The following is a 55,664-nucleotide window of genomic DNA, read 5'->3' on the forward strand; positions in this document are numbered from 1 at the left end:
AACAGACTAAAGTCCATAAAAGAAAAATCTCTGAAAAACCTTATAAATTAAGGCTTTCCAGAGATGTATCAACTATTCGAACTCGACAATTACTAATCAATTTTGTTTAGAGATTATTCGCTGTCGTGTTTACATTTCTTTTGATTATTTGATTTATCCATATTATCCTGCCTATACAAGCTAATGTTATCATTTTGTTATCGGCATTGATAACACGCGCTCTGTAACTGTGAATAATAGCAATATGTTCCGACTCAAATTATAAGCGGTTTTGCTTAGAAAATCAATTATTTGTTTCTGTATCTTCAACCTATCTTCAATAAGATTTTTCTTTAGTACCTCAATCGTCTCTCGGTTCTTTTTCAAAAGTTTTAATTGTCTGTACGCTTTTTTCTTAATATTATTAACCTTTTGATTTTCGGCACTTCCTGTCTTATCAAATTTTCTCTTCACTATTCCAATATCTTCAACCTCTTCGCAATTTCCTCCGGATTAGGTAACATTGCTCTCATATCGTCCGGCAACGTACTCCTCAACTGATATGTTGCCACTCCAATAGGCGCACCTGTCTGCTTCAACGCATATTCCACATATGTTTTATCTTTGCTTTTGCAAATAATAATTCCAATAGACGGATTTTCCTCTGGCAGTTTCACCTGTTCGTCTAGTGCTGTTAAATATAATTGCATTTTCCCAGCATACTCTGCCTCGAATTCACCTATTTTTAATTCTATAGCAACTAAACTTCTAAGCCTTCTATGGAATAGCAAAAGATCTATATATAAGTCTCTATTTCCCGCCATCAAATGATACTGATTGCCCACAAAGGTAAAATCACCGCCCATTTCAATCAAAAATGCCCTAATATTATTTACCAATTGAACTTCCAGTTCATGTTCCGAATACTCCGGTGATAGATCTGCAAAATCAAACATGTATTCATCTTTTACAGCCAGCTTTGCCTGTATTCTCCGATCTTCTGGCAACGTTAAATCAAAATTCGTCTGATTCAGCAAATACTTTTCATAGGTTTTCGCTTCGACAAAATTAATTAAAATCCTTTTTGTCCAACCATACCGCTTTGTCATTTGAATATAAAACTCTCTTTGTAAATCATCCTTACACTTTTCCATAATGATGATATTATTGCTCCAACTAATTTCTCGCACCAGTGGTGCGAGTTTTGCAGAATCACGATATGTTAAATAAAAATTACGCATTCTCCAAAGATTTGCTGTAGAATATCCTTTGGCTCCTGGAAATTCTTTTTGTAACTCTTTCGCCAACACTTGAACAATGGATTTTCCCCAGCCATTTTCTTCTTGCTGTCTATAAATTTCCTCGCCAATTTCCCAGTAAAGATTTATCGTTTCAGAATTTATAGTCTTTATAACTTGATACTGTTTTTTATGAATCAATTCTTTTATTTCGTTGATTACTGCCCCATATTCCATTACATCTGTATTTTCCAAAATTATCCTCTCCAACTCTCGCACCAGTGGTGCGAGAAATTTAACCTATCCTTTTTCTACACTTTCTTAGCAATCTTAAGATCAAAAAACCTTTGCTTCGCTTGCTTCAATTCCTGATATCTCCCCAACCATTCTTTTCTAAGTTCTGCTTCTTTAATCACATTCTCCATTGTACAATTCTCAAAATATGGAATATTTTTTTGCGAAAAATATTTTTTACAGTAATAATCATACAATTGTATCACTTGTTCTTGACATCTATCTGTTTCATATTGAAAATCAAATTTGCTTAGAACATGTTGCAGATCATCCCGAAACTCAAAATAGCCCTCCGGTATCTCACAATTCGCTATCTCATTATCAAACATAACGGGGATAAATACATTGTCTATTCCCACCTGTTTTAGGCTTTCTTTAAAATACAAAAATAAAATTTCTGCAGCAACTTGATTTTTACTATTCCTCGCAATATATCCATACGTAGATATCAAATCGGTATATACTCCCTTCTCTTTCTGTGTCATATATTTTTCATTGTCTCTTTTGGAAACTTTCTCCAAACTCAAAAAATTCTCATAAGAAATCTCCTTTTTTAACAATACTAGGGTGGGTTTAATAACTGTTTCTTTTAATTTAACCCGATTATCTCTTCTGCGTTTCATTTTAGAACCCAAGTATGGTATTAACAATGAAAAAAGAACCAGTATTATTTCTAAAGCATTAGAATACAAATTATCCCAAAACCATTTTATAAATTCACTCATTATTTCTACTGATCCACCCCTGGAACTGGTGGCATTACATTTGAAAGTGCTTCTTTTAACTCCTTCACGCTTCCTGCCTTTACCCATTCAGCCATTCCAGCCTTCCATACCAGACTATCTTTTGTAAATTGTCCTGCTCTCTCTTTTTTCTTCTTTTCCTCCTTTTCTCTAGATACCAGACTATCTTTTGTAAATTGTCCTGTCACCACCATTTGTTCTAAAGTGTTTAAATCGAACGGACCTGTAGCTTGTCCATTAACAGCGACATGATAAGCCGTTGTCGGAACTGGTGGCGGTGTCATATTGCCATTCATCGGTTGATTTATTCCACCCATCATATTATTCATTGCCCCAGCAATATTCTGTCCAACTGCACCACCAACTGCCATGCTTGCCATCATAGCAGCCATATCGAATCCATCTCCACTACCATTTCCACCTAGATTTATTTTACCTGCACCATTTACCCCCATCTGTCCGAGCGCTTCTGCACCTGCAATACCAACTTCTGCTTGCTTTTCAACTTGGAAAGCCCCCAAATTTGAAGTCTGCGTTTGCTTATGCTGAGCATACTGCGCTTCTTCACGCTGAATACGTAAACTTTCTCCATAATGCTCAACTTCAATACGCTGCCTATCTGCAATATCTTTAACTTTCGCAGCAGTTTCTGCCTGAACAGTTGCAGAAGTAACATCTTTTGTAATACGCATAAGTTGCCTATATCCATCACTTGATTTATCAAGTTCAATAGCAGCCACATCAACTCCCGAAACATCAACTCCGAAATCTTCCTTTAATCTTTCTCCAATGTATAATTCCACCAAATCATTGATCTGTGCCGTTTTAGTTTCAATCTGTACCAATGGAATATTGTTTGTTGCTGGTGCATTCGCAACGGTATCTTTTACATATCGTATTACAGTATCACGAATCTGTCGCTGAAAATCATCAAGACTAAAGTTATTCAGCCTATGTAACTTAATGAATTCTCGGTAATCATCAATCTTAAAACTAATTGTACCTCGAACTGCTACCGGAACACCAAAGTCATCAAATCTAGGATCATACACATCAAAAAAAGGCACACCAAATCTAACCTGTATAATCTGTGCAAGATTTATAAAATATACTTCAGCTTGAAAAGGAGTTCCTCCATCATAAGCTAATCCTACTATGCTTGCAAGTACGGGAAAGTTTGCTGTTTTTATTGTTTGATCAAATGGACCAACAATAAAATCCTGCATTGCACCATCTTTTTGTTTATATACGAACACAGCAACTTCGCCATCCTTTACACGCAAAGAAGATCCCCAGCGAATTGCGTTTTCTCTTTTATTATCTCCTTGCTGTGATCCTACTGGATGCCACTTCCAAATCAAATACGAAGGTTCATCACAGCGGATTTCATCGATAAAGCCTCCGTGCTTATTTTTCCCAAACAACATTATATTTCTCCTCCTTATTTCTTAAGAGTGGTTGTTACCAAACGTATAATAACAATTATCAAAGTGGCGCCTCCTGTAAGAACCATCATCGAACCATTTTCGAAAAATGTTTCTTGCAAAAGAGTTCCTAATAACAAGGCAAATAATCCGCATACAACACCAATTCCAACTTCAATAAATGCTTTAGATTTTTTTCCTATCATAAAAGCACCGGCAATCATTATTGCGCCACCCCCAAGATGAAAAACTGATGTGTTTGAATATGTAAAAATATCTAAGAAAAATGCTATAATAAAAATAATCAATCCACTCCACAAACCAATTGTATGTAATATAGCATTGGCGAATGCACCCTTCTTTACATTTTGCTTTGACAGCCTAATTTGATTACAAGTTTGTTCATATACACTTTGTATTTTTGAAAAATCTTTATCTCCAGAAAATAATAATTTTGCTTTTTGATAACTTTGTTCTATCTTGGTAAACCATGCATCTGAAACATCTTTTTTTATTCCATTATCAGATAAACTTTGCTCCGCATTAAAATTTGTCGCTGCAAGAATTATAAATTCAAGAACATCCTCTTTTGTATTGGGAATAGGAAAGCTACGTATAACACTAATTTTTTGTGCATCTGTTTCAGCATTTGCAATTCTTAATGCAAATTCGTGTATAGATTGTGAAGATTTTGCCCCTCTAACTTCATATCCACAAGTAGGGCAGGATGAAGCAAAAGATTTTAAAACCTCCCCACAATTAGGACATTTATGCATTTCCCCCTCAAAAAATGTCTTCCTTTGACTACTCATATTATCCGGTATATTATTTGTAGTCATACCACAACTCGAACAAAATTTAGCACCTTCCATAAGTTCTTGTCCACAGTTAGTACAAAATGCCATTTCTCTTTCCTCCATCAAAATATAATATTTACTCTGTCTCTACACGTACTGCGTCACAGATATCCCCAATATTGCAATCGAAATACTCACATATCCGCAAAAGAATAGATAAAGCCACTTCCTCATTTCTCCGCAACTTTGTCATTGTTCCACATGCTATATTCAAATCTTTTCGAAATGTAGCCTGTGAAATATCGTTTTCAACAAGCATTATCCAAAGTTTTTTATAACTTATCCTCATAATATTTTTATCCTTAACTATCTTTCCGGTTGCTTAGTCATTTTCCATGATATACGTTTTCTATCATCATTTCAATATGTTTCATCAATTTTACATTTGTTTTCACCAAGAACTCGATAATCCTTAATAGCCTGGAAAATAAATGGTAATTTTAGAAAAATAGCAGAGAAAATTTACTCTCTCTGCCACCTTTATATTTACACATGAATCAATTCAATATCTACAATCTCCCTCGCACACGCCTGTATATTGTTCATTCTCGCTACCCATTCCATCTGATTTTCTGCTTTTAACTGTTCTGTAATGCCCTGTGTCTGTTTCATCTGCTCTACAATCCTTTCAATACGTTCCTGTGCCTGTTCTTCTATATCTGCAAGATAACTATTCAGCCTGCCACTTGTAAGCAGAGTAATATAAACCGCTCTCTTATGCTCTTTCAAATACCGTAAATGTCTTTGTCCCCATACGCCGATAAATCTTGGCTCTTCCTCCAGCAAGGCAAGACAGGGGATAAGATAATCCCCATGTCTCATATAAGTGCCGCCCATTTCTTCAAAAATTGTTTTCTTCATAATCGTTTCCACCTTTCTTATCGTTCTCTATCCATAGATTTTTTCTTAACTGACCGTTTCGGCTGCTGTCTGCCTTCCTGTTGATAACGGTGCAGCTTTTCCAGCACACTCGCTTTTTTCGGCTTTTCTAATGGATTTTCTTTCTTCTGCTCCGTCTGATTTTTCCATGCTCTCAGCTCTTCATTGTATTCCATGATTAGTGTTTCTGCCTTGTTATAGACCTTCTGAAAGGCTTGCACATTAGGATACCCTTCTCGCTTGACGATTTGCTCCATACTCTTGTGCAGACGCTTTTCCAAATCCTCTAACAATTCAATTTTCCCCTCCAAAGATTTTCGCTCTTTGCCTTTAAATAGTCCTCGTAACTGTGACAGTTGCTTTTTCAAAGAAGAAATATCCTGCTGTGTGCGTTTTATCTCCATGGACTGTCTCTGCAATTCATACATGAGCTTCTGCATATCTTTCCATTCCTGCAAGTCAATCTTTGGTACAGGTTTAGGCGGTAGTTTAAATTTGAAAATTACTTCCTGTAAAAAATCTTTCGCACCTCGGATAATCTGACGGAACATATCCGGCAGCCAACCGTGTGTCCTGATAGATTGCAGCGTTTTGTCTGTGATTTTTTCCTGCTTGATCTTCAAAATATCTTCTTCGGGAACGCCCTCGACTAATGCCACATCAACTGTCCGATTCCATTCCTGCCTTGCCGCATTGTCCTCCTTTATCTCCTCTGCCTTCGGATTGTTCTTTCCGATTTTCTTGGTTGCCAGATATACGCCGCCCTGTTGGAATACGGATAGTTTTTCTGATTCCTCTTTTACATATCGGTTGATCGTATCAGTAAACAGTTCTTTAACTTCTTTGATAAATGCTTTGTTCTTAAACCATTCATCCTTTTTCGTGAAGATATGGCTTTCATAAACTTCCCCTTTGGGGATGATACTGCATCCCGCCCGAAGATTGCCCTGCTCATCCAAAATCTCTTTCTTTGTGCGTCTATGCTTCCCCTGCTCATCATAAAACATATTTCGGGTAGCAATCTTTACTTCGGGCTGTTCCAATATTTTACGTTCGCTGAATACCAGATGAATATGATAATTCGTCTTTGTCTTGTTGTGATGAAGAGCAGCGATGCACTCCATGCCATATCTTTTATGAAAAGTCTCCGCAAAAAGCCTTACCACATCCTCTGCCCTGTACTGAACAAAACTTTCGGGAAGTGCAATGATAAACTCACGCCCCTCAATACATTTCCCTGCTGATCCGCTCGCCTTAAAATCCAACTGATTTTCTCTTGCAAGATTTTTCCAAAACTCCGGTGTTGCTCCTTCTGTCCGATAGGTCGCATAGAGATATTCCTGACGTTTCGGATTGGAGATATAATCAATCCTTCCCGCCACATCGGACAGCTTACTTTGTCTGATAAATGAATGTCTGCCTATAAGCATCCCCCTTTCCTCGGCTCTCGCCGGCTTTACTGTGAGTAGGTGCATAGGCACCTGTTTACGAACTTATCTGCCTATCGGCAGCATAGCTCCCGGCAGGGCGAAATACGCAGAGCATAAACGAAGTTTGTGCGATGGGTGTATTTCGCTCTCAAACGCCGAGGGCTTGTTTTTGTTTAACAAAGTCCGGTTACTTCTCGGACTCATGCTTAGATTTATGGGCGTATCCGCCCTTTTTCTCTGCCCGTATCCGGGCTGCTTTTTCTATGACTGACAGAAGATGATCTACGGTACTTTCTTCCCATCCGGCAAGCCATAGCAAGGTTTTTTCTTCTGCTTTTGTCAGTTCCACTCCTGCCAGTACCTTGTTCATTTTTTGTATCTGTCTGCCCTCCATCTCATAAAAGAAATCATTCACATTTCTGCTTTCTCTTTCCGGCTGCTTTAACATCCGCCTCTCTCCCTTCTGCTATAAATTTGAATTTATATCCACTTCCTGCCTTGTCTGTTATTTACAGGGGTGTGCCACGCCCCTGTCCTTATCATCAAAGAAGAATTACCAACGGAAACTCTCCGGCACTCCTCGCCTATCCAGATATTCTTTTCTTGCCTGTTCCCGTTCTTCCTCTGTGGGTGCAGTTTTTGATTTTCCAAACAGGTCACGCATGACCATTCTGTCCATTTTTTTCTCCAACTCTTTCTGGATTTCTTTCTCGCAACTCTCATCTCCCATCAGGTGAAATCGGAGCAGCTGCATAAATAACTCCTGTGATATTTGCACATTTCTCATCGTATCTCATCCTTTCCGTGACGGTATGTGACAGTTGTGACGGTTATTTCCATACCGCCCCCGCTGTCAAAAATACCGTCACAACCGTCACCAACTGTCACGCTGTTTCTGTATCGTCTTTCCAAAACCGTATTTTTCTTCCATCATGGGTGCGGGTACTCTGATAATAAATGCCATGCTCTTCATACAATCGCCCTGAAAGAATATTCAGTTTTCGTGTGATGACATGGGGCTGAATTTCCACCTTTATCAGCGAAACCAGTTCCGTTGCTGAGCCTTCCCAAAAGGATTTATCCTTCATAACAAGTTCGTCAATCTCATCCAGTAAAGGCTCTGGCGGTTCTTTCCATAATTCAGTTTCTGCCCTTTGCAGCTCCCACAATAACGTTTCTGTATTGCGGATAAGATATAGCTTTTGGTCTTGCTGATCCCTACCCGATACTTCCAAAGTTGCGGCATTGCCTGTCCGTTTCTCTTTTTGAAGGAGAAACGCCCCATCCGCTGCACCAAGCAATCCGCTTGTTCCTGAAATCATATCAAACTTATCATCCGCAGTCTGTTTCCTTGTGTGGTGTACGAGCAGGATACAAAGACTGTGGGCGTCTGCAAAACTTTTCAGTCTTGCCATAATCTGATAATCATTTGCATAGCTGTAATTATCTCCACCAACCTCACGCACCTTTTGAAGCGTGTCAATAATAATCAGTTTCGTGTCCATATGCTCCGCCACAAACCTTGCAAGCTGTTCATCCAATCCTTTTCCTAACTGGCTGGCAGAAACAGAGAAGTACAGGTCTTCTGCACTCTCTGTTCCAAACATTCGGTACAAACGTTCCTGCAAACGGCGGTAATCATCTTCAAGGGCAAGATACAGCACCGTTCCTTTTCGGGTGGTATAATTCCAAAGCGGTCTGCCTGTACTGACGTGATAGGCAAGCTGTGCCATCAGGAAACTCTTTCCCAGTTTGGGAGAACCTGCAAAAATATAGGTGCCGGGATAGAGCAGACCGTCGATCAACGGCGGCTTGCTCTGATATTGGGTGTCAAACAGTTCATTCATGGAAACTGCTTTGAGATAGGAGGGGTCTAAACTCAACTGCATTTCTCTCTGCATTTCCTCAAAACTCTTGATATTTTCCTCGTACTCGGATATACTACTTTTAGTGTTTTTGAAAATTGGCTGCTCCGTATCTGCGCCAACAGATACATTCGGGGCAGTCTTTTCTTTTTTATTCTCCATTTTCATTCTCTCCTTTCAAACCGCCAAGAATAATGGCAATCAGTTCAATGATATTCATCAGTTCCTCATCCACGCTGCTCCCCGCTTCAATCCTCTTTAACTCTGCAAGGACAGCAGCAAGTTCTAGTTTGAGTGCCTTATACACTCTCGGATTGCCCTGTACCACCACATCCTGATTCAGACAGCGGCGGTAACAGTATTCCTGTTTCGGCAGTCCCGATAAGGCAACCGCCTTGTTGATACGTTCATTTTCTTCGGGAGATACCCGAAATCCTACTGTGATATTTCTCCATCGGTTTTTGTTATCCCTGTTCTTAGCTGACATTTGCAATCTCCCCTTTCCCTAAATCATCTAATCTATCTGCCATTTCCGTCTGTTTTGACGGGAATAGATGAGCGTACTGATAAGTGATGTCAATGCTTTCATGCCCCACACGGTCTGCAATCGCCACCGCCGAAAATCCCATATCAATGAGTAAACTGATATGGCTGTGCCTGAGATCATGAATGCGGATACGCTTTACGCCTGCGGCTTCTGCCCCTCTGTCCATCTCGTGATGAAGATAACTTTTTGTGACTGTAAAAATGCGGTCTTTCTTCTTCAATCCGTAGAGCATCCCAAGATATTCCTGCATTTCCTCACAAAGAAACTTCGGCATTTTGATTATGCGGTTGCTTTTCTTTGTTTTCGGTGTGGTAATCACATCTTCTCCGTGTAGCCTCTGATAAGATTTGTTAATTCTGACTGTTTCTTTCTCAAAATCGAAATCCGCTGCGGTTAGTGCAAGCAATTCCCCTTCTCGGATACCGCACCAGTAAAGCATTTCAAAAGCATAAAAGGAAACTGGCTTGTCCATCATCTCAAAAGAGAACTTCTTGTATTCTTCCTTTGTCCAAAACAGCATTTCCTTGTGTTCCTCACTTCCCATATTTCCCACCTTTGCGGCAGGATTGGAACGCAACTCATAATAACGTACCGCATGATTAAATATGGCTGACAGTTGATTATGCAGCGTTTTTAGGTAGGTCTGTGAGTATGGCTTTTTCTTCTCATCCCGATAGGCAAGCAGTTCATTCTGCCATGCGATAATCTCCTTTGTGGAAATCTCGCTGATTTTTAACTTGCCAAAATACGGAAGTATCTTCGTGCGGATGATATGCTCCTTTGTCAACCATGTGTTTTCTTTCAGCCTGTTTTTTACATCTCGGATATACAGCTCGGTAAAAGCCTCAAAGCTCATATCCATATCTGAAGAAGTCTGTAATTGAAACATCCGCTCCCAGTCCTGTGCTTCTTTCTTGGTAGCAAAACCGCGTTTGCATTTCTGCTTACGCTCTCCTTTCCAGTTCACATACCTCGCCATCACGTACCATGTTCCATTGGTTTCATTCTTAAATACCGGCATTACTTTTCCTCCTTTCCTGCTCCGTAGAGCCTTTCATAAAAATACTGGCGGTTCACACGCCCTGTAATCGTAATAAAGCCTTTTTCTTTCAATTCCTCATTCAACTGTCGGATTAACTTATAGGCATAAGGCTTTGATACGCTTAGTTCCTGTGCCACTTCTTCGGCACGAATAAATTTGTTCTCCATACATTGTCCTCCTTTTTTCTAAACTTATTTGCTTAATTTTAAACTCATTATACTAAGCATATTTGTTTGTGTCAAGTGGTTTTCGGGAAAATATTAAACTTTTTTGTTTTGTATTATCTTGACTTCGCCTAAACATATCTGCTATACTAATTACACTACATATACAAGGAGCGATGATTATGGCGATTGGAGAAAGAATACATTTTTTCCGCATTCTGCGTGGAATGACACAAAAATATCTTGGTACGATTGTCGGCTTTCCTGAGCGAAGTGCCGATGTACGTCTAGCACAATATGAAACAGGAACAAGAAAACCGAAAGCGGAACTTACTGCTGCACTGGCACAGGCACTTGATGTTTCCCCTCATGCCCTCGATGTCCCCAACATTGACAGCTATATTGGGCTGATGCACACTTTGTTTACCCTTGAAGATTTATATGGGCTGACTGTCAGCAAAGCAGACGGAGAGGTCTGTCTGAAAGTCAACAAGGACAAAGGGAAAGACGCACACGAACTACTGAAAATGCTCTATGCTTGGAAAGAACAGGCAGACAAGTTATCTTCCGAAAAAATCAGTAAGGAAGAATACGATAACTGGCGTTATCACTATCCGAAGTTCGATACCTCTCAAGTGTGGGCAAAAGTGCCATCACAGGAACTTAGTGACGCTTTAGTTGAAATGTTCAAAGACCACCTTATCGACAAATAACACTCTAATAACACCGTAAAAGGAGAATAAACATGACACCAGCAGAATGGCATTCAACACTTTTCCAATGCATTGGAACTACCGTAAGCTTTTTAGCACTAATAGCGTCTATCGTTGCTGTTATTTTGACTTACAAAAATTTATCTGAAATGAAAAAACAATTAAACGAACAACAAAAACAATATTTTGAACAAAATCGTGGAAATCTTATTTTTTATGTTCAAAAAAGTGCAATTGGGGTAACACATGATTTGATTATCAAAAATTTTGGTAACTCCCCTGCAAAACTTATATCACTAAAAATATCTCCCGATTTAGATTGGTCAAAAATAGGACATTCCGATGTAAGCGAATTTAACATCACAAGACTAAGCAACATATTCCTTGCACCTCAACAACACGTCGGCACTATTTTTGATTTTACAGATTTCAGCGAGACAGAGTTGACTGTTGAAATACATTATTCTACTTGTGGTAAAGAATTCACCGAATCATATAAAGTAGATTTGAACTATGTACATAAAATTCTTTCACTCGAGCCAGACATTAAGGATGAGTTATCTGCCTTGAAAAATATAAACAAATCAATAAATTCTCTTTCAGATAAATTTATATAATAAAAATAAAAAAAGCCCCTAGCCATGAGTTTTATACCCACAGCTAAGGGCTTTCTAATATGGATTTATTTGTTGCACAACCGCCTGTCAATTATTCTTTAACCATAAAACCACCGGATTACAAGAATAATGGCTCTTATGCAACTGTTATCAATTTGTTATCAAAAGGCTTTTGAAAGTGCCGCAAACCCGCATAAACGCTGGGTTTACTAAGCATTTTTGTTTATTCGAATTCGGGTGCGGATAGGATAATCTAGGTACTTTTCAGTACATATTTGTGTCATTTTGTATTCATATTCTCTGAATTTTATCTGATATTTTTCTCATGCTAAATTATTAGAGCCAAAATAGAGCCATATGGATTAGTGTTTTCTGTCATACAATAAACTCTATTTCTCATCACATCAAGCAGTATTCATATGTTTTATAATAGTAAATTTAATTACCAATTTTTAAAAATATCTTTTATTACATATTTCAATTTCTTTTCATAATCCTCTATTGAAGAAATATCGAATGCATAAAATGGAACATCTAAGATTCCATCAGAACCACCTATTATCCCCTGTTTATATTTTAATTGTGTTCCTTGAAAATTTTTCTCAAAATTTACTTCGTTTGAAAAGCAGCCAATATGAATAAATGCATCAAAAAGATTATTTCCACTATTAATTATTTTTTCTCTACATTTTTTATTTGTAATCTGAATCTCTTTATCAGACAATGTTTTTTTACATTCTATAGCTATTAGTTTTGATATTCCTTGAATCTCCACATTTACAATTACATCTATTTCTCTCTCATTCTTTTGATCTTCATTTGCGAAAAAATTAAATCTATTTCCAGACATAATCTGCATGACAGTATATGGTGAAAAATCTGTTTTTTTAATAATTTCTACCGTAAAATCTTCAAACCAATTTTTTAAATAATATCCCATTAAACTTGGTTTAAATGTATAAACATATTCTTCTACTTTACCATCACTTGGCATCTCATCATGAAGACATAGAATTTCTTTATTATTAGAATTAATATTATATTTCCAATACGGTGAAAAAAATTTACTTACTTGATTAATTTGAACTGATATTATATCTCCACTCGAAAGTGTTTTTTCTTGAAACATAACTTCTTTATAAAACTTTTTTTTAAAATATCCATCTCTATCAATTTTTTTAAAAATATTCATAAACTTAGAAAAATATTTTCTTATCAAGGTTTTTTCAAGAAATTCTTGACTTTGACACCCTCTTGTCATTTCAGCTTTCTTAACTATATATTGTTTTAATTCTAGCCACCGTATATTCTCAGTTACACTAAATTCTATATCATTTTCGCCACAATAATTTTTTAATTTTTCTACAAACGCAGAAAGAGCATTAAGGGAAAAAGCTTTAATAACTATGTATATTTTTTCTTTAACTATGCTAAATCCCAATATCATTATTTTCTCGGCACAATTCAAAGCATCCATTTCGCTTATTTTAACAAATTCAACATACTTAGTTCTAATGTCATGAAATAGACTTTCATCATTTGGATTCTGATCTTCTTCATACTTTTTTATGTAATATGTCAATTCTTTCGGTATATCTAAAACAAACTCTAATTCAGGGACAATTTCTTCTAGAAAAAATCTTACATCTAAAGGTTCATAATCTGTTACATGTATTTCAATTTGATATTTTATCATTTCCCCTTTTTCACTTTCCACCAACGCAAATGAGAATTCACCAATAGAAAATATCGAATTTTCGTATGTCCCTTCAAATACTTTAATTTTCTTCTGCATTATTACTCCTTTTATTTAGAATCTCAAAATATGAATCTATACTATCATATTTTTTCTCGGTATCATAAATCGCTCTAAAAAGCATATCAACTGTATTTTCATCATAAAAAACCAGTTTATCACCTACTACTATATCTATTTGCTCTTCTATAACAGGATATATCACATATAACAGAGCATCTTTTTCCCTTTTATCTACCATACCTCTATATCTTTTTTCGAGGTCACGTAAACTAGGATTATCTGTACAGACAACAAAATATTTTTTCTTTATATTCATGCTCTCTGTAATATATTCTCCTCTTTTTTTACTCTGCGAAATTATATTTTCTCCCGTCTTTACTAATATTTGTTCCAATATTTCACACAACATAGTTTTTTTAGAAATCGATGTTGACTTTTTCCATTTTAATATCCAACTATTCATTTCACCCTGAAACGTTTTATTCGATTCGATTTTCCCATTATCTTTTTTTATTCTTTGTGGCTTATTTCTAAACTGGTCAAGAACTTTCATTATAGTTTGTGTATAACCTCTATAATTTGTCTTAGTTTTTACCAAGGCATCCTCATTAACTAATTCTAATATATCATCCACATATTCTTCTAATGAAATCGCATAATATTTTTGGTATCTTTTCAAAATCATTTTTAGCAACTTATTAACTTCATTTTCCGATGAAATATCAGATATTTGATAAGTTAAATTAGCTTTTCTTGAAACAAATGCTGGATCATCCATACTTTCCGTTTGATTCTCTGCCGAGATACTCTCTGCAAATACAAAAAACAAATTTCCAAAAGTATCAATATTATCAGTAAACAGTTTTATGTCTTCATATAAACTTTTTCTTGCAGCATTGCTTTTCCAAGAAAAAACATGTTCATATTCATCAAAAACAACTACAAGATATTCTTTTTTTTCTTCCAAATAAACTGAAATCAATTTAATTACATCATAAAAGAATTCGCTAGACAAATCTTTACTTTTACAACCAAAAGTTTTTAAATATGAAGGCAAATAATTACCTTTAAGTATGGCAATCGCTTGAACTTGTTTCGAAATATCCTCGCTTCGAGCTGCTTCATATAATATTAGTGAAAGATTTGTGCCTACACTATATTTTTCACTAATAGAAAGTAATACAGCATCTTTTTCATCAGATAACGCATCATTCATAGCTGAATCAACTAAAAAAGTTGCACATTCTTTCAACTTCTTTTGGCTAATACTTTCCAAAATTTTTTTCTTTAAATCTGTTTCTTCTTGTTTCAAAGATACTTTTCTAGCAATTACATTCTCATATTCATTCAAAAATGTATATATCATTCTTATAAAATGCGATTTACCATTACCATAGTTACTTTTTAAAAAGATAACTTCTAAACCTTTAGATTTATTCTCATCAAAAAAATCACAAAACTTTTCTACAATTTTCTTTTTCAAATCATCTTGATTAACTAAAAAAGATGGGTTTTCAGGAGCCGTCCCCATAGAAAAATGTTTTAATTCAATCCCTATTTCTTTCATATTCAATGTACTAAATTTATCATTAAACATAGATTTGCACTCATTTGCAGATATATTTTTTTTCACAATATTTGCCTCCCTATACTAAATTAGTCTTTATTCTCAAATGTGTATAATAGTCTCCATTTATCTTGTAAACTTTATTTCGAGTTGCCCAAGCTGGCATCATAAGCAATTCAATTTTGAACTTTTCTTTTCCATTCATCACTAATCGTTCTAAAAAAAATACAACATTATATGATTCGTCCATTTTTTTTAATTCCTGATCAACATCTTCCAACGCAATTTCTTTTCCAAAACTTTTTGCCAAGCTTAAGTATGCGTCTTGCAAAAAACGTTCGCTTCCATCCTTTCTCGAATCTCTTTCTAGTTTTAAAATATCAACAATCTTTAATAAATTTACAACAGGTCGTATCCATCTAATTAGATTTTGTCTTTCAAGTTCTGGCTTTTGCTTTTTTAAACTATCTACGATTTTCTGTAAATCATATGTCTTTTCTTGCTGAACAGTACATTTTATAGTATCAAATTCTACATTTTTACATTCCAAAACGCACTCCAACAATATCTGTTTTAAATAAGATTTTCGTTTTTTTAACTTTAATACATCATAATTCAAACAAATTTTCCCATTCCAAGTATCAAATAACCCAATATTAGCAAGATTACGCCTGTAATGATGCTGTACTTTTTCCTTTCCTTTTACAATTGATATTATTTTATCTACTTCAGCAACAGACATTCCATTTTTTAAATTAGATAATATCATCCAATATTCTTCTTCTCTATTTGGTAAGTGAGCATAAGATGACCATGCCATTTGTATCACCCTTTCATTTTTATCGCTTCATTTAACTCTTCTAAAAGATTATAAAATAAGATGTCTTTATTCACTCTACCCGGTCTACTTAATAACGCTTGGTACTTATTTCCAAAATAATCTTGTATATACTGATCTGGAACAAATATATATATATTATATAATTCTTTAAGAGTTATATATTTACTACATGACCCTTTTGCTATTCCTTTAAGCTGCGCTTGACCGAATTCAGATGCTAAAAATAATGTTAAGTAATACGGATTTATATTTTCACTTTCTATCGCAAATAAACAATCGCTAAAAAACATTTTAGGATATTGCTTTAATACTATTCCTACCTTCCCAATACATCCTTGCCCTACTCTACCAATTAAAATATTTTCTTTATAAAGTACAGATTTTTTCAAAACCCCTTTATAATCATTTACATATTGCTTATGTTTATTACTAATATACAAATTCTTTACATCCGTTGTATGAATAAATCTAGTCCCTTTATCAGAAATTATATCTTTGTTTTTGGTAATAGACTTCCCTCTTCTACAAGTCTTTATATAACTTTCTAATGCAACCTTTTTAAATTTAGAACAACACGCAAAATCATTCTCCAATAACTGCTGATATTCTAAATCCCATCTCTTAGTTTCAGCTGTTATCACTGTATGTTTATTCAATAATTCATATTTATCTGATAAATATTCAACCGTTATTTTTTCTTGGATATCTATCTTATTCTTTTTATTTTTTTTCATTAAAATCAAACAAGTGTCAGCATCAATATGATCAAAACAATTGTTAAAAATCTTCATTATTTTTAATATCGTTACTTTTGATAAAATTTTTATTCGAAATTCTTCGTATGCATCCAAAGATAAAAAACCATAAGGTAATATAATACAAATGAACCCATCCTCTTTCACAATCTCAATATATTTCATAAGAAAACGCATTTCAATTGGCAACGATAGTTTTTCATTATTTACTAAAAATTCTCCTTGATCATAAAAATTGAATGGTGGATTTGCTATTGCTAAATCAAATCCTTTTCCATTTACTATTACATTATATCCATTCCAGCTTTCTATATTCGGAGACAAACTATCTCCTAAATATGTATGAATATAAGGGCTACTTACATTAATTTTCTCTATCAACGTTTCATCTATATCTGCACCATATAAAGTCGCTGTTCTCCATCTTTTCCTTGCCTCTTCTAACAAACCACATTCTCCCATTGATAAGTCCACTACTGAACAAACAGAGGCATCTGGAACAATATTCACCATATATTCTGCTAATCTATTAGGAGTAAAATATTGTTTATATTTTCTTTTTTGACTCATTTTTCCCTCCTGTTTTTATTCCTTCACATGGTTTAAACAATAAATATGTATCTATTGCTAAGGCATCAGCAATTTTTTGAACATTCTCCAATGCAATACTCCTCTTTTTGCATTCTATAGCACTAATATATGTTCTATGTAATCCCGTCATTTCTGCAAGTTTATCTTGTGACAATCCTCTATTTGTACGATACATTTTCACATTAGATGCAAATACAGTTATTATATCCATATCCATAATCCTCCATAATTAATAATACGTTCCTGAATACAATAAGTCAACATATTTCCTCTATAGTCATCAACATATTTCCTCTATAGTCATAATTTTTTACAGTATCGAATTAAGAGACTCTAAATAATCAACTGAGAGCAATTACTCAATCGCCATCCATTATATTGTTTTAACAGTTGCATCCACTCCATTTGCCTGTAACAATTATATGTAAATATTTTTTTTATCTACAATCTTCCATGCACACATCTATATATTGTTTATATTACCCTCCATTCTATAGTATCATCATTTTTTAATCATTATATAATTCCTTGTACTTGCTTTTCTATATCAACTAATTAACCATCCTATATTCTACCTTTCTTATCGTTCTCTATCCATAGATTTTTTCTTAACTGACCGTTTCGGCTGCTGTCTGCCTTCCTGCTGATAGCGGTGCAGTTTTTCCAGAACGCTTGCTTTTTTCGGTTGTTCTAATGGATTTTCTTTCTTCTGCTCCGTCTGATTTTTCCATGCCCGCAGTTCTTCATTGTATTCCATAATTAGCGCTTCTGCTTTGTTATAGACCTTCTGAAAGGCTTGCACATTAGGATAACCTTCACGTTTTACGATCTGCTCCATACTCTTGTGCAGACGCTTTTCCAAATCCTCTAACAGTTCAATTCGCCCTTCCAGAGATTTTCGCTCTTTGCCTTTAAATAGTCCTCGTAACTCTGACAGTTGCTTTTTCAAAGAAGAAATATCTTGCTGTGTGCGTTTTATCTCCCTTGACTGTCCCTGCAATTCATACATAATCTTCTGCATATCTTTCCACTCCTGCAAGTCAATCTTTGGCACAGGTCTTGGCGGTAGCTTAAATTTGAAAATCACTTCCTGTAAAAAGTCTTTTGCACCTCGGATAATCTGACGGAACATATCCGGCAGCCAACCATGTGTCCTGATAGATTGCAGCGTTTTGTCTGTGATTTTTTCCTGCTTGATCTTCAAAATATCTTCTTCAGGAACACCCTCAACTAATGCCACATCAACTATCCGATTCCATTCCTGCCTTGCGGCATTATCTGCTTTTATCTCCTCTGCTTTCGGATTGTTCTTTCCGATTTTCTTCGTTGCCAGATAAACGCCGCCCTGTTGGAATACGGATAGTTTTTCTGATTCCTCTTTTACATATCGGTTGATCATATCGGTAAACAGTTCCTTGACTTCTTTAGTAAATGCTTTGTTCTTAAACCATTCATCCTTTTTCGTGAAGATATGGCTTTCATAAACTTCTCCTTTGGGGATGATACTGCATCCCGCCCGAAGATTGCCTTGCTCGTCTAAAATCTCTTTCTTTGTGCGTCTATGCTTCCCCTGTTCATCATAAAACATATTTCGGGTTGCGATCTTCACTTCGGGTTGTTCCAACATTTTCCGTTCACTGAATACCAGATGAATATGATAATTCGTCTTTGCCTTATTGTGATGGAGGGCAGCACTGCATTCCATACCATATCTTTTATGAAAAGTCTCCGTAAAAAGTCTTACCACATCGTCTGACCTGTACTGAACAAAACTTTCGGGAAGTGCAATAATAAACTCACGCCCTTCAATACATTTCCCTGCTGATCCACTTGCCTTAAAGTCCAACTGATTTTCTCTTGCAAGATTTTTCCAAAACTCCGGTGTTGCTCCTTCTGTCTGATAGGTCGCATAGAGATATTCCTGTCGTTTCGGATTGGAGATATAATCAATCCTGCCTGCCACATCGGACAGCTTGCTTTGTCTGATAAATGAATGTCTGCCTATAAGCATCCTCCTTCCTCGGCTCTCGCCGGCTTTATTGTGAGTAGGTGCATAAGCACCTGTTTACGAACCTATCCGCCTGTCGGCGGTTTGCTCCCAGCAGGGCGAAATACACAGAGCATAAAACTTTAGTTTTGTGCGATGAGTGTATTTCGCTCTCAAACGCCGAGGGCCTATTTTATTTCGCACAATCCGATTACTTCTCGGACTCACGCTTAGATTTATGGGCGTATCCGCCCTTTTTCTCTGCCCGTATCCGGGCTGCTCTTTCTATGACTGACAGCAGGTGGTCTACGGTACTTTCTTCCCATCCGGCAAGCCATATTAGAGTTCTTTCCTCTACTTTTGTCAGTTGCACACCTGCCAGCACCTTGTTCATTTTTTGTATCTGCCTGCCCTCCATCTCATAAAATAAATCATTCACATTTCTGCTTTCTCTATCCGGCTGCTTTAACATCCGCAACACTCCCTTCCTGCCTTATCTGTTATTGACAGGTGCGTGGCACGCTCCTGTTTTTATCATCAAGGAAGATTTACCAACGGAATTTCTCCGGCACTCCTCGTCTGTCCAGATATTCTTTTCTCGCCTGTTCCCGTTCTTCCTCTGTGGGCGCAGTTTTGTATTTTGAATATAAATCTCTCATTACCAAAGAATCCAACTTTGCTTCTAATCCTTGTTTTATGCTTGGTAAATTTTCTTCCATATCCAGCAAATGGAATTTTACAAGTTCCATAAATAGCTGCTCCGGTATCTGTATTTGTTTCATACGGTTTCCTTTCCAACTCCGCAACAATGCAATGTCTTTAGTTTTTGCAACCTTACATTTACGTCTCTGCAATTTCTATACATTCTGCATTGTTGCGTTCTTATCTACGCTTTCACGATTTCATCAAGATTCCAATACCATGATTCTCCAATCCGTTTTCCTTTAATACCCAACTCTTTTTTCGCATTTTCCAATGTTCGTTTTGAAATTCCCTTTTCTTCGGCAAGATTAACAATATCCTCACTTTTTACCACATTGTTTGTTTCTGCCAGTTCATAAATGAGTTGTTTTGCTCGTTCCTTTTTATTTGCTTTCGGGGTGATTCCTCCCAGCAATTCGTCTGCCGTAATTTCATAATCGCCCAACCAATGAAATCCTTCTTCCGTCAGTTCAAATGCTTTTGAATGTCCGAATGCGGCAAGGTTATTTTTTATTTGCACAACTGCTCTTGTATTTTCCTGTCCCTCTATTCTGCCGACTAAAAGAACGCTTCTTGCGACTGCGAAAAAGTCAATCGAACCCATTCCTCTATATGCCGCCTTGTTTCCGGCAGCCTTATTCATGTGACCGATCAGGATAATCGCACACTTATGCTTCTCTGCTAAAAGTCCTAATTTCTTAGTCATATCTCTTGCTTCATTTGCCCGGTTCATATCCATTCCGCCGCCCAGATAGGCTTGTATCGGGTCTAAAATAAGTAATCTTGCATTGGTTTGAATAATCGCCTGTTCTAATCGTTCGTCCACCATAGAAAGGGATTTTTCGCTTTCGTCAATAACCATAATTTTCTCGCAATCAGCGTCTGCCGCTTCAAGTCTCGGTTTTACTGTATCTGCTAATCCATCCTCGGCTGTCTGATAAATAATATTCATAGGCTCTGATACCTGCATCTCTTCATCCAATCCGATACCCTTTGATAATTTGGCTGCAAGATTCAATACAAGTGTTGTCTTTCCATCTCCCGGATCACCTTGAATAATTGTCAATTTTCCATAAGGGATAAACGGATACCATAACCATTCAATTTCCTGTGACTGAATATCAGCCATATTGATTATTTTCAATTCAATCTTCTGTTCTTCCATAAAGTCCTCCATTCAAAAATTCTGTTGTTTCTCCGGAGAACCTCTGTTATACTGATTTTGTAAATATCTTGATAACAAAGGTTATCCGATTTTTCATAAGTCCTAACAGTTGCCGCTGTCGGGACTTTTTTCTGTTCCCTGCCAAAGATACTTTGCTCCGTCCAACATCCATATAATGGCTTTCAGCATATCCAGACAGTCATTTTTCATCTGCTCCACTCCTTCGTCTGATAACAGGATTTCCTGCTCTTCAAATTGCTTTAGGATTTCTGCAATGTTGTACTGCATAAGTTGTAATTCCTCAACCAGTTGATATATTACTTCCCTTTTCCCGACTACACACACTTTGTTATAGATACAGGAACGAACAAAATAATCTTTTTTCTGCATACCACTCGCTTTGATTTTTGCTTCTATTTCATCCCTTTCTCTTGGGGAAATACGAAAGCTGATTGTTGGGTATTTGTGTACTCCACTCATAGCTACTCCTCTCCATTGGCAATTTCCAACTTCTCTGCCAATTCTGCTTGTTTATTGGGATACAAATGGGAATAGGTATTCAAGGTAGTCTCAATCTTTTCATGTCCCAACCGTTCTGCAATCGCCAATGGCTGAAATCCCATTTCTACTAGCAAAGACGCATGAGAGTGCCTCAAATCATGCAGGCGAATACGCCTAACGCCTGTTTCTTTTATCCCCCGAACCATTTCATGTTCCATAAATGATTTTGTAAATCGGAACATTCTTTCATTCGCCGTTATTCCATACAACATACTACAATATTCTTTTAATTCCTCTACTAAAAATGGTGGAATAGATATTTTCCGATTGCTTTTCGGTGTCTTAGGCGGCGTGATCATATCTTTACCATTCAAACGCTGGTATGACTTGTTAATCGTAATACACCGATTCTCTAAGTCTATATCTTCATAAGTTAAAGCGAGTAATTCTCCGATTCTCATACCGGTCCAATATAAAAGCAAAAACGCCATTCTTGCTTCCGGCTTACTGTCCATAGAGGGTAAAAACTCTTTGAACTCCTGTTTTGTCCAAAAATCCATTTCATCAGCCTTACTCTTTCCGATACTTCCCGCTTTTCTGCAAGGATTATCTCGCAAATCATAATAGCGTACAGCATAATTAAAAAGCGCTGCCAACTGATTGTTAATGCTTTTCAAATAAGTTGGAGCATATCCCTTTTTAATCAACTCATTTTGCCATGCTCTGATATCTGAAGTTTGAATTTCACACATTTTCTTGTGTTTGAAATACGGAGTTACTTTCAAATCAAACACATATCGCTTATTAATAATCGTGCTTTCTCGCAATCGGTTCTCCATATCTGCAAAATAAATTTCTACGAAGTTTTCAAAACTGATATCTAGATTCTTCTGCTGTTGCTGGAGAAAATTTCTTTCCCATTCATCCGCTTCTCCTTTTGTTTTAAAACCTCGTTTGTTCTTTTTTCGGCGTATTCCCTGCCAATCCTTATAATAAAACTGACTGCGCCATAATTTCCCGTCTCTTGTTGCCGGCATATCATCATCCCCTTTCTTCTAAACTACCATTCCATAAAATTTTTCCTGAAAATACTTTCTTGGCACTTTTCCCGAAATCACTCGAAATCCATTTGCTTTCAACTCATCATTCAGTCCTCGAATAACTTTATATGCATACCCTCTAGATACTCCGAGTAATTCAGCAACTTCATCTGCGGTAATATACATTTTCATCGTATTCTCCATATTCATTTCTCCTTTCCTCTTTAATCTTAGTACACTTTTGTGTTCCTTGTAATTCGTATTATATAGTACACATTTGTGTTCGTCAAGTATTTTTCATAAATTTTTATACACAAATGTGTCCCAATGTGCTAAACTATCTCTATACCCACAAAGCACAAAAAGGAGAAACACTATGACTGTCGGAGAAAAAATCAAATATTATCGGAATATACGTGGAATATCACAGGAAATGTTGGGAAATCTTTCCGGCATAAATCCGGCTACTATCAAAAAGTATGAGTATGGTATTCGCAATCCAAAGCCGGATCAATTACTGAAAATCACAAACGCTCTTGGCATCAGCATTAATCTATTCATGGATTTTGATATAGAAACTGTATCTGATGTACTTTCTTTACTGTTTAAATTAGATGAGCAAGTAGATATGAAATTTGAAGCAGAAAGAGATGAAAATGGAGAGTTTATCCCTTCTACTGTGAAATTTTCTTTTCAGAACGCTGCTATCAACAATAAACTTTGCACCTATCTTAAAGCAAAGCAAATAAAAGAAAATCTGGAAAACTCCAAGAATAAATTGAGTGCCGAAGATAATTATGCAGAAACTATCACTGAGATTGAGCAGAACATAGAAGATATAAAAAATCATCTAGTAGATGATAATATGGTTGTCAAAAAAGGAACCAACAGAATTACTGTAAAAGTATTTCCACAATAGATATAACCTCTCATTCTACTATGTAAAAGACCTTTGACTATTGAATTTACTCTATGTAAAAGCATTTTGATAGAATCATTTACTAACATTTAATACGATATGTCTAGGTCGAGAGAAAAAACACGTAAAAAGGAGGACGCGCATTGGAACTGTATAAACAGATAAAAAGATATCGAACAGATATGAATTTATCTCAGGAAGAACTTGCAGAAAAAATATATGTCACAAGACAAACTATTTCTAATTGGGAAAATGATAAAAGTTATCCAGATATTCATAGCCTGCTACTGTTAAGTTCAACATTTCACATCTCTCTTGATCAACTAATCAAAGGAGATATTACTACTATGAAAGAAGAAATTAGCAAAGAAGCTATACAGAAATTTAATCGTGATGGAGCTATTTTTACAGTACTTTTAATATTAACTGTCATTGCAGCTGTGCCATTGGCAGTATTTTTAGGATATTGTGGATATATCGTTTGGGGAATTCTTTTCTTAATTATGATATATTACGCTTTAAGAGTAGAAAAGTTCAAAAAAGAAAATGATATTATGACGTACAAAGAAATTGTGGCATTCACCGAAGGAAAGCAATTAGATGAAATTGAAAAAGCACAAGAAAAAGGAAAACGTCCTTATCAGCAACTGCTTTCAGCTTTACTAAGTGCCACAATCGGATTTATTATATCTATTTTTTTTGTTTGGTTGCTCAAATCCTATATTTTTTAATCCGTCGACGTTTTTACCTATCAAAATTTCTTAAATAGAGCCAAAATAGAGCCAACAGACATAACAAAACCTCGGAAACCCTTGTAAAATGGGCATCCGAGGTTTTTTGTCCGTTATTCGAACTCGCAAAGTTCTATTTGCTTTGTAGTGCTTTCCCGTTGTTTTAGTTTTTTAACAGTTCATTTATGAAATGTTTCGTGTATATTTGCTATGTTTTCATCAGATTGTATTGTCATTTTATTGTCAGCAATATGCTATACATTAAAATCAATTAATAATCTTAAATACTATAATATTCATAAAGCACTTCAATTTCCCTACAAACCGGAGTTCTTCGACTCTTAATGTATTCATTACACAAGCTATACACTAATTTTTAACTCTCTATTACTGTTTTTTAATTATTTTCTTAATAAGTAGTATTACTAAAAAATAGATTACACATACTACAATTCCTGCAACACCACTCCATGAAGCTAATACATACCAAAGACTTTTCACCCTCTCTATTTGATAGATAGCTATCTCTCCCCGCTCGAGAACGGTAAGTCCTAATATAGCAATTGGAATGCACGCACCCAAAATAAATGCTATAACTGCGCCCAACCCCATCAGCATTTTTTGATAAAATCTCACCTTTTTCAATGGATTACTTTTTAATTCAATATTAGTGCTTTGAATATCTATTTGCATTTTCATTGCCATCACTTTCTTTCGACAATCTTCACACTCACTTAAATGTTTATCAATATCTTTTTTCGTTTGCTCTGATAATATATCATCTTGATATAAAGGTAATAAATCAGAAATAATGTAACATGGAAGTTCTTTATTCATCTTTTAAAATCTCCTTTACAATTTTTTGTTTTCCTCTAAAAAAAGTTACTCTTGTCCAATTTTCTGTTTTTCCAATTATCTCTCCAATTTCAGAGAAAGATAAGTTGCTAATTAGCCTTAAATACATTACTTCACGAACCGGCTCATTCATCTCATGTATCAACTGTAAGATTTCTTTTTGTTCCCATCGAACATCCACTTCTTGTTTATCCATTGTTTCTAAGATGTGATCATCTATTGATAGACACTCTTGCCGTTTTCGTAAATCTTTCAGCCAAACATTTTTAGCAATGCCACATAACCAAGTCAATATGGAACTATTTCCTTTAAACTGCTCAATGCATTGAACAGCTTGAAAGAAAGTTTCTTGAGTAAGTTCCTCTGCAATATCCTCATTACTTGTCTTGCTCAATAAAAACAAGAATACTTTTCTTGAATACATTTCATATATTTCTTCAAGCACTTGTGTTCACAACCTCCTTTCTACTCGTTAGTACCAAATTAGAGTATTTCGTTACAAAATAACAGAAAAACATTCTAAAAAATTGAAGGCAAAACCAACTTCTGATTTAAGTCCCTCAAGAAAATTTTGTAAGAATAACTTCTAGTAAAAAATAACAGCAAGAAACCTGTCTCTTATTTCTTACTGTTATCACATTTCTAACATTATCTCATTTATAAAATTCAAATTTGTTGCTTACATTATACTTCACCAACAAAAGGAATGGAAGGTTTTTTGTACCAGAGTTTTCTGCTTAAACCTTGTAAAGTATATTTCCACAAAATTCATTTTACCTTTTCTTATATCACATTACTTACAGAGCATTCACCTAAAGGACATGATTCTTTAAATATGCTGGATCATATTGGAACATGGGCTGATATGTACCAGAAATTCAGAAATGAAGAGATTACAGAAAAAGAATATTTAGACTGGAAGAGCCAAGAAAGCCCGTAAAATAGGCATTTCTTGGCTCTAATATATTATTCAAACTCGCAAATAAAATCTCGTCACTATACTTTTTAGTATTGGTATTATGGTTCTATTTGGTTTTATATGTGTTCTACTATCCTACATCCATAGACCGTACTGAACGGTGTTATCAATTTGTTATCACATCTCTGTTATCAATCAAAGATTCTCGTGATATCCTGATATCGGTTAACTACACGATAAATCTCTACATATTCGTTACCGACCTTATAGATAATCACATACTCTTCCCATATCGCATATTTATAATCTGTCCGAAAGCTGACCCGTTTGGAGAGATCCGCCTCCATTCCAGGAAACATCTGAAGATTTTCAAATTAATCATAAATCTCTTTTATCGTCTTCGTAGCATATTCCTCGTTGTCTTCGGCAATGTAATCCCGAATATTCTTCAGATTCCACCTCACGATGGACAACCCCCTACTATTCAGCTATATACTTCCTTGTTACCTGGGCGTATTCGGGACTTTCACCCGTTAGAGCGCGCCCATGGGCGCGCAAACCACAAAAAGCTGTAAAATTCAACGTGAACTTTTACAGCTTTATTCAAACTATGCTTTTTTTACCTAAAAGAAGCTACCCACTACGTAAAAGAAACGCAAGACCCTTATCCGTTCTGGATATGAGCCTTGCGAGAATTGTAATCCGTAGATTTTACAGGTAAAATCTCTCCAGTTTTGTTTTAAAAAATTGAATTAATGGACCGTTGAAGCAGGCATTTATAATTGTACCAATCCCTACTACCGACCAGATACCCGCCCCAGATGCAGTGGCAAATATGATTCCGATAATCACAACAACAACATCCGAAAGAATCCTTGCTTTATGGAATGGGATTTTTTGATGTGTCAGTTTTTCGATTATAATTGCGACGCTGTCATATGGAGCGATTCCCATATCTGCGACCATATATAGTGCCACTCCCATAGATGCCATCAGCTGAGCAAGCAGCAGTGCAAGGATACGCAGTGGCAGATTCATCTGAATCTGCACCACATCATTCGCTACATAACAAATAAAATCTGCAATATATCCGACAAATACCATATTGATAATGGTCCCCAAACCAATACAGGATCTTGCCTGAAAGAATACAACTACAAGAATGATTGCATTGACAAGCAGTTGCCACGTTCCAAAGCTCCATCCGATAAATCCGCTGATTCCAAGATTCATTGCACTGAATGGATCCACGCCAAATTGTGAAAGTCGTAAGAAAGATACACATAATCCAATAAACAATATTCCCAGTACCATTCCGCTGATTCTTTTTGTCTTCGTCATGCTCTATCTTCCCTCCTGAACTTTTTTGCCTTTCAGCATATATATTCTAGATTCAAAATCGGTACAAGGAGTCACATTCCCAGGCACTTCACCAGCTGTCACATCAGAGGTGATCAACCCATAATTCATCAATTCATCTCCGTAATTTTCTGTATGATTCCATACATTTTCATAAACCATATCTGGGTTTAATCCCTGTAATCTGACACGGCTATACGGCTGATTTACTCCATTTAAAACACGATAGTAACCTACGATTGCAAGCGTGCGGTCTTCATTTGTCACCATCCATACTGTCTCATTTCCTTCGAATGGACTTTTCAGACGATAAAATGTTCCAAACTGGAACACTTCTCTATATTCTTTCATAAATGCGATCTGTTCTTTTACTTCTTTGATCTCTTCTTCTGTCAATTTGTTAAGATCCAGTTCGTATCCAAAAGTTCCAAAGTATGCTACGTTCGCTCTTGTATGTAGTGGAGTATTGCGGAATACCTGGTGATTCGGAACAACAGACACATGGCTTCCCATACTGCTAAGCGGGTAACACATAGAAGTTCCATACTGAATCTTCAGACGCTCGACCGCATCCGAATCATCGCTTGTCCATCCCTGCGGTGCATAGTACAGCATTCCCGGGTCAAATCTTCCACCACCGCTGGAACAGGATTCGAATAATACTTCCGGAAACTCATTTGTCAAGCGCTCATACAGATCATACACACCTAAAATATAACGATGGAACACTTCTCCTTGTCTGTCTGCAGGAAGCTTGCTGCTGTAGCATTCGGTAATGCTTCGGTTCATATCCCATTTAATATATGAGATTTTTGACTCCGACAATAACTTTGCCATCATTCCGTAAATATGGTCTACTACTTCTTTTCTTGAGAAATCAAGTACATATTGATATCTGCCGTGTGATGTATTTCTTCCCGGCGTCTGTAAGATCCAGTCTGGATGTGCACGATAAAGATCAGAGTCTTTATTTACCATCTCTGGTTCAAACCAAAGACCAAATTTTAATCCAAGTGCTTCAATTCTTTCTGACAGGCCTTTGATGCCATTTGGCAGAAGCTCTTCATTTGCCACCCAGTCACCAAGACCGGCTCTGTCATTTCTTCTTGCGCCAAACCATCCGTCATCTAAGACAAACAGTTCTACTCCACATTCTTTTGCTTTCCCGGCAATCTCTACAAGACGATCTTCTGTAAAGTCAAAATACGTTGCTTCCCAGTTGTTATTTAAGATTGGTCTTGCTTTATCGCGCCAGTACCCTCTTGCAAGTCTCTTTGCATACAACTTCTGGAATGTCTGGCTCATGCCATTTAATCCATTTTCACTGTAAACCAGAACGGCTTCCGGTGTCTGAAAACTTTCTCCCGGTTCTAATTTCCAATCGAATCCTTCCGGATTGATCCCGGCTGTAATTCGTGTCACATCGTGTGTATCTACTTCTGCCTGCATACGGAAATTTCCACTGTATACAAGACTTACTCCGATTGCTTCTCCTGCATTTTCATCTGTGTTGTGACGTTTTAAAGCAAGGAACGGATTGTGTTCGTGAGAAGAATTACCACGCATACTGTCAATAGCTGTTATGCCCTGCTCCAATGTTCGATTTTTTATATAGCGCTCTCTGGACCATGCACCGGACAACTGCATCCATTCATAATCCTTATCCGGAAGATCCAGGCTTAAACTCATCATATTTAACACATGTAGATTTTTCTCACCTGCATTTTCAATATACGCACTTCTTGCAATTGCACTGTATTCATCAAAAATGGTATATAATAGTGCCAGTTTCGCACCGGTCAGAGCGTCTTTCAGGAAAATGCGCAATGTCTGCGCTTCCCCCTCGGACTCTGTATAAGTTGCCGGCAATCCGGAGAGTTTTGATTTTCCATCAATAATCTCATAACTGTCATATTGGAACTCACTGATCCTGCTGCCGTTTTCCTGCAACAATTCAATTGCCGGATGTCTGTAATCTGTCGTACCGTAAACCGGATATTCCTGTCGGATATGTTCCAATGAAAAAGTACGATCCCACTCATATATATACGATGTCATTGGGCGTTCACATTTCTCAACCAGATAAGAAAAATCTGCTTTATCATGAAGTCGTTTTCCAAAATATAATTGTCCCAGATGTCCATTTTCTAATACACATAAGATATAGCTAATTTTTCCATTGTATAAATGAAAAGTTTTTGTTTCTTCGTGAAAAATAATCTGTCTCATATACTACCCCCTTTTACAATTGAATTGTTGTCTCTTAAGCTGTCTGTTTTTTCACATGCATTTCATTTACTTTTCTTGTGATTTCTTCCATCTTTTCACCTTTTAAAGTGTAGTATTTTTTGTAAATACCTAAGCTTGCAAATGCAAGAATGATTGGAATTACAAGCATTAACACGCGAATACCCATAACGGTCGCTGCACTCTGCGCTGCTGCTTTTGCATTGTATCCTACAATCTGAAGCCCAATTCCTGTTAATCCACCTGCTGCTGCCATAGCTGCCTTCATAAGGAATGTCTGTGCTGAGCATGTTACGCTTTCATTTCGTACACCAAATTTCACTTCTCCATAGTCGATAACATCTGCCATGCAGCATGTTGTTACTCCAAGTGAAAGACCTGATCCGAAGAAAAGCAGTGCACAGCATACAACAACTAACGCTTTACTCTGTGGTGCTACATATCCTGCTACACCGAGCAGTGCGAATCCAACAATTGGAAGTCCACATGCAAATGCGTATACTTTTTCACGGCTGATTTTTGCTGCGATTTTCGGGAAACATAAAAGTCCTACCATCTCGGCAATGATCGCAAATCCAAAGATAGAATACAGATATTCATCGTGGCATACACATTTGAAATAGTATACAGCAAAGCTTTTTGCGATCTGTGTACAAAGGTTAAATGTCAAAAGCAATCCGATGAATGCAAGCAGCTGATCATTTTTTACAATTACATGAAACGCCTGTTTCAGACTTGTCTTTTCTGCTGATACACCTACTGTTGATTCCTCTTTTACATTGAATACAGTAATACCGATTGTAACAATGAAAATAACTGCGATAATAATTGCGAAAATTGTATATCCATTTTCTGCATAGAGATTACTCTCGCCTGCAGCTTTGTTCAGATAATTGATAATGTAAAGTCCAAATGTTGCTACTGAAAATCCTGCAAGACTTGCAAAAAATCTTGGAATTATAGATACTTTCTCACGTTCGTGCGGGTCATTTGTCAAGTTCGGAAGCCATGACCAGTAAGGGACATCCATGATCGTATAAGTCATTCCATATAAGATGTACATAACAGATACATATACGTACAATGCTGTTCCTGACAGGTTAAAGCTGTGGAATAACAAAACAAATACAACTGAGTTTACTAATGTTCCGATTACAATCCAGATTCTGAATTTACCAAAACGTGTATGTGTATTGTCAACGATCATTCCCATCATCGGGTCATTGATCGCATCCCATATTCTTGCTACAAAAAACAGTACGCCGACAAATGCCGGTGCCAGATACAAAGTATCTGTAAAATAAACCATTAAAAATGCTCCTACTAAATTACAAATCGCATCTTTACCGATCGCCCCAATTCCAAAGCACAATTTTTCTCTTGTAGACGCATATTTATATTGCGGATTTTTCTGAGTTTCTTTTTGATTTCCCATGAGTCTCCTCCTCTAATACTCCTTTGATTATTTGTTATCTGAGCGAAGAAACTTGTGCACTTGTTCCTTATGTTCGTTGATACAAGTATAGCGTAGAAAAAAAGACATCCGTTATACCTTTTTGTTAAGAGTTATATCCTAAATGTTAGGTATCGGATGCCTTTTTCAACATTTCGTCTATTCTTTTTCGATGTCTCTTACATAAATTGTTTTATGTTTCTTGTATTCTTTCAGTTCATTTTGTGCACTGATCAACCGTTCTCGGGCAGCCTTTCTGTTATCATTTCGATATTTGGTCGGCGTCATTCCCATTTTCTGTTTAAATACTTTTCCGAAAGCAAGTGAATTGCGATAACCACAGGAAACTGCGATTTCCTCCACAGACAGATCTGTAAGTGTGAGCTGCTCCTTTCCTCTGGAAATTCGAAATTCCGTCAAAAAATCCTTCGGCGAGATTCCAAGACTGTTCTTAAATATTGTATATAAATAACTTCGATTAAGTGCAAGATGATTTGCTATATCTTCTACTGTGATTTTCTGTGAATAGTAATTCTTTATATAAGCAATTGCTTCCTGTACATGTATACTTTCTTTCGTATCATCCGCATATTGCTGAATTTCAATCCCGCGAGCCAGCACGGAGAAAAACTGATACAATTTTCCTTGAAGATAGTATATATTTTCCGCAGTTGAGTACGTATGCCGAAGCATTTCAAATACAATTTCTTTCAGCTCTTTTCCATATTCACATTCGCACGTAAGCTGACGACTGTTCAGTCCAAGATCTCTGACAAATCTCTGTGCTTCCGTACCACCAAATCCTACCCAAAGGTAAGACCATGGATCCTTTTTATCTGCCTGATAAAAGGTCAGACTCTCCGGTTCGATCAGAAAGGCCTGCCCTTCTTTCAGCTGATACTTCGTTTCGCCGACCTGATAGATTCCTTTGCCCTTCATTACATAATGCAAAATATAATTGGGTCTTGCGGCCGGTCCGTAGCTATGTAATGGTTCACATTCTGCAAATCCACAGAAACATAAATAAAAATCTTTAAACTTTGGTTTTAACAGTTGTAATACGTAAGAATCTTCCATAATATGTATCCTCCTGTTCTCACTATAATTATAGCATTACTGGTTCATGTTTACAATTGAGCCCTTGTTTAATTATCAACTTCCCTTCTGCATTTGTTCCATCCGTCTCTTTTCTTCTAGAGCTTTCTCGTTTTGAATATTTATCTCTTCATATACTCTGTACTGGCAGATGCAAAATCGGACATCCTTTTCCGAAATTTATCAAATTTTCTTGTTTTTTAATTCTCCATCAGTGTGGTTACTGTGTCATGGAGTTTAACTCATCGAAAATAAAGAACCTTTCTTTGGTATCTTTTTTCTAAATGCAGGCAACAAAAAAACAGTCTGCCTTGACGAAAATCACTTCAATCAAAACAAACTGTTCTTCATATTTACTCTAATTTTATTTTATGAGAATAACTGATTTCACGGAATTTGCAGGTGAATCTGGAATATAAACAAGAGAAAAAAATATTTTTTAAACTCCATTTGCACTCCATTTGGTCTTTTCGACACCCCGCAAAGTCTTTATTTATGGGCTTTTCCGCAATTTTTCAAGCTACTCAAACTCGCAAATAAAATCTTATCACTATACATTTTTGTATAGAGATTATGGTTCTATCTGGTTTTATATGTGTTCCACTGTCCAAAGTCCACAGGCCGTACTGAACGGTGTTATCATTTTGTTATCAAAAATATGTTATCATTTTCTAAGACAATTCCTCGATATTTTTTCAAATAGATTTTATCCATATTTTGAATTCTAAATTTAAATTTGTTTTATTGCGTATATTTATAATTGCAATTATAATTCCCACTGGTGTTAAACTATAATCCCCAGGAATACTATTCATTGCTAATGGTAAAATTTCTTTAACCTTATCTATATCCAGATTATATTGTTCAGAATACACCTCAGCTGCACTTCCTAAAGAAATAGTTAATAATCTAAGCATATGCAAAAAAGGGATACTGCTCTCTATTCCATTTGTAACTGGCATTTTTGCGCAAATGTATTCACAATGCTCTTTAAGTGATTCAATAGAATTAATACCATTCATCTTTGTTTGTTTACATAAAAATATTAGTGAAAGATAATTTAAATGAACTTCCGATAGTGATTTTACAATTTCTACAGCTTCATCTAAAAGGATTTTCATATAGTAGTCATTATCATAATTTATTCTGTTAACAATAAGATTGCTTAACAAATCACGTAATATTTGAGTTCCGAATCGTGCATACTCCTGATGCGACTTATTTAAAATATATTGAATGTCCGGATCTGAAAATTCAGAGAAATTTGTTTTTCCTTGTTTTTCTAGTTTGTCTACTATATCTTTACATAATTCCTCTGCTCGCTCTTTAGCAATCTTTTTTGCTTCCTCTTGCAGTCTGGGGAAATTATCCATAAACAGTTTTATAGCTAAATTGCTCGCTTCTTCCGCTGTCATACCATAATAATTATTTTGTTCCCCTATCTGTGTTGTATCAGATCCCAGTGCTGCTTTTTGTATTATTTTTGTTTCATCACTCACCGCTTTTCTCCTTCGTATAATAGTTATTTTGAATTCCTATTTGAGTACTTTTTGTACCATAATTAACTTGCTCTATCCTTGTCTGCTTTTTTTCTTGCTTTTTCTTACAAAATACTTTTCTTATTGCTGCAAATATCAATGTTACAATAGTTACTCCAATACCGCTAAAAAACCATTCCTTGTTTTCATTAACCCAAATTATTACTTTATCCATAATTATGCTTCCTCATGCACCGGCTTTTTAAGTATTATAAATCTTACTCAAAAATCCTTGTAATATCCTGATATCTATTAATCATACGATAAATCTCTACATATTCTTTTCCTATCTTGTAGATAATCACATAATCTTCCCATATCGCATATTTATAGTCCGTCCGAAAGCTGACTCGTTTTGAAAGATCTGACCCCATTCCAGGAAACATCTGAAGGTTTTCAAATTTACCGTAAATTTCCTTTATGGTCTTTGCTGCATATTCTTCGTTATCTTCAGCAATATAATCTCGGATGTTTTTCAAATCCTTTGCAACAATCGGATTGATCCGCAATTTTAACATCTTATTCCCCCACAAGTGCTTTCAATTCGTCCAGATTCAACCAACCTTCGCCATCTTTCACTGCTTCTTCAGCTTCCTGCAGCTTCAGGAGAAGCTTTTTCTCTGCACGATCGCGCTCATAGTCTTCAATATCCATAACTACAAAACGTCCTCTGCCATTCTTTGTCAGATATACTGGTTCTCCTTTATGACAGTTCTTCAGAACTTCATTATAATTTCTCAAATCAGACACTGGTAAAATATTTGCCATATTTTTTCAGCTCCTTTCCTTGATAAAGCGGACATTCGCATTCGCTTCTCGCTCATGAGCACAACCTACTATGCAGTCCATATCCATATTGTTTCTGTTACTTTTATTATACACAAAAAGCTGTAAAATTCAACGTAGATTTTTACAGCTTTTCTATCTCTATATATTTTTTACAACCTATTTTAAATGTTCCTCAAAAATTGATTCGAGTTCCTTATTCCCTCTCAAGAATTCATACTCTTTCTTATTTTCAATTTCCGAATACAATTCACGAACAAAATTTTTTCCAATTCCCGAAAAGGCTTTTCCCTGTGCAGTATCTTCATACCTGTAATACAAAGGGGATTGTGTCATATTCCAAGGCTTCTGTGATTCGCTTAATAATTGCTTAATTAATTGAATACATTTTTCTACGTTTTTTCGATATCCAGCAATCAGCAGATATGGCACTGTGTTGCCGTAATTCCATAGTCCAAACAGTGATATCATTTGATCTGTAATCTCAGCAATTTTCTCTGCTTTATCATGATTTCCTGTCTCTTCTTCCATTTCTATTAACTTATACAAGTAGCTTTGGACATTGATAACTGCCTGTAGCAATTTTCCCTCCAAGAATAACGCAGCAGTATCTGTTCCTTCCTGATGCGCTAGTACACTTGTTTTCATAATCGTTGCATCAATTACAGTATCAGGAATTTTTTTCAAAAGGACATTTGCTTCTTCATATTTCTCCATTTGGACATATTTCGTTGCAAGTATAAAAACACTTGAATTTCTCACTCTTTCATCCTGACTATCTGCTGTTCGTTCCAGCCACTCAATGATAGTTGTATTATATTCCATTCGTTCTTCATCATTAAGATCTGACAAAGTCAAAGATGCGTTCAGAACAGTTGCGATCTTATAAATTAATAAGTCGCAATGAGGATACTCCTGTATTTTACGAGATGCCATCTCGAAAGCCTTTGTAAAGCTGTCCAATGAAACTTCCGAAAGTTCATTCACAAATAGTCCAATCTCTTTTTCAGTCAATTCTTCACGAAACGAAAACAATTCATTCATATCAATTTTCAATAATCGTGCCAAAGCTGGAAGTAATGAGATATCCGGATATGTATTTCCCTTTTCCCATTTATTTACCGCAGGAGTTGACACTCCCAGATAATTTGCCACCTGTTCTTGTGTTAATCCCACAGTTTTTCTATAGTTTTTTATCTGTTCACCAATACGCATTGTTCTCACCTCCTGTTCTCGCTATAATTATATCGTTACTAGTTCATGTTTACAATTGAGCCTTTGTTTAATTATCATTCTGTTTTTTTAACTTCTAATTAATTTTTATCCCATGTCTCTACCATCTATTCTTACACATAAATTATTTCTCTCATCACAATTTCTTCCGCGCCGGCTTTGACATTATTCATCAATCTAACCCACCTCATCTGATCCTGCCTCTTTAAGTTTTCATTTACACCCTGTTTTTCTACCATCTGTTTCATTAACACTTCTACCTGCTCTGTTGCTTCCTGGTCAATCTGATTCAGATGTGCTGTCAGCTTGCCAGATAATAACAAGTTTTGATACCGTATTGGTCTATGTTCTTTCAAAAACTGTTTCCGTAACATTCCATATTTTCCATATGTCGGTTCTTCTTCATTCAATACCAGATCCGGCAAATAATAATCTCCACACAGGGTATAGCTTAATCCATTCTTTTCATCATAAATGTGTTTTTCCATGATTTTATCTCTCCATTTCTCTATTTTTTGATTTATTTTTCTTACGCTGCTGATTCTCCATCTCACTCTTTTTTATTCCCCAGGCTAATCTTTCATGAATACTTCCCTTCGGCATTTGTTCCATCCGCTGCTTTTCTTCCAGAGCTTTCTCATTGCGAATATCCTGCTCTACTGCCGCATCTACCGTCTCTATTCCCAGAACACGCACAACACGATCATACCTATCAGAAACGCCTTGCATTATATTCTTTTCTTCTGATAATTTATGATTTTCTTTACGCATATCATCCAACTCCTTCTGAATACCGTTATATTTTTGTTTCAGCTTTTGATATTTGCTCTTCCAATTTTCCACCTCTTTTGTAAGTTCTTTAACCTGTGCAACCATTGCCCCAACCTTATTTTTTATCTGAAGAAACAGCGGTTTGATTTTTTTGTCCCGGTAGGTCGCTGCCCGTTCCAACGTGCCAGCTTCCGGTAACAACATTTTAACTGTTCCATATTCTTTTATTTCCTTACTCACATTATCCATAATCGGCTGTAACTGTTCCCTGCGTTCTTCCAGGCTTTTTAATTGTTTTTCTGCTGTTTCTGCACGCTTTTCTGCTGCTTTTTTATCTCTAAGCGCCTGTTCTTTACTTTCCTTCAAAAGCTGTACGTCTTCTCTGGATTCTGCAATTTGTAAGGCCAATCCTTCGTTCTCTGCTGTCAGATATTCTTTTTCCTGTTCCAGTGCCTGTACTTCCTTTTTCCGTTCTTTCTTTTTGAAATTGTAAACGTCCAAATGTTCCTCATGAGTACCTTTCTGTTCCCATTCAATTCCATACTGCTTTGCAATCTCAGCCAGAACTTCTTTTTCATGATTTATCCACTGATTCATCTCCGTATCGTGCTTATTTCCACCTTGAAATCCCAGACTTTTTAATGCTTGTTTCAGTGAAACCCTGGTGTCCATTCCTTTTCCTTTCCAACCAGTTACATAAGGAATGAAATCGATATGCAGATGTGGAGTAGCTTCATCCTGATGCAGATAGCAACTAAATACCCGAAGTGTCGGATTTCGTTTCTGGAAATCTTTCACATACTCATTCAGTACCGTTACAGCCAGCTCCCCCTCTTCTGTTCCAACAGCCGTATCTTCTCGGTTTCCAATCTGGAAAATCACTTCATGGAACAGCTTTTCCTGTTTCCCCTGGCGAATCTTTTCATAATAATTTGTAATCTGCCGATCTTTTCTTTTCCCGACATTATACCGTTCTACTGCTTCATCAAACAGCTCTTTATAGACTTCTTTCAGATTCTCATTCTGGTAACAAATATTTAATTGTACTCTGTCTGGATCAACATTTTCTGCTATAAAATCTCGTCTGTTATGAGCCAGAGAACCTGTCCCGATCATACCGCTGATTGTTCGTTTCATCGTCATCTTCCTCACCTCACTTTCTAAAACCAGTGCCAGATATGGCACATAAATTTGTATATTTGCCAGCAATGGCATAAAAAGAAATCTTCGCCGGATACGGCGGTTTTGTTATTTTTGTCAAAAGTAACGCAAAAGCACTTTCGACAGCCGTTCCGTCCATCAAAAGTACCCTTGCGCCCTGCCGGGGGCTATTCCTCCCGTTGGTCGGTTCACTCCTGCGTTACTTGTATGGCTGACTTATCCAGGTATCCTTGCCAGGATATATTCCAGATCACCACAATACGGTGTTCCTACAAGATACCATTCTCTTGCAGGATTCATTTCCATCCTGGTCTGAACCCATTCATCATCAAGCAACACTTCCAAACATTCTCCACAGTGAAATCCCATATCAATCCATAAATCTGATGATAATAATCCATATCTTTTGTTATAACTGTTGTATCCTAATCTTCCTTCTCTCATGGTGTCATTCTCCCTTCCACTTATCGTTTTCCATAAGGACGCCTTGTTTCAGAGCCCCCTTTACAATTTTTCAACTAACAAATTGTCAATATATCCATAACGTTCCGTCTGCACCTTATCAGACCTCTCCTTGTCTGCTATCTACAGGTGCGTGACACGCTCCTGTAATAAGGCAATCAGAGAAAATCTTTACCATCGAAAGTTCTCTGGTATTCCCCGCCTGTCCAGATATTCCTGCCGGGATTTTTCCCGTTCTTCCTCTGTCGGTGCAGTTTTATATTTGCTGTATAATTCTCGGTTGACCATTGTATCCAACTTTCTTTCCAATCCCTGCCGAATTATTTCTTCGCTTTCATAGTTTTCCATCAAAAAATATTGCAAAAGTTGAAAGAACAACTCGTATGAGATCTGCACATTTCTGTTTTTCATCCTATCTCCTTTCAAGGTGGCAAGATGCCCTTTTCTTAAGATATGGTCACCTTGCCATCTTCCTTTTCTATTCAGGCAGCACCCAGTACCACTGATTTCCCCGTTTTACCGAATCTACTTCCAGTTCTGACTTCGCATTTCTCAGCGTTTTTCCTTTGATTCCACGCTTCGCAGCTTCTTCTAATATTTTCTTCTGTGACATACCACCATCTGCCAGTATCTCAAGCAGAAATTCTTTCGCTTTCCGGCTTTTCTGTCCCTTGCCATCTCCATTAAGCAACTCGTCTGCACTGATATCATATTCTCCAATCCACTCAAATCCATTATCCTTATCTAATCGAAAAGCAATAGATTTTCCTTCCGGTGCTAAAGAACTTTTCGTATGGCACACCACCCTCGTTTCTGGTTCTTCCTTGATTCTGCCAACAATCAGGACACTTCTTGCTGCTGCCTGAAAGTCAATGGAGCCAAGGCCACGGTAGGAAGATTTTCCGTTACTGTTTTTGTTCATATGTCCGATTAAGATAATCGCACAATGATATTTTTCTGCCAGCACTGCGATGCGCTTCATCAGCGGACGAATCTCATTTGCACGGTGCATATCAACTTCGGCTCCCAAGAATCCCTGAATTGGATCAAGTACAACCATTCTTGCTTTTGTCTGTATAATTGCCTCCTCCAGCCGGATATCTGCCATTGTCAATGGCTGGTCTGTATCATCAATGACCAGCACCTTGGAGCAGTCTGCACCTGCAGCAAGCAATCTGGGTTTTATGGTATCTCCCAAACCATCCTCTGCTGTCTGGTAAATCACATTTACAGGCACTTCTGCATTTTCTTTATCATCAGTTAATGAAACTGTCGGAAGAATTGCTTCTCCTCTAGTCAGTTTTGCAATGATCTGAAGTACCATTGTAGTCTTTCCTTCTCCCGGATCTCCTTGGATAATCGTTACTTTCCCATATGGGATAAATGGATAGAGCAGCCATTCAATCTGTTCAACTTCTACCCTATCCATGTTGATAAGCTTCAATTTCGGCTCCATTCTTTTCTGTACTGTTTTCTTTGCTTCTGTTACTTTGTTTTCCATCAGTTCCTCCATATTTTCCCGTTGAAAGAAAGAATGGATTTTGATAGAATACTCATAGAAACATTTTGGAAGAGTATTCTACCAAATCCCTGCCTTTAGGTGTTTGCCGACACTTAAAGGCATTTTTATTCATCTTTCATTCCATCCATCGTTACTGTAATCAACCGAATTACTTCCAGTAAATCTTCTGACACATTTTCTCCTTTTTTCAGACTCTTCAATTCATTCAGTACCTTTGCAAGTTCATTTTTCAATGCCTTGTACACTCTCGGATTCCCGGTTACTACAACCTCTTTTTCCTGTAATCTCCGGATAATATACTCTTGTTTCGTCAATCCTGATAAGCGAACTGCTGTTTCCAGAAGTTCATCTTCCTCTGGTGACATTCGGAACGCTACAACTTTATTTCTCCAACGTCCCTGTTGATCCAGGCATTTAGCTGACATTTGCAAGTCCTCCTCCCATTTCATTCGGTTCTTCCTTCATATTTTCCACATCTAATTGCTCTGCCATATCTAACTGTACCGATGGAAACAGGTGTGCATAACGGTAAGTGATCTTTTCTGCTGAATGACCAACTCTTTTTCCAATTGCCAGAGCTGTATATCCCATATTAATCAGTAAAGATACATGGCTGTGCCTAAGATCATGAACACGGATTTTCTTGACACCGCATGCTTTGCATCCCCTTTCCATCTCATGGTTCAGGTAATATTTTGTCACAGGAAAAATACGGTCATCAGTTTTTAAACTGTAATATAATTTCAGGCAATCCTGCATTTCATCACATAGAAACTGTGGCATCACAACTGTCCTGATACTGTTTTTCGTTTTCGGTGTCGTAATTACATCTTTTCCCTGTAACCGCTGATAGGACTTATTGATTCGCAGCGTTTTCTTTTTAAAATTAAAATCCGCCGGAGTCAAAGCCAGAAGTTCTCCCAAACGTATTCCGCACCAGTAGAGTAGCTGAAACGCATAATACGAAAGAGGCTTATCCATCATTTCTTCTGCAAAAAGTTTATATTCTTCTTTTGTCCAGAACAGCATTTCCTTTCCTTCCTCTGTTCCTAATGCTCCAGCTTTTCTCGCTGGGTTAGTACTGAGGTCATAATATTTCACTGCATGATTAAAAATGGTACTTAACTGTCCATGTATCGTTTTCAGATACGTTGGAGACAAAAGTTTTCCTGTCTTTGTTTTCAGTTTTCTCATCTGGTTATGCCAATCCATCACATCTTTTGCTGTGATTTCCGACACTTTACGCTGTCCCAGATAAGGCAGAATCTTTTTCTGGATAATATTTTCTTTGGTAAGCCAGGTACTCTGTTTCAGAGATGGTCTTACATCCTCTTCATACAAAGCACAGAAACTTTCCATTGTCATATCCAGACTTGCTTTTTTCTGCATCTTAAACTGTAATTCCCAGTCCGCTGCCTCTTTTCTCGTAGCAAATCCTCTTTTACATTTTTGCTTTCTTGCACCTGTCCAGTCCTGATAGCGGATCATTACATACCAAGTGCCATTGTTGTTCTTGTAAATTGCCATTCCTAATTCCTCCCATCATTTGATCTGGTTCCGTAGAACTGTTCGTAAAAATATTTACGGTCAACTTTTCCAGCGATTGTCTGACAGCCCATTGCCTGTAATTCTCTGTTGAGTCGCTTCATCAGCTTATAAGCATAGGATTCTGAGACTTCGAGGACTTCCATGACCTCTTTTACATTCATAAACATTTTACTCATTGTAAATCCCTCCTTTGTTTGTCACTATACATTTATGTATAGTTTGTATGATACTATACTTTTTTGTATTGGTCAAGTGCTTTCAGTGTTAAATTCTATACTTTTTTGTATGGTTTTTCTTGTCTGTACTATACAGATATGTTATACTCAACCTATCAAGAAAAAGACAGGAGATGTAAAACTATGGCAATAGGAGAAAGAATCCACCATTTCCGACTTCTGCGTGGATACACGCAGAAATATTTAGGGCAACAGCTCGGATTCAGCGAATCACAGGCTGATGTCCGTATTGCACAGTATGAAAAAGGTGCCCGCAGTCCAAAAGAAAACTATCTGAATGCACTGGCTGATATTTTTGAAATCTCTCCGCATGCACTGGCTGTCCCAGATATCGACAGCTATGTAGGGCTTATGCATACCTTATTTACATTAGAAGACCTTTACGGACTTCATATTGGTGAGATTGACGGAGAACTCTGCCTCCGGCTGGACAAATCCAAGGGAACCACCTACCTTTCTATGTTTGATATGTTCCATGCATGGCAGGAACAAGCTGAAAAGCTGAAATCCGGAGAAATCACTCAGGAAGAATATGATCAGTGGCGGTATAATTATCCGAAAAACTGCAAATAAAAACCAACGAAAAAAGGCCTTACCAAATTGATTTCACTCAATTCAGTAAGACCTTTTTGTTGGTTTCACACATATTACCTGATAACCACAAGATTCCGGATAAATAATGCCAAAATCTCTCGTGTTATCATTTTGTTATCAAATAGAACTTTATCTGCCCGGAAATGCCCTGTTTATAAGGGATTCCAGAAAATTTTTATTATTCAAACTCGTAAAGTTCTATTTGCATTGTAGTTCTTCTGCTTTGTTTTAGTCTTAAATCCGTTCGTTTTCGAACTGTTTTGTATGTATTTGCTGTGATTTCATCAAATTGTATTGTCATTTTATTGTCAGCAACTTATATCGTATATCTCAAAATTCATCTGATGCTCTTACATCATAGTGTTTAAATACTTTCAGATAGCACTCCAACGCCCCTACAACCTGAAATTTAAAGTTATAGCGTAATCCAATATCTTTGTATTAACTTACCCTCTTCTAAAACTTCATTTTCTAATATTCCGCCATTATTGATAATCGATTTAGCAGAACCAATGTTGTCTTTATCACAAACCAATAAAACTTTATCAATGCCAAGTCTCTTGCATTCTTCTAAAGCCAAGCCAATCATTTTGGTTGCATAGCCTTTTCTTCTTTCACTTGGTCTTATACCATCTCCAATATGACCACCATATTTTAATAAATATTCATTTAAATAATGTCTAATATTAACAGCGCCAACAATAATATTCCTGTCTTCATCTAAACAAAAGAAAGTAGAATCAGGAACAAATCCATCTTCAGTGGTTGATATTTCTAAATTATTCAAATAATATTCAAAATCATCATAATCATTTTTAAATATAGCCCATGGCGAAGTATTTGCGTTATGGGCGTCGTTATGCGATTTCCACTCTTTAATCATTTCTATAATTTGATTTTTGTATTGTAAACTGCCTTTAATTAATTTTAATGCCATGAATTTACCCCTTCCAAATTCAAAGTTTCGTTTTTCTTTTTATTATACCACACTACTTATTCAAAATCTATTTAAGCTTTTCTTATTTTTACATTACCCAAAAACCTATTCACCAAATTCCAAAAGATCCGCCAGAGCCGTCTCCTCTCCCTGCCTATATAAAACTATGCCCTTTGAGTTTCAACTCAAAAAAGCAACGTCTAGACCGTACTTTTGGAGCACCAATTGGCTTCTATCAATTCCTTTTATCTTCGTTTATCTAACATCTCTATCTATGTGTTTCTTATTGGCTTTTTGTTTTGCATTTACCTGTTCCAAACGCTTCGCCATCGCTATCGCATCATCAACCTTACTTTTTCCAAGCATATTTCTTGCTCTTTCCAGATCATATGCCACATTTAACAAAGCTAAATTCTCTTTCTTTATAATAGACACTTCATCTCGCAATCGATCTACACGATTTTCAAGATCCATATTTCGATCGGATAGCTTTCGATTTCTGTCTTTCAGCTCTAAATATTTGCTATATAATGACTGTATCATATTCGCAACTTTTTTCAGCAAAGGAAATATTCTCTTCCGATAAGATTTTGCTGACTCTAAAGTTCCAGCTTCAGGCAGCCATTCTTCCGGGTAATATCCATACTCACGTGCATGTGAGTCAACAAGTCCAGCTTTTGAATTTAGTGCAGAAAATCGTTTCTCTAAAACTTCTGTCTTTTTTATTACCGCATCTCTCTCTTTTTCTACCTGTTCTTTTTCCTTTTGGATCTCATCCACACATTCACTGATATCATGCAAATCATGTTCCAATAAATTCTTATGTTCCGTTAATTCTTCTACTTCCTGTTCTCGAACCTTTTTCTTGTAATCCAACACAGAAAGATGTTGTGCATGAGTTCCTTTTTGATCCCATTCTATCTCATTTTCCCTCATGACCATGGCTAATTTTTGCTTTTCCGATTGTACCCATTGATTTAGCTCCGTCTCACTTCTGGAGCCACCTTTAAATCCTAATGACGATAAGGCTTGTTTTAAAGATACTCTTGTATCAAGTCCTCGCTTACTTCCTGTAACATAGGGAATAAAATCAATATGTAGATGTGGTGTTGCTTCGTCTAAATGCAGATGAGCAGCAAATACTCGCAACGTAGGATTCCGTTCTTGAAATCCTTTCATGTATTCATCTAATATCTTTGCAGCAAGTTGTCCTTCCATCGTTTCTGATCCCATATTGTCTTTATCACCGATCTGAAGGATAACCTCATGAAATAATTTTTCTTGTTTCCCGGAACGTATCTTTTCGTAGTAATCATCTATCTTACGATCTTTTCGAGTCTGTTTATCATTGTAACGCTTCAAGGCTTCGTCAAATAATTCATGATATACGTCTTTGATATCTTCATTACAATATTCAACATTCCAATGAGTTCTGTTCGGATCCGTATTCTTTGCATGAAATTTTCTACTGTTATGCTTCAGGGAGCCTTTTCCTGTCATAAAACTAATCGTCCTCTTCAATAAATCTCCTTTCATTCATTTTAAAACGCCAGATATGGCGATCATGTTTTGTTACTTTTGTCAAAAGTAACGCAAAAGCACTTTCGACAGCCTAACGTCCATCAAAAGTACCCTTGCGCCCTGCCGGGAGCTTCCAAATCAGCCAGTACCGTATCGGCTACACCCTACAGCAATTATCCTTGTTTGGTATTATACAGGTGCGTGCCACGCTCCTGTTCTATATTTTCCAAACAAACATCACCATCGATAACCGGCTGACACTCCACGTTTATCCAAATAATCCTGTCGTGCTTTCTCCTGCTCTTCCTCAGAAGGAGCCGTCTTATACTTCGTATAAAGTTCATGTCTGACTAATGCATCCAATTTGTCTTCCAAGCCATTTCGAATATCTTCTTCATACTGATCATCTGAACCCAGATGATAAAAGATCAATTTTCGAAACAGTTCATAATCAATCTGTACTTTTTTCATCGCTTCACTCCTTTTTATTCAAGGTGGCAAGATTCCCTATTCTTTAAGATATGGTAATCTTGCCATCTTCCTTTACTCGTCTTGTAACATCCAAAACCATTTATTCCCTATCTTCACGGAATCAATCTGCAGCTCTTTCTTCGCATTCCAAAGTGTTTTCTTTTTAATTCCTCGTTCTTCTGCTTCTTCCGCTATTTTTGCCTGTTCCATTGATCCATTCTCTAAGATCTCTTTTAAAAATTCTTTCGCACTTCGGATCTTTTGCCCTCGTCCATCACCAGACAATAAGTCCTCTGCACTGATGTCATATTTTCCAATCCAATGGAATCCTTTTTCTTTGTCTAATCGAAAGGCGATAGCATCTCCTTCCGGAGCAAGAGAACTCTTTACATGACAGATCACCCGGATTTCCGGTTCATCTTTCACTCTTCCAACAATCAATACGCTTCTTGCTGCCGCTTGAAAGTCAATAGAACCCAATCCACGATAGGATGATTTTCCATTACTATTCTTATTCATATGACCGATCAGAATAATGGCACATTGATATTTCTCTGCTAATACAGAGATTCTTTTCATCAATGGGCGAATCTCATTTGCCCTATGCATATCAACACCAGCCCCTAGAAAGCCTTGAATTGGATCTAATACTACAAGTCTTGCTTTTGTCTGTATAATCGCTTCTTCCAGCCTTGCATCTACCATTGTTAATGGCTGATCCTGATCATCAATTACCAAGACTCTGGAACAATCTGCCCCTGCCGCTAACAATCTTGGTTTGATCGTATCGCCCAATCCATCTTCAGCTGTTTGATAAATCACATTGATTGGCTCTACCCCTGTCTCTTCGGATTTTCCTTCGCTTGTTTCACTTAATATTGCTTCTCCTTTTGTTAACTTTGCAATGATCTGCAACACCACGGTGGTCTTCCCCTCTCCAGGATCTCCTTGAATAATGGTGACCTTCCCGTATGGTATGAAGGGATAAAAGAGCCATTTGATTTCTTCCACTTCAACCTGATCCATGTGGATCAATTTCAGGCATGGTTCTGCCTTTTTTACTTCTCTATAATTCTCTTCCATTTCCACCTCCTGCCCAACCGGGCAAGTCCCTGGCAAACAGAATTTAACAATTGTTGCAACAACAATTTTGTGATATACTCAAGTTGTTAAGGTGATATATCAGTTATTCTGATGATCAGGGAACTTGCTCAGATTATTTCTGGGCTTTTTCTTTTTTCCTTTTTTCATAGTTTCTTTCTTCTGCAAATGCATTTAATATCTCCAACATTGTTCGAATAGGTGTAAACAACTCTTCATCGGCATCCTCTAATGTAGTTAACCTTTTTAGTTCCTCTTCAATCCCTCGAAGCTGTTTTCTAAACTGTACTAACATCAACGGATTTCCTACTGCTGTGACTTTTTGATGTAAAACGCTTTCAATGATATATTCTTGTCTCGTCTGGTATCCACAAAGTTTTACTCTTAAATCTAGCTCTTCATTTTCTTCTGGAGACATTCGAAACGCTATGGTTACATTACGCCACCGGTTCTTGCTGTCCATATTTTTTTCACTCATCCAGATATTCCTCTCTTTCCTGATTTAGATTTTCCGCCATCTCTGTTTGAATTGTCGGGAACAAATGTGCATATCGATATGTGATTTCCACACTTTCATGCCCTACCCTTTCTCCAATTGCCACCGCAGAATATCCCATATTGATCAATAATGACACATGGGAATGTCTCAGATCATGGATACGAATTCTCTTCACGCCTGATAACTTCACTCCCCGATCCATTTCGTGATGAAGATAACTTTTTGAAATTTGAAAAATCCTGTCATTTTCATCCAATCCATACAGCATACTTAAGTACGATTCTAATTCCTCACTTAAAAACTCCGGCATGGTAATCATGCGATTACTCTTTGCAGTCTTAGGATCCGTAATAATATCCTTCCCCCCTAATCTTTGATAAGATTTATTGATCCGGATCGTACACGCCTGAAAATCAAAATCTGCCGGTGTCAGCGCTAACAACTCTCCCATACGCACTCCACACCAATATAAGATTTCAAATGCATAAAAGGAAATTGGCTTATCCGCCACCGCTTCAATGAACTTCATATACTCTTCTTTTGTCCAGAAAAGCATTTCTTTTGTTCTTTCTTTTCCCATAGATCCTGCCTTACGTGCAGGATTGCTCTTCAAATCATAGAAATTAACCGCATGATTCAAAATCGCACTCAGCTGATTATGGATGGTCTTTAGGTAGACCTGCGAATAGCCTTCTCCTTGTTTATTCCGATAGTTCATCATGGTGTTCTGCCACTGTCGAATATCGGAAGGTTTTATTTCCTGCAACTTCTTTTTCGAAAAATATGGGAGAATCTTTTTTTCTACAATATGCTTTTTCGTCAGCCATGTATTATATTTGATTCTAGATTTGATATCATTCAGATAAAGATCCACAAAATCTTCAAAATACATATCCAGACTCAAATTCTCCTTTAATTTAAACGCTCTTTCCCATTCCTGGGCATCACATTTGCGTTTAAATCCCCTTTTCGTCTTCTGCTTTCTTACGCCGGTCCAGTCCTTATAATAGGTTCTTACCTCGTAAGTATTTGACTTTTGGTTTTTAATTACTGTCAAAACATCACCTCCTACTATTCCATTTCATTCATACCGTAAACTCGTTCTTCAAAATATTTACGGCTGATTTTTCCTTTGACAACAACGAAACCTTTTTGCTCCAATTCAGTATTTAACTGACGGATCAAACGATACGCATAGGAATCAGATACTTCTAATTCTTTTGCTACTTCTTTTGCTGATATAAATAATTTACTAGCCATCTATATCCCTCCTTTCTTTTTCAGTTCATTATCGAACGGTGTATATGCATCATAACATTTCATTTCCGTACTGTCAATAGAATAATTTCAAAAATGAACGGTTTATTTTTATATTTCATTTTTGAACTGTTTATGCTATACTTTTAAGTAACAATCAGCAAAGGAGTGTTTTCTTATGACAGTAGGTGAGAAAATAAGAAAATTCCGGATCGATCAAGGATATACACAGAAAGAATTGGCAATCATGTCCGGATTGAGCGAATCGGCAATTAGAAATTATGAACTTGGGAATCGTTTTCCATCATCAGAACAATTGGAAAAAATAGCAAACTCATTAAAGATCAGTCCATACGCCATGTCTGATCCAAACTTTGATACTTATGTTAGTGTCATGCACGCATTATTTGCTTTAGAGGATCAATATGGTCTGCACGCCTACCGAGATGAGTCCGGCGTACCACAACTCATGTTTAAAGACAAAGGACATGATTCTTTAAATATGCTGGATCATATTGGAACATGGGCTGATATGTACCAGAAATTCAGAAATGAAGAGATTACAGAAAAAGAGTATTTAGACTGGAAGAGTCAATTCCCAGCTAAATAAGAAGAAATTATTTACAATAATATTAAAAAAGTATTGTCATTTGATTGTCAACGGACATAGAAAGAGCCAAGAAAGCCCGTAAAATAGGCATTTCTTGGCTCTAATATATTATTCAAACTCTACAAAGACTAACGCTTTTTGTTTAGGAATTATTCTCTGTAATGTTTCTCGTTCTTTTGATTATTTGATATATCCATATTATCCTGCCTATACGAGCTAATGTTATCATTTTGTTATCGGCATTGATAACACCTACTCGATAACTGTGGATAATAACTATATGTAGCATGTCAAATTATAAGCTATTTTGCTTAGAGATTCAACACAAAACTGAAATTTTACTTTTCCTTATATTCATCTGGTATTGCTATTTGAAATGTTTCACACAACAGCATCACATCATGCACATCATTTTTATCGTGTTCATATCCCAAATGAAGCATTACCTGACTCAATGGTTCAATACAAGAAACAGTTATATCTCCAACTTTTCCAATACCGGAAAAAGTTTTTGATGGAAATATATCTCCCTCATAAACAATTCCGTCATCTGTAAATTCAAAACAATGTAAATCAATGATTCTTTGTTTATCATCTTTCCAGACAGTATGACCATCCGTTGTATAATCAGTATTTACTTCCTCAAATCCATGCTGCTTAATCACATAAATATAATCATGATAATGTTTCAGTTCAACAAACAAATCAATATCATTGTGTATTCTTGATTCTCTTTTAAGAAGTGCATCAACACCCCATCCGCCATCTAAATATACTTTAATTTCGTTTTGCAAAGCATATTTTATAATTTCACATGCATCTTCTGTACGTACCATAATCTATCCTCCAAATTCAAATCTTTGTATGCTTTCCAACTCACTAAAAGCCTGAAATTTGTCAGTCTTTCATCCTTTTTGTTATCAATCACCAATTAGCTGTAATCCATTAGGATTTAGCTGATATATTTTATCGCACACCTCTTCAATATACTTTCTATCGTGAGAAATGCTAATGACAGCCCCCGGAAATTCTCGGAGCATTTTTCTTATTACCGGACCGGACAATGGTGAAAAATTTCTTGTCGGTTCATCCAGAATAAGAACATTTGCACCACTTAAGCTCATCCTCAAGAGAAGCACTTTCGCCTTTTGTCCGCCTGATAACTCCCGAATCGGATGCTCCATTTCATCTGGTGTGTATTTAAGTGAACCAAGGTATGTTCTAATTCTTGTACGCTCTTCTTTATCTCCTGTTTTATCAAGGTAATCAACCGGTGTAACATCCAAATCCAGCAGGTCTTCATAAGTTTGAGGCATATATTCTGCTTTAATGTCATTCCGATTTAGGAGTTCTTCCGCTATCTTTTTTAGAAGAGTCGTTTTTCCTGCCCCGTTGGCTCCTATCATACAGATTTTTTCTGAACCTTTTATTTTTAAATGAATTCCTTCTGCTAAAATTCTTTTGCCATCCGGAGTCACAAGCTTTGAAAGTTCATATTCTATGACCGTTTTTCCTGCGGGAATGTGTGAGTTTTCATCCCCTAATTTGACAAAGATTGCTTCTTCCTGTTCCGGCATCTGAGTCATATTTTCATCTTCTTTTTCAAATCTTCGTTCCATTGCCTTAACCGTATGCATTTTGTCCTTTAAGTTTTTGGCAACAGACGGTGCTTGTCTGGTACAACTTCTTAATGCACCTTGTACACTCTGCATAACTCTTTGATATTTTTCATCGCGAATCTTTTTCTCCCTACGGTCACTCAGTGCCCGCTGTTTTTGGATTTCAAATTTATGAAGCCGTTCTTCCACATAGCGTCTATAGGGAAGCTTTGCCACGGTATATCTCGCCTTTGTTTTTCGTATAATCTGCTCGATATGTATCACCATGTTGGCAGTACGCTCTATCAGCGTTTCATCGTGTGAAATAAAAAGCACAATGTGCTTCCAGTCATTTATGATTTTTTCCAGTAATGTAAGCGTCGCAATGTCGATGTCATTGGAAGGTTCGTCCAACAACAGCACAGAAACATCGCGAATGAAAAGCCTCATAAGTTGTGTCTTGACTTTTTCGCCTCCTGAAAGACTACCCATTGTCTGGTTACTGTAGAAAAAATCATTTTTCATTCCAAATTTTCCCGCAATAACAGACAATTCTTTAGGCGTTTTCTCCCAGAATATTTCCTCTTCAGAAAAATATTCGTATATTGTTTTTTCCTTATCTTCATCGAGCATCTCCTGCGGAAGATAACCAAGACGTTCGTGTCCCATTATCCTTTCCCCATCTGCTTCTATATAGTTTTCTACAAGCGACGGATTGTATATCCACTTCATTAATGTCGATTTCCCATTTCCCTCTTCTCCAATAATAACTGCCTTATCTCCATCATTTAGCACAAGGTTGAAATCATTAAGAATTATTCTCAGGTCTTTTTTATGTGTTAAATTTAATTTTTTTATCTGCAACATTAAAGTTTCTCCTTTTCGAAGTCTGAGCCAATTATTATTTTGAACACACAAAAACGAGTCTTTTTTGCATACGCAAAAATAGACTCGCTAAATAGACCCTTATTTCTTTTCCAAAAGGAAAACAAAGGAAATGCCTCTTGCGATAATCCAACTTAAGCGTACACAAAACAAACCTATTCTCTACAGGCTCAATAACTATATGTGTCTTACTTAAATCAAATTATCTATTAATCATTTCCTCACCTTACACAAAATGTGCCTTTCTTTCTTCTAATGGCAATACTATCATACTGTATTTTTTGTGTCAATACATTTCACCTTATGGAAGTGCAAATTAAAATTTTCACTTCCTAATTATACATCCAACCATTACGAAATTCAATCTTTCACAACCTCTTTACAACCACAACCACAGCACTCCAGCAAACGCAGGAGCACCATACCGTAAAACGCTTATGTGTAAATCAACTCCGTTCCTACAACTTCCCTCACACAAGCCTGAATATTATTCATTCTTCCAATCCATTCGTAGGGATTATCTTTCTTTAATTGTTCCGTCACATCTTGTCTGTCGGCATATTCCTTTACCAGTCGAAGAAACATATCCTCTGCTTGCTTATCGACTTCTGCAAGATAACTATGCAGCTTTCCGCTTGTCAGCAGGTTCATATATAACACTTTATAGTGTTCCTTTAAATGCCTTGCATGTCGTTTCCCCCATAAACCAATCGGCTCTATTTCTTCTTCGGCTGGTACTGTGATGTTCGGCAATAAATAATCACCCACCTGTCTATAAGTTCCGCCCATTTCTTCAAAAATTGTCTTTGTCATTTTCCTTTTCCTCCTGTGATTTTTGTCTATCGTGATCGTGTATTATCACGCTTGCGACCTTTAACTGTTCTTGCCTGCTCCAACAAATCATCTATCTGTTTGCGACCAAAAACCTTACGGAGCAGGCTGTAATCTTTATTTTCTGCTTTTAGGATTTTGTTTTCTTCGGTCAATCTTTCATTGACTTTCTCCAAACACTGATTGGTGCGGTATAACTGTGCATTCGCTGTATTCAGCCTATGATAGTTGTCCCACCCCTCAAAGCAGCGGGCAAGCACCGTTTTGACAAGTTGCTTCAATTTCCTTACAACCGGCTCTGCCATTTTGGTTTTATATGCCTTTGCAGTCATAAATTTCTCTGGTTCTGGCAACTGATATTTCGGTGCAGTATCAAGCTCTATTTCAAGATTTGACAGCTCGTCTTTTGCCTTATCATAGTTCAATACTCGTTCCGACAACACATCAAATTCAATCTGTTTCTGCTCGATTTTCGCACCTAATGCCGCCACTTCTTTTTCTCTTTCCTGCTTTTTATAATCCAAAACAGAAAGATGTTTTTCGTGTGTGCCTAAATGTTCCCACTCAATCCCATAACGTTCCATCACCGCCGCAAGCTGTTCTTTTTCGGACTGTATCCATTGCGACCACTCCGTATCGCCACGACTGCCGCCCTTAAAACCTTGCGTTGCAAGAGCCTGCTTTAGTGACACTCTTGTATCAAGTCCACGCTTGCTGCCTGTGGTAAAAGGTACAAAATCTATGTGCAGATGTGGTGTAGCTTCATCCATATGCAGATGAGCCGAGAACACCCGAAGCTGTGGATTTCGCTCCTGAAAACCCTGATAGTATTCATCTAAAATCTGCTTTGCCAGTTCTCCGTTTTCCGTATCGGCGTTCATATTTCCCTTACCGCCCACCTGTAAAATGATTTCGTGGAACGGTTTTTCCTGCTTGGAACTTCGGATTTTTTCATAATAATCTTTTATCTTTCGGTCTGACCTTATCTGCTTGGCATTGTATCTTTCCAATGCTTCATCAAACAATTCGTGATAAACTGTCTTTATATTTTCATTGCAGTAGTCGATATTGAGATGAGTACGAGTTCCGTCTACATTTTCTGCTCGGAACTTTCGGCTATTGTGATTGACCGAGCCTTTACCGACCATTGCACTTATCGTTCTCTGCATTTTTTCATCTCCCATCTGTAAATTTCAACATTCTCAGGTTTTGTTACTTTTGTCAAAAGTAACGCAAAAGCACTTTTGACGGGTACACCCATCAAAAATGCGACCTGTAAACAGGTTTTGCGTTCTCCGAAGGCTCTCCGAGGGGTGAGCGTGTGCCGGTGGCACACACGCCTGCGAACCGACCGAGCCAGCAGGCGAGACCAAAGAGCCGCCTTTGAAAAGGCACTCTCTGCACACTCCCCTAAACTTTATCCGGTGTCAAAGTGTGACGATGGTGACAATGTTTTTCACAGCGTGCTGCTCTCAAAAACATTGACACCTTTGACACCGTTTGTCACGCCGTCTGCTCGGTTTCTTTCCAAAGTGAAACCTTTCTTCCGTCGTGTGTGCGGCTGTTCTGATAACGGATACCGTAATCACGAAACAGCCTGCTTGCGTTGATACTGAGCCTTAAAGAAAGTACATTCGGCTTTATATCCACCGCAAGCCTTTCGCAAAGTTCCGAAGCAGTTCCTTCCCATCTGTCACTTTCCGAAAAGAGCGTATCCGCTATCTTCTCAAGCAGAGGTTCGGGCGGTTCTTTCCACATCTCCGTTTCCGATTTTGCAAAGTTCCACACCAATCGCTCGCTGTCCCTTACAAGATGGATTTTCATATCCTGCTGGTCTCTGCCAGCAACATCAAGTGTGGCATTGTTGGAAGTACGCTTGTCCTTACTGAGAACAAATGCACCGTCTGCCGCACCCATCAGACCATTCGTGCCTGAAATCATATCGAATATATCTTCCGATTTTTGTTTGCGTGTATGATGAACAATAAGCATTGAAACCTTGTAACTGTCTGCCAACGCTTTCAGCCTTGCCACAACATCATAATCACTTGCGTAGCTGTAATCTGCTCCGCCTGCTTCACGCACACGCTTTAAGGTGTCTATGATAATCAAGCCTGTGTCTGGGTGTTCCCTCATAAACCCTCTTATCTGTTCTTCCAGTCCGCCATTGACCGTTTTACATTCCGTTGCGAAATACAGATTGCCTGTCTCCTTTGCACCGAACATCTGAAACAATCGCTTCTGCAAACGTGGGTAATCATCTTCAAGGGCAAAATAAAGCACCGTTGCCTTACGCACCTTATACTCCCAAAGCGGTGTGCCTGTGCTGATATGATAGGCAAGCTGTGCCATCATAAAGCTCTTTCCCACTTTCGGGGAACCTACGAAAAGGTAAGTTCCCCTTTGGAGCAGACCGTCGATAAGTGGTGTCTGAACCTCAAACACCGTATCATACAGCGTTGTCATTGATACTGTTTTCAGATAGGAAGGGTCTAACTGTCTGAGTATTTCCCTTTGCATTTCTTCAAAAGATTGCTCGTACCCCTTGAAATCCGTATCCTGATTGACTATACTATTGTCAGTACATTTGGAAAGTGACTGTTCCGCATCTGTTGCCGCAGATACATTTGGAATAGTCATTTCTTTTTTATTCTCCATTCGCATCCTCTCCTTTCAAACCGCCGAGAATAATGGAAATCAGTTCTATTACACTCAGCAGTTCATCATCCACACCTTTTCCTGCTTCAATCCTTTTCAGTTCCGCAAGGACTGTGGCAAATTCCGTTTTCAACGCCTTATACACTCTCGGATTGCCCTGTACCACCACATCCTGATTTAAGCAACGGCGGTAACAATACTCCTGTTTTGGCAATCCTGATAGAGCTACAGCTCTGTTAATGAGTTCGTTTTCTTCGGGCGATACTCGAAACCCTACTGTGATATTCCTCCAACGATTTTTGTTATCTCTGTTCTTAGCTGACATTTTCAAAATCTCCTTTCCCTAAATCATCTAATTTTTCTGCCATCTCAATCTGCTTTGACGGAAAGAGGTGTGCGTACTGATAAGTAATATCAATACTTTCGTGACCAACTCGGTCAGCAATCGCCACCGCAGAAAAGCCCATATCAATCAAGAGTGAAATGTGGCTGTGACGGAGATCGTGAATGCGGATACGCTTCACGCCTGCCGCCTTTGCCCCTCTGTCCATCTCGTGATGAAGATAGCTTTTCGTCACCGTAAAGATACGGTCTTTCTTCTTCAATCCGTAAAGCATACCGAGATATTCTTTCATTTCCTCACACAGAAACTTCGGCATTTTAATCGTGCGGTTGCTCTTTTTCGTTTTCGGAGAAGTAATCACATCCTGCCCTTTCAAACGCTGATAGGATTTATTGATTGTGACTGTTTCCTTATCAAAGTTGAAATCTGCCGGAGTCAAAGCTAACAGCTCGCCCTCTCGGATACCGCACCAGTAAAGCATTTCAAACGCATAAAAGGAAACAGGCTTGTCCATCATCTCAAAAGAGAATTTCTTGTATTCTTCCTTTGTCCAGAACAGCATTTCCTTGTGTTCCTCACGTCCCATATTTCCCACCTTTGCCGCAGGATTGGAACGCAGTTCATAGTAGCGGACAGCGTGATTGAAAATGGCGGACAACTGATTGTGCAGCGTTTTCAGATACGTCTGTGAATAAGGCTTTTTCTTCTCATCACGATAGGCAAGCATTTCATTCTGCCAAGTAATAATCTCCTTTGTGGAAATCTCGCTGATTTTCAGTTTCCCGAAATACGGAAGTATCTTTGTGCGTATGATATGCTCTTTG

The 55,664-nt window shown here is 37.1% G+C and carries 66 protein-coding genes and 1 pseudogene (1 of these 67 running past the window's edge); 7 read left to right on the forward strand and 60 right to left on the reverse strand.

Going from position 1 to position 55,664, the window contains the following annotated elements; all coding sequences use genetic code 11:
- Nucleotides 1–452: 452 nt before the first annotated feature.
- The 14 genes from ACYPXO_RS01285 to ACYPXO_RS01350 all read right to left on the reverse strand — a co-directional run bounded on the left by ACYPXO_RS01285 (nt 453) and on the right by ACYPXO_RS01350 (nt 10,465).
- Nucleotides 453–1,472 carry a PDDEXK nuclease domain-containing protein gene (locus ACYPXO_RS01285; RefSeq protein WP_459638918.1) on the reverse strand — a complete coding sequence of 340 codons (1,020 nt, stop codon included), beginning with the start codon at nt 1,470–1,472 and terminating at the stop codon, nt 453–455.
- A gap of 56 nt (nt 1,473–1,528) precedes the next feature.
- Entirely contained in the window at nt 1,529–2,323 is a 795-nt protein-coding gene (locus ACYPXO_RS01290) for a hypothetical protein (protein WP_459638986.1), read from the reverse strand.
- On the reverse strand, nt 2,242–3,681 hold the full coding sequence (locus ACYPXO_RS01295; RefSeq protein ID WP_459638919.1) for an SPFH domain-containing protein: 1,440 nt from the start codon (nt 3,679–3,681) through the stop codon (nt 2,242–2,244). Before ACYPXO_RS01295 ends, ACYPXO_RS01290 begins: the two co-directional genes overlap by 82 nt.
- 14 nt (nt 3,682–3,695) lie before the next feature.
- Nucleotides 3,696–4,583: a zinc ribbon domain-containing protein gene (locus ACYPXO_RS01300; RefSeq protein WP_459638920.1), complete on the reverse strand. Its 888-nt coding sequence runs from the start codon at nt 4,581–4,583 to the stop codon at nt 3,696–3,698.
- A gap of 28 nt (nt 4,584–4,611) precedes the next feature.
- On the reverse strand, nt 4,612–4,824 hold the full coding sequence (locus ACYPXO_RS01305) for a helix-turn-helix domain-containing protein (protein WP_459638921.1): 213 nt from the start codon (nt 4,822–4,824) through the stop codon (nt 4,612–4,614).
- A gap of 197 nt (nt 4,825–5,021) precedes the next feature.
- Nucleotides 5,022–5,396: a TnpV protein gene (locus tag ACYPXO_RS01310; RefSeq protein ID WP_459638922.1), complete on the reverse strand. Its 375-nt coding sequence runs from the start codon at nt 5,394–5,396 to the stop codon at nt 5,022–5,024.
- A gap of 17 nt (nt 5,397–5,413) precedes the next feature.
- Nucleotides 5,414–6,844: a MobA/MobL family protein gene (locus ACYPXO_RS01315; protein WP_459638923.1), complete on the reverse strand. Its 1,431-nt coding sequence runs from the start codon at nt 6,842–6,844 to the stop codon at nt 5,414–5,416.
- Nucleotides 6,845–7,031: 187 nt separating this feature from the next.
- Nucleotides 7,032–7,292, reverse strand: a complete 261-nt coding sequence (locus ACYPXO_RS01320) for a hypothetical protein (RefSeq protein WP_459638924.1) — start codon at nt 7,290–7,292, stop codon at nt 7,032–7,034.
- 105 nt (nt 7,293–7,397) lie between these two features.
- Entirely contained in the window at nt 7,398–7,631 is a 234-nt protein-coding gene (locus ACYPXO_RS01325) for a hypothetical protein (RefSeq protein WP_459638925.1), read from the reverse strand.
- Complete coding sequence (locus ACYPXO_RS01330) at nt 7,628–7,756, reverse strand: hypothetical protein (protein WP_459638926.1); 129 nt, start codon at nt 7,754–7,756, stop codon at nt 7,628–7,630. The genes ACYPXO_RS01325 and ACYPXO_RS01330 overlap by 4 nt, the downstream gene beginning before the upstream one ends.
- Nucleotides 7,729–8,871 (reverse strand): helicase RepA family protein, encoded by a 1,143-nt coding sequence (locus ACYPXO_RS01335; protein WP_459638927.1) that lies wholly within the window; start codon nt 8,869–8,871, stop codon nt 7,729–7,731. Before ACYPXO_RS01335 ends, ACYPXO_RS01330 begins: the two co-directional genes overlap by 28 nt.
- Nucleotides 8,861–9,196, reverse strand: a complete 336-nt coding sequence (locus ACYPXO_RS01340) for a plasmid mobilization protein (RefSeq protein WP_459638928.1) — start codon at nt 9,194–9,196, stop codon at nt 8,861–8,863. The genes ACYPXO_RS01335 and ACYPXO_RS01340 overlap by 11 nt, the downstream gene beginning before the upstream one ends.
- A complete protein-coding gene (locus ACYPXO_RS01345; RefSeq protein ID WP_459638929.1) occupies nt 9,186–10,277 on the reverse strand; it encodes a site-specific integrase in 1,092 nt (363 codons plus the stop codon). The genes ACYPXO_RS01340 and ACYPXO_RS01345 overlap by 11 nt, the downstream gene beginning before the upstream one ends.
- Nucleotides 10,277–10,465: a LysR family transcriptional regulator gene (locus tag ACYPXO_RS01350; RefSeq protein ID WP_459638930.1), complete on the reverse strand. Its 189-nt coding sequence runs from the start codon at nt 10,463–10,465 to the stop codon at nt 10,277–10,279. Before ACYPXO_RS01350 ends, ACYPXO_RS01345 begins: the two co-directional genes overlap by 1 nt.
- 179 nt (nt 10,466–10,644) lie before the next feature.
- Here ACYPXO_RS01350 and ACYPXO_RS01355 point away from each other — a divergent pair, with 179 nt between their 5' ends.
- Both ACYPXO_RS01355 and ACYPXO_RS01360 read left to right on the forward strand, forming a co-directional pair.
- Entirely contained in the window at nt 10,645–11,175 is a 531-nt protein-coding gene (locus ACYPXO_RS01355) for a helix-turn-helix domain-containing protein (RefSeq protein ID WP_459638931.1), read from the forward strand.
- A gap of 32 nt (nt 11,176–11,207) precedes the next feature.
- Nucleotides 11,208–11,792 (forward strand): hypothetical protein, encoded by a 585-nt coding sequence (locus tag ACYPXO_RS01360; RefSeq protein WP_459638932.1) that lies wholly within the window; start codon nt 11,208–11,210, stop codon nt 11,790–11,792.
- Between the two features lie 442 nt (nt 11,793–12,234).
- Here the strand turns inward: ACYPXO_RS01360 and ACYPXO_RS01365 are convergent, their stop codons facing one another.
- The 12 genes from ACYPXO_RS01365 to ACYPXO_RS01420 form a co-directional block, all read right to left on the reverse strand.
- Nucleotides 12,235–13,587, reverse strand: a complete 1,353-nt coding sequence (locus tag ACYPXO_RS01365; protein ID WP_459638933.1) for a hypothetical protein — start codon at nt 13,585–13,587, stop codon at nt 12,235–12,237.
- A complete protein-coding gene (locus ACYPXO_RS01370; protein ID WP_459638934.1) occupies nt 13,571–15,184 on the reverse strand; it encodes a hypothetical protein in 1,614 nt (537 codons plus the stop codon). Before ACYPXO_RS01370 ends, ACYPXO_RS01365 begins: the two co-directional genes overlap by 17 nt.
- 13 nt (nt 15,185–15,197) lie before the next feature.
- The gene (locus ACYPXO_RS01375) at nt 15,198–15,938 is read right to left on the reverse strand and encodes a hypothetical protein (protein ID WP_459638935.1); all 741 of its coding nucleotides are present in this window, start codon (nt 15,936–15,938) and stop codon (nt 15,198–15,200) included.
- Between the two features lie 5 nt (nt 15,939–15,943).
- Nucleotides 15,944–17,284, reverse strand: coding sequence for an N-6 DNA methylase (locus ACYPXO_RS01380; RefSeq protein WP_459638936.1), 1,341 nt, complete (start codon nt 17,282–17,284; stop codon nt 15,944–15,946).
- The gene (locus ACYPXO_RS01385; RefSeq protein ID WP_459638937.1) at nt 17,262–17,516 is read right to left on the reverse strand and encodes a helix-turn-helix domain-containing protein; all 255 of its coding nucleotides are present in this window, start codon (nt 17,514–17,516) and stop codon (nt 17,262–17,264) included. Before ACYPXO_RS01385 ends, ACYPXO_RS01380 begins: the two co-directional genes overlap by 23 nt.
- 369 nt (nt 17,517–17,885) lie before the next feature.
- Entirely contained in the window at nt 17,886–19,316 is a 1,431-nt protein-coding gene (locus tag ACYPXO_RS01390; RefSeq protein WP_459638938.1) for a MobA/MobL family protein, read from the reverse strand.
- A gap of 187 nt (nt 19,317–19,503) precedes the next feature.
- Nucleotides 19,504–19,764: a hypothetical protein gene (locus tag ACYPXO_RS01395; protein WP_459638939.1), complete on the reverse strand. Its 261-nt coding sequence runs from the start codon at nt 19,762–19,764 to the stop codon at nt 19,504–19,506.
- Nucleotides 19,765–19,840: 76 nt separating this feature from the next.
- On the reverse strand, nt 19,841–20,074 hold the full coding sequence (locus ACYPXO_RS01400) for a complexin-2 (protein ID WP_173909238.1): 234 nt from the start codon (nt 20,072–20,074) through the stop codon (nt 19,841–19,843).
- A gap of 104 nt (nt 20,075–20,178) precedes the next feature.
- Nucleotides 20,179–21,159 (reverse strand): AAA family ATPase, encoded by a 981-nt coding sequence (locus tag ACYPXO_RS01405; protein WP_459638940.1) that lies wholly within the window; start codon nt 21,157–21,159, stop codon nt 20,179–20,181.
- Nucleotides 21,160–21,261: 102 nt separating this feature from the next.
- On the reverse strand, nt 21,262–21,639 hold the full coding sequence (locus ACYPXO_RS01410) for a plasmid mobilization protein (protein ID WP_459638941.1): 378 nt from the start codon (nt 21,637–21,639) through the stop codon (nt 21,262–21,264).
- 2 nt (nt 21,640–21,641) lie between these two features.
- Nucleotides 21,642–22,697: a site-specific integrase gene (locus tag ACYPXO_RS01415; protein WP_459638942.1), complete on the reverse strand. Its 1,056-nt coding sequence runs from the start codon at nt 22,695–22,697 to the stop codon at nt 21,642–21,644.
- Between the two features lie 18 nt (nt 22,698–22,715).
- Entirely contained in the window at nt 22,716–22,910 is a 195-nt protein-coding gene (locus ACYPXO_RS01420; protein WP_138271677.1) for an ICEBs1 excisionase, read from the reverse strand.
- Nucleotides 22,911–23,076: 166 nt separating this feature from the next.
- Here ACYPXO_RS01420 and ACYPXO_RS01425 point away from each other — a divergent pair, with 166 nt between their 5' ends.
- Together ACYPXO_RS01425 and ACYPXO_RS01430 are read left to right on the forward strand one after the other, a co-directional pair.
- Nucleotides 23,077–23,619: a helix-turn-helix domain-containing protein gene (locus ACYPXO_RS01425; protein WP_117650635.1), complete on the forward strand. Its 543-nt coding sequence runs from the start codon at nt 23,077–23,079 to the stop codon at nt 23,617–23,619.
- A 143-nt stretch (nt 23,620–23,762) separates the two neighbouring features.
- Complete coding sequence (locus ACYPXO_RS01430; RefSeq protein ID WP_459638943.1) at nt 23,763–24,350, forward strand: helix-turn-helix domain-containing protein; 588 nt, start codon at nt 23,763–23,765, stop codon at nt 24,348–24,350.
- A gap of 387 nt (nt 24,351–24,737) precedes the next feature.
- On the opposite strand, the gene ACYPXO_RS01435 is transcribed toward ACYPXO_RS01430, so the two are convergent.
- Together ACYPXO_RS01435 and ACYPXO_RS01440 are read right to left on the reverse strand one after the other, a co-directional pair.
- Nucleotides 24,738–25,187, reverse strand: a complete 450-nt coding sequence (locus ACYPXO_RS01435) for a zf-HC2 domain-containing protein (protein WP_459638944.1) — start codon at nt 25,185–25,187, stop codon at nt 24,738–24,740.
- Nucleotides 25,180–25,650, reverse strand: a complete 471-nt coding sequence (locus ACYPXO_RS01440; protein ID WP_459638945.1) for an RNA polymerase sigma factor — start codon at nt 25,648–25,650, stop codon at nt 25,180–25,182. The genes ACYPXO_RS01435 and ACYPXO_RS01440 overlap by 8 nt, the downstream gene beginning before the upstream one ends.
- 261 nt (nt 25,651–25,911) lie before the next feature.
- Between ACYPXO_RS01440 and ACYPXO_RS01445 the strand changes: the two genes are divergently transcribed.
- Nucleotides 25,912–26,145 (forward strand): hypothetical protein, encoded by a 234-nt coding sequence (locus ACYPXO_RS01445; protein WP_459638946.1) that lies wholly within the window; start codon nt 25,912–25,914, stop codon nt 26,143–26,145.
- A gap of 170 nt (nt 26,146–26,315) precedes the next feature.
- On the opposite strand, the pseudogene ACYPXO_RS01450 reads toward ACYPXO_RS01445, so the two are convergent.
- The 18 genes and pseudogenes from ACYPXO_RS01450 to ACYPXO_RS01535 all read right to left on the reverse strand — a co-directional run bounded on the left by ACYPXO_RS01450 (nt 26,316) and on the right by ACYPXO_RS01535 (nt 41,475).
- Nucleotides 26,316–26,612 (reverse strand): annotated as a pseudogene (locus tag ACYPXO_RS01450) (type II toxin-antitoxin system RelE/ParE family toxin).
- 223 nt (nt 26,613–26,835) lie between these two features.
- Complete coding sequence (locus tag ACYPXO_RS01455) at nt 26,836–27,465, reverse strand: YczE/YyaS/YitT family protein (protein WP_055157898.1); 630 nt, start codon at nt 27,463–27,465, stop codon at nt 26,836–26,838.
- A 3-nt stretch (nt 27,466–27,468) separates the two neighbouring features.
- A complete protein-coding gene (locus tag ACYPXO_RS01460) occupies nt 27,469–29,712 on the reverse strand; it encodes an alpha-galactosidase (protein ID WP_156555199.1) in 2,244 nt (747 codons plus the stop codon).
- A 34-nt stretch (nt 29,713–29,746) separates the two neighbouring features.
- Nucleotides 29,747–31,165, reverse strand: a complete 1,419-nt coding sequence (gene melB / locus ACYPXO_RS01465) for a melibiose:sodium transporter MelB (protein WP_459638947.1) — start codon at nt 31,163–31,165, stop codon at nt 29,747–29,749.
- A gap of 177 nt (nt 31,166–31,342) precedes the next feature.
- Complete coding sequence (locus ACYPXO_RS01470; RefSeq protein WP_459638948.1) at nt 31,343–32,260, reverse strand: AraC family transcriptional regulator; 918 nt, start codon at nt 32,258–32,260, stop codon at nt 31,343–31,345.
- 713 nt (nt 32,261–32,973) lie between these two features.
- The gene (locus ACYPXO_RS01475) at nt 32,974–33,777 is read right to left on the reverse strand and encodes an LPO_1073/Vpar_1526 family protein (RefSeq protein ID WP_390428819.1); all 804 of its coding nucleotides are present in this window, start codon (nt 33,775–33,777) and stop codon (nt 32,974–32,976) included.
- Nucleotides 33,770–33,991, reverse strand: a complete 222-nt coding sequence (locus ACYPXO_RS01480) for a hypothetical protein (protein ID WP_025581299.1) — start codon at nt 33,989–33,991, stop codon at nt 33,770–33,772. Before ACYPXO_RS01480 ends, ACYPXO_RS01475 begins: the two co-directional genes overlap by 8 nt.
- A 43-nt stretch (nt 33,992–34,034) precedes the next feature.
- Nucleotides 34,035–34,334 carry a type II toxin-antitoxin system RelE/ParE family toxin gene (locus tag ACYPXO_RS01485; protein WP_390428817.1) on the reverse strand — a complete coding sequence of 100 codons (300 nt, stop codon included), beginning with the start codon at nt 34,332–34,334 and terminating at the stop codon, nt 34,035–34,037.
- Between the two features lies 1 nt (nt 34,335).
- On the reverse strand, nt 34,336–34,584 hold the full coding sequence (locus ACYPXO_RS01490) for a type II toxin-antitoxin system prevent-host-death family antitoxin (RefSeq protein WP_025580702.1): 249 nt from the start codon (nt 34,582–34,584) through the stop codon (nt 34,336–34,338).
- A 177-nt stretch (nt 34,585–34,761) separates the two neighbouring features.
- On the reverse strand, nt 34,762–35,817 hold the full coding sequence (locus ACYPXO_RS01495; protein WP_459638949.1) for a helix-turn-helix domain-containing protein: 1,056 nt from the start codon (nt 35,815–35,817) through the stop codon (nt 34,762–34,764).
- A 131-nt stretch (nt 35,818–35,948) separates the two neighbouring features.
- Entirely contained in the window at nt 35,949–36,323 is a 375-nt protein-coding gene (locus tag ACYPXO_RS01500) for a TnpV protein (protein WP_390428879.1), read from the reverse strand.
- 4 nt (nt 36,324–36,327) lie between these two features.
- A complete protein-coding gene (locus ACYPXO_RS01505; protein WP_459638950.1) occupies nt 36,328–37,749 on the reverse strand; it encodes a plasmid recombination protein in 1,422 nt (473 codons plus the stop codon).
- A gap of 234 nt (nt 37,750–37,983) precedes the next feature.
- A complete protein-coding gene (locus tag ACYPXO_RS01510) occupies nt 37,984–38,211 on the reverse strand; it encodes a DUF5348 domain-containing protein (protein WP_390428883.1) in 228 nt (75 codons plus the stop codon).
- Nucleotides 38,212–38,400: 189 nt separating this feature from the next.
- Nucleotides 38,401–38,640 carry a complexin-2 gene (locus ACYPXO_RS01515; RefSeq protein WP_390428885.1) on the reverse strand — a complete coding sequence of 80 codons (240 nt, stop codon included), beginning with the start codon at nt 38,638–38,640 and terminating at the stop codon, nt 38,401–38,403.
- Between the two features lie 67 nt (nt 38,641–38,707).
- A complete protein-coding gene (locus tag ACYPXO_RS01520) occupies nt 38,708–39,730 on the reverse strand; it encodes an AAA family ATPase (protein WP_294411977.1) in 1,023 nt (340 codons plus the stop codon).
- 125 nt (nt 39,731–39,855) lie between these two features.
- Nucleotides 39,856–40,176, reverse strand: a complete 321-nt coding sequence (locus tag ACYPXO_RS01525) for a plasmid mobilization protein (RefSeq protein WP_118600112.1) — start codon at nt 40,174–40,176, stop codon at nt 39,856–39,858.
- Nucleotides 40,166–41,278, reverse strand: coding sequence for a site-specific integrase (locus ACYPXO_RS01530; RefSeq protein ID WP_459638951.1), 1,113 nt, complete (start codon nt 41,276–41,278; stop codon nt 40,166–40,168). Before ACYPXO_RS01530 ends, ACYPXO_RS01525 begins: the two co-directional genes overlap by 11 nt.
- Before the next feature lie 2 nt (nt 41,279–41,280).
- A complete protein-coding gene (locus tag ACYPXO_RS01535) occupies nt 41,281–41,475 on the reverse strand; it encodes a hypothetical protein (protein ID WP_005611072.1) in 195 nt (64 codons plus the stop codon).
- A 183-nt stretch (nt 41,476–41,658) separates the two neighbouring features.
- On the opposite strand from ACYPXO_RS01535, the gene ACYPXO_RS01540 reads away from it, so the two are divergent.
- Nucleotides 41,659–42,108 carry a helix-turn-helix domain-containing protein gene (locus ACYPXO_RS01540; protein WP_390428890.1) on the forward strand — a complete coding sequence of 150 codons (450 nt, stop codon included), beginning with the start codon at nt 41,659–41,661 and terminating at the stop codon, nt 42,106–42,108.
- 436 nt (nt 42,109–42,544) lie between these two features.
- Here ACYPXO_RS01540 and ACYPXO_RS01545 read toward each other — a convergent pair whose 3' ends face one another.
- The 7 genes from ACYPXO_RS01545 to ACYPXO_RS01575 form a co-directional block, all read right to left on the reverse strand.
- Nucleotides 42,545–43,066, reverse strand: a complete 522-nt coding sequence (locus tag ACYPXO_RS01545; protein WP_120092907.1) for a GNAT family N-acetyltransferase — start codon at nt 43,064–43,066, stop codon at nt 42,545–42,547.
- A gap of 255 nt (nt 43,067–43,321) precedes the next feature.
- The gene (locus ACYPXO_RS01550; protein WP_213048848.1) at nt 43,322–44,566 is read right to left on the reverse strand and encodes a plasmid recombination protein; all 1,245 of its coding nucleotides are present in this window, start codon (nt 44,564–44,566) and stop codon (nt 43,322–43,324) included.
- 258 nt (nt 44,567–44,824) lie between these two features.
- On the reverse strand, nt 44,825–45,058 hold the full coding sequence (locus ACYPXO_RS01555) for a complexin-2 (protein ID WP_213048847.1): 234 nt from the start codon (nt 45,056–45,058) through the stop codon (nt 44,825–44,827).
- A 72-nt stretch (nt 45,059–45,130) separates the two neighbouring features.
- Nucleotides 45,131–46,141, reverse strand: coding sequence for an AAA family ATPase (locus ACYPXO_RS01560; RefSeq protein ID WP_213048846.1), 1,011 nt, complete (start codon nt 46,139–46,141; stop codon nt 45,131–45,133).
- A 133-nt stretch (nt 46,142–46,274) separates the two neighbouring features.
- A complete protein-coding gene (locus ACYPXO_RS01565; RefSeq protein WP_213048845.1) occupies nt 46,275–46,637 on the reverse strand; it encodes a plasmid mobilization protein in 363 nt (120 codons plus the stop codon).
- On the reverse strand, nt 46,630–47,715 hold the full coding sequence (locus ACYPXO_RS01570; protein ID WP_459638952.1) for a site-specific integrase: 1,086 nt from the start codon (nt 47,713–47,715) through the stop codon (nt 46,630–46,632). Before ACYPXO_RS01570 ends, ACYPXO_RS01565 begins: the two co-directional genes overlap by 8 nt.
- A gap of 14 nt (nt 47,716–47,729) precedes the next feature.
- Nucleotides 47,730–47,918 carry a hypothetical protein gene (locus tag ACYPXO_RS01575; protein ID WP_008976824.1) on the reverse strand — a complete coding sequence of 63 codons (189 nt, stop codon included), beginning with the start codon at nt 47,916–47,918 and terminating at the stop codon, nt 47,730–47,732.
- A 175-nt stretch (nt 47,919–48,093) separates the two neighbouring features.
- Between ACYPXO_RS01575 and ACYPXO_RS01580 the strand changes: the two genes are divergently transcribed.
- Nucleotides 48,094–48,525, forward strand: a complete 432-nt coding sequence (locus ACYPXO_RS01580) for a helix-turn-helix domain-containing protein (RefSeq protein ID WP_016439640.1) — start codon at nt 48,094–48,096, stop codon at nt 48,523–48,525.
- Nucleotides 48,526–48,863: 338 nt separating this feature from the next.
- On the opposite strand, the gene ACYPXO_RS01585 is transcribed toward ACYPXO_RS01580, so the two are convergent.
- The 7 genes from ACYPXO_RS01585 to ACYPXO_RS01615 all read right to left on the reverse strand — a co-directional run.
- Nucleotides 48,864–49,361, reverse strand: coding sequence for a nucleotidyltransferase domain-containing protein (locus tag ACYPXO_RS01585; protein WP_009247521.1), 498 nt, complete (start codon nt 49,359–49,361; stop codon nt 48,864–48,866).
- Nucleotides 49,362–49,445: 84 nt separating this feature from the next.
- Entirely contained in the window at nt 49,446–50,990 is a 1,545-nt protein-coding gene (locus ACYPXO_RS01590; protein WP_009247522.1) for an ATP-binding cassette domain-containing protein, read from the reverse strand.
- Between the two features lie 453 nt (nt 50,991–51,443).
- Entirely contained in the window at nt 51,444–51,821 is a 378-nt protein-coding gene (locus tag ACYPXO_RS01595; RefSeq protein ID WP_009247523.1) for a TnpV protein, read from the reverse strand.
- Nucleotides 51,822–51,847: 26 nt separating this feature from the next.
- Entirely contained in the window at nt 51,848–52,987 is a 1,140-nt protein-coding gene (locus ACYPXO_RS01600; protein WP_459638983.1) for a plasmid recombination protein, read from the reverse strand.
- A gap of 355 nt (nt 52,988–53,342) precedes the next feature.
- Nucleotides 53,343–54,497 carry an AAA family ATPase gene (locus tag ACYPXO_RS01605; RefSeq protein WP_009247525.1) on the reverse strand — a complete coding sequence of 385 codons (1,155 nt, stop codon included), beginning with the start codon at nt 54,495–54,497 and terminating at the stop codon, nt 53,343–53,345.
- On the reverse strand, nt 54,487–54,822 hold the full coding sequence (locus ACYPXO_RS01610) for a plasmid mobilization protein (protein WP_009247526.1): 336 nt from the start codon (nt 54,820–54,822) through the stop codon (nt 54,487–54,489). The genes ACYPXO_RS01605 and ACYPXO_RS01610 overlap by 11 nt, the downstream gene beginning before the upstream one ends.
- A protein-coding gene (locus ACYPXO_RS01615; protein WP_009247527.1) for a site-specific integrase crosses the window boundary here: on the reverse strand, nt 54,812–55,664 show its 3' portion. It continues 239 nt past the right edge of the window; 853 of the gene's 1,092 nt are visible here — the last part of the coding sequence; its start codon lies off the right edge, out of view; its stop codon occupies nt 54,812–54,814. The genes ACYPXO_RS01610 and ACYPXO_RS01615 overlap by 11 nt, the downstream gene beginning before the upstream one ends.

The sequence above is a fragment of the Faecalimonas canis genome, from assembly GCF_054601575.1.

What these genes read in the sequence shown, in the direction of transcription:
- ACYPXO_RS01290 (WP_459638986.1), bottom strand. Translation starts at nt 2,323, where the DNA reads ATGGGTAAAGGCAGGAAGCGTGAAGGAGTTAAAAGAAGCACTTTCAAA.
- ACYPXO_RS01295 (WP_459638919.1), bottom strand. Translation starts at nt 3,681, where the DNA reads ATGTTGTTTGGGAAAAATAAGCACGGAGGCTTTATCGATGAAATCCGC.
- ACYPXO_RS01300 (WP_459638920.1), bottom strand. Translation starts at nt 4,583, where the DNA reads ATGGCATTTTGTACTAACTGTGGACAAGAACTTATGGAAGGTGCTAAA.
- ACYPXO_RS01305 (WP_459638921.1), bottom strand. Translation starts at nt 4,824, where the DNA reads ATGAGGATAAGTTATAAAAAACTTTGGATAATGCTTGTTGAAAACGAT.
- ACYPXO_RS01310 (WP_459638922.1), bottom strand. Translation starts at nt 5,396, where the DNA reads ATGAAGAAAACAATTTTTGAAGAAATGGGCGGCACTTATATGAGACAT.
- ACYPXO_RS01315 (WP_459638923.1), bottom strand. Translation starts at nt 6,844, where the DNA reads ATGCTTATAGGCAGACATTCATTTATCAGACAAAGTAAGCTGTCCGAT.
- ACYPXO_RS01320 (WP_459638924.1), bottom strand. Translation starts at nt 7,292, where the DNA reads ATGTTAAAGCAGCCGGAAAGAGAAAGCAGAAATGTGAATGATTTCTTT.
- ACYPXO_RS01325 (WP_459638925.1), bottom strand. Translation starts at nt 7,631, where the DNA reads ATGAGAAATGTGCAAATATCACAGGAGTTATTTATGCAGCTGCTCCGA.
- ACYPXO_RS01335 (WP_459638927.1), bottom strand. Translation starts at nt 8,871, where the DNA reads ATGGAGAATAAAAAAGAAAAGACTGCCCCGAATGTATCTGTTGGCGCA.
- ACYPXO_RS01340 (WP_459638928.1), bottom strand. Translation starts at nt 9,196, where the DNA reads ATGTCAGCTAAGAACAGGGATAACAAAAACCGATGGAGAAATATCACA.
- ACYPXO_RS01345 (WP_459638929.1), bottom strand. Translation starts at nt 10,277, where the DNA reads ATGCCGGTATTTAAGAATGAAACCAATGGAACATGGTACGTGATGGCG.
- ACYPXO_RS01350 (WP_459638930.1), bottom strand. Translation starts at nt 10,465, where the DNA reads ATGGAGAACAAATTTATTCGTGCCGAAGAAGTGGCACAGGAACTAAGC.
- ACYPXO_RS01355 (WP_459638931.1), top strand. Translation starts at nt 10,645, where the DNA reads ATGGCGATTGGAGAAAGAATACATTTTTTCCGCATTCTGCGTGGAATG.
- ACYPXO_RS01360 (WP_459638932.1), top strand. Translation starts at nt 11,208, where the DNA reads ATGACACCAGCAGAATGGCATTCAACACTTTTCCAATGCATTGGAACT.
- ACYPXO_RS01365 (WP_459638933.1), bottom strand. Translation starts at nt 13,587, where the DNA reads ATGCAGAAGAAAATTAAAGTATTTGAAGGGACATACGAAAATTCGATA.
- ACYPXO_RS01375 (WP_459638935.1), bottom strand. Translation starts at nt 15,938, where the DNA reads ATGGCATGGTCATCTTATGCTCACTTACCAAATAGAGAAGAAGAATAT.
- ACYPXO_RS01380 (WP_459638936.1), bottom strand. Translation starts at nt 17,284, where the DNA reads ATGAGTCAAAAAAGAAAATATAAACAATATTTTACTCCTAATAGATTA.
- ACYPXO_RS01385 (WP_459638937.1), bottom strand. Translation starts at nt 17,516, where the DNA reads ATGGATATAATAACTGTATTTGCATCTAATGTGAAAATGTATCGTACA.
- ACYPXO_RS01390 (WP_459638938.1), bottom strand. Translation starts at nt 19,316, where the DNA reads ATGCTTATAGGCAGACATTCATTTATCAGACAAAGCAAGCTGTCCGAT.
- ACYPXO_RS01395 (WP_459638939.1), bottom strand. Translation starts at nt 19,764, where the DNA reads ATGTTAAAGCAGCCGGATAGAGAAAGCAGAAATGTGAATGATTTATTT.
- ACYPXO_RS01400 (WP_173909238.1), bottom strand. Translation starts at nt 20,074, where the DNA reads ATGAAACAAATACAGATACCGGAGCAGCTATTTATGGAACTTGTAAAA.
- ACYPXO_RS01405 (WP_459638940.1), bottom strand. Translation starts at nt 21,159, where the DNA reads ATGGAAGAACAGAAGATTGAATTGAAAATAATCAATATGGCTGATATT.
- ACYPXO_RS01410 (WP_459638941.1), bottom strand. Translation starts at nt 21,639, where the DNA reads ATGAGTGGAGTACACAAATACCCAACAATCAGCTTTCGTATTTCCCCA.
- ACYPXO_RS01415 (WP_459638942.1), bottom strand. Translation starts at nt 22,697, where the DNA reads ATGCCGGCAACAAGAGACGGGAAATTATGGCGCAGTCAGTTTTATTAT.
- ACYPXO_RS01420 (WP_138271677.1), bottom strand. Translation starts at nt 22,910, where the DNA reads ATGAATATGGAGAATACGATGAAAATGTATATTACCGCAGATGAAGTT.
- ACYPXO_RS01425 (WP_117650635.1), top strand. Translation starts at nt 23,077, where the DNA reads ATGACTGTCGGAGAAAAAATCAAATATTATCGGAATATACGTGGAATA.
- ACYPXO_RS01435 (WP_459638944.1), bottom strand. Translation starts at nt 25,187, where the DNA reads ATGAATAAAGAACTTCCATGTTACATTATTTCTGATTTATTACCTTTA.
- ACYPXO_RS01445 (WP_459638946.1), top strand. Translation starts at nt 25,912, where the DNA reads ATGGAAGGTTTTTTGTACCAGAGTTTTCTGCTTAAACCTTGTAAAGTA.
- ACYPXO_RS01455 (WP_055157898.1), bottom strand. Translation starts at nt 27,465, where the DNA reads ATGACGAAGACAAAAAGAATCAGCGGAATGGTACTGGGAATATTGTTT.
- ACYPXO_RS01460 (WP_156555199.1), bottom strand. Translation starts at nt 29,712, where the DNA reads ATGAGACAGATTATTTTTCACGAAGAAACAAAAACTTTTCATTTATAC.
- melB (WP_459638947.1), bottom strand. Translation starts at nt 31,165, where the DNA reads ATGGGAAATCAAAAAGAAACTCAGAAAAATCCGCAATATAAATATGCG.
- ACYPXO_RS01470 (WP_459638948.1), bottom strand. Translation starts at nt 32,260, where the DNA reads ATGGAAGATTCTTACGTATTACAACTGTTAAAACCAAAGTTTAAAGAT.
- ACYPXO_RS01480 (WP_025581299.1), bottom strand. Translation starts at nt 33,991, where the DNA reads ATGGATAAAGTAATAATTTGGGTTAATGAAAACAAGGAATGGTTTTTT.
- ACYPXO_RS01485 (WP_390428817.1), bottom strand. Translation starts at nt 34,334, where the DNA reads ATGTTAAAATTGCGGATCAATCCGATTGTTGCAAAGGATTTGAAAAAC.
- ACYPXO_RS01490 (WP_025580702.1), bottom strand. Translation starts at nt 34,584, where the DNA reads ATGGCAAATATTTTACCAGTGTCTGATTTGAGAAATTATAATGAAGTT.
- ACYPXO_RS01495 (WP_459638949.1), bottom strand. Translation starts at nt 35,817, where the DNA reads ATGCGTATTGGTGAACAGATAAAAAACTATAGAAAAACTGTGGGATTA.
- ACYPXO_RS01500 (WP_390428879.1), bottom strand. Translation starts at nt 36,323, where the DNA reads ATGGAAAAACACATTTATGATGAAAAGAATGGATTAAGCTATACCCTG.
- ACYPXO_RS01505 (WP_459638950.1), bottom strand. Translation starts at nt 37,749, where the DNA reads ATGACGATGAAACGAACAATCAGCGGTATGATCGGGACAGGTTCTCTG.
- ACYPXO_RS01510 (WP_390428883.1), bottom strand. Translation starts at nt 38,211, where the DNA reads ATGAGAGAAGGAAGATTAGGATACAACAGTTATAACAAAAGATATGGA.
- ACYPXO_RS01515 (WP_390428885.1), bottom strand. Translation starts at nt 38,640, where the DNA reads ATGAAAAACAGAAATGTGCAGATCTCATACGAGTTGTTCTTTCAACTT.
- ACYPXO_RS01520 (WP_294411977.1), bottom strand. Translation starts at nt 39,730, where the DNA reads ATGGAAAACAAAGTAACAGAAGCAAAGAAAACAGTACAGAAAAGAATG.
- ACYPXO_RS01525 (WP_118600112.1), bottom strand. Translation starts at nt 40,176, where the DNA reads ATGTCAGCTAAATGCCTGGATCAACAGGGACGTTGGAGAAATAAAGTT.
- ACYPXO_RS01530 (WP_459638951.1), bottom strand. Translation starts at nt 41,278, where the DNA reads ATGGCAATTTACAAGAACAACAATGGCACTTGGTATGTAATGATCCGC.
- ACYPXO_RS01535 (WP_005611072.1), bottom strand. Translation starts at nt 41,475, where the DNA reads ATGAGTAAAATGTTTATGAATGTAAAAGAGGTCATGGAAGTCCTCGAA.
- ACYPXO_RS01540 (WP_390428890.1), top strand. Translation starts at nt 41,659, where the DNA reads ATGGCAATAGGAGAAAGAATCCACCATTTCCGACTTCTGCGTGGATAC.
- ACYPXO_RS01545 (WP_120092907.1), bottom strand. Translation starts at nt 43,066, where the DNA reads ATGGCATTAAAATTAATTAAAGGCAGTTTACAATACAAAAATCAAATT.
- ACYPXO_RS01550 (WP_213048848.1), bottom strand. Translation starts at nt 44,566, where the DNA reads ATGACAGGAAAAGGCTCCCTGAAGCATAACAGTAGAAAATTTCATGCA.
- ACYPXO_RS01555 (WP_213048847.1), bottom strand. Translation starts at nt 45,058, where the DNA reads ATGAAAAAAGTACAGATTGATTATGAACTGTTTCGAAAATTGATCTTT.
- ACYPXO_RS01560 (WP_213048846.1), bottom strand. Translation starts at nt 46,141, where the DNA reads ATGGAAGAGAATTATAGAGAAGTAAAAAAGGCAGAACCATGCCTGAAA.
- ACYPXO_RS01565 (WP_213048845.1), bottom strand. Translation starts at nt 46,637, where the DNA reads ATGAGTGAAAAAAATATGGACAGCAAGAACCGGTGGCGTAATGTAACC.
- ACYPXO_RS01575 (WP_008976824.1), bottom strand. Translation starts at nt 47,918, where the DNA reads ATGGCTAGTAAATTATTTATATCAGCAAAAGAAGTAGCAAAAGAATTA.
- ACYPXO_RS01580 (WP_016439640.1), top strand. Translation starts at nt 48,094, where the DNA reads ATGACAGTAGGTGAGAAAATAAGAAAATTCCGGATCGATCAAGGATAT.
- ACYPXO_RS01585 (WP_009247521.1), bottom strand. Translation starts at nt 49,361, where the DNA reads ATGGTACGTACAGAAGATGCATGTGAAATTATAAAATATGCTTTGCAA.
- ACYPXO_RS01590 (WP_009247522.1), bottom strand. Translation starts at nt 50,990, where the DNA reads ATGTTGCAGATAAAAAAATTAAATTTAACACATAAAAAAGACCTGAGA.
- ACYPXO_RS01595 (WP_009247523.1), bottom strand. Translation starts at nt 51,821, where the DNA reads ATGACAAAGACAATTTTTGAAGAAATGGGCGGAACTTATAGACAGGTG.
- ACYPXO_RS01600 (WP_459638983.1), bottom strand. Translation starts at nt 52,987, where the DNA reads ATGGTCGGTAAAGGCTCGGTCAATCACAATAGCCGAAAGTTCCGAGCA.
- ACYPXO_RS01605 (WP_009247525.1), bottom strand. Translation starts at nt 54,497, where the DNA reads ATGGAGAATAAAAAAGAAATGACTATTCCAAATGTATCTGCGGCAACA.
- ACYPXO_RS01610 (WP_009247526.1), bottom strand. Translation starts at nt 54,822, where the DNA reads ATGTCAGCTAAGAACAGAGATAACAAAAATCGTTGGAGGAATATCACA.